Genomic DNA, 57,671 nt, shown 5'->3' on the forward strand with positions numbered 1-57,671 from the left:
TCCCGCGCTGACCGACCTTTATTACGGCAATGACGACTGGACGGTCTTTGCGCTTTCCGGTTTCATGTGCGGCGGGTTTGCGCTTGCCTGTGCGCTTGCGACGCGCGGACCGATTGCCGCCTTCAACAAACGTTTCGGTTTTCTCCTGGTCAATATCCTGTGGCTGGTGTTTTCGATTGTCGGCGCCGTGCCGCTTTATCTGTCCGAGCTTGATCTGACGCTCGGTCAGGCGCTGTTCGAATCCGTCTCCGCCATTACGACGACGGGATCAACCGTCATTTCAGGGCTGGACAACGCGCCGCAGGGCATCCTGCTCTGGCGGTCGCTGCTCTGCTGGCTTGGCGGTATCGGTATCGTCGCGCTTGGCCTGTTTATTCTGCCGCTGCTGCGCGTCGGCGGCATGACCTTCTTCCGCATGGAATCTTCCGATACCGGCAACGACCGACCGTTTGCGCGACTGGCGAGCTTCACCCGGGCTTTCGTAGCGATCTACATTCTCATGACACTGGCCTGCACCATCGCTTATGATTTTGCCGGCATGTCGCATTTCGATGCGCTGAACCATGCCATGTCGACGGTCGCGACCGGCGGTTTTTCCACCCATGACGCCTCTTTCGCCTATTTCGACAATACGGCGCTGTTGTGGATCGCCACCATCTTCCTGATCTTCGGCAGCCTGCCCTTCTCGGTGATGATCCTGCTTGCCGTGCGCCGCCGGCTGGAAACGCTGCGCGATCCGCAGATCGCCGTCTTCCTCGGTTATCTCTGCGCGATTTCGATTGCGGTCGGGGTTTATCACCACATTAGAAACGGCGTGCCGCTGAATGATGCGCTCAGCCATTCCTTCTTCAACATGACGTCGATCCTGTCGACCGGCGGTTTTGCGAGCGACGATTACACGCTCTGGGGGCCATTCGTCGTCGTCGTCGCCTTTTTTGCCACTTTCATGGGCGGCTGTTCGGGCTCGACGGCCGGTGGCATCAAGGCCTATCGCTTCCTCATCATGTTTAACGTCGTGCGGGCCGGGCTGAAAAAGCTGATTTATCCAAACGCCGTCTATTCCGTGCGTTACGGTCAGCAGGTGGTCGATCCCGACACAATCAGAACGATCTTCCTTTTCGTCAGTTGTTTCATTGCGCTGTGGATTGCCGGCAGCCTCGCCATGAGCATGATGGGTTATGATTTCCTGACCGCCACTTCGGGTGTTGCAACGGCGCTTGCCAATGTCGGCCCTGGCATCGGCCCGATCATCGGGCCTGTCGGCAATTTCTCCACGATCAGCGATCCGGCGCTTTATCTGCTGTCGGTGATGATGCTGCTCGGACGTCTGGAAATCCTGACGGTTCTGGTGCTGCTGATGCCGATTTTCTGGAAGAGCTGAGATCGCTGCATTAGCGCAAATAAAGCGCTTGACCTTCCCACGTTGGAATAGTCCAGGCTCTCCCTGTTAGAATTCCAAACCATGGAGAACCGCCTATGTGCAATGGCCATCAGCACCACCACGAAACCACCACTGCTGCCCCTGTCGGCGCAGACCTTTCCTTTCACGTTGAAGACATGACCTGTGGTCACTGCGCCGGTGTGATCAAGGGCGCGATCGAAAAGACCGTTCCCGGTGCTGCCGTGCATGCCGATCCCGCAAGCCGCACCGTTGTGGTCGGCGGCGTCTCCGACGCGGCACAGATTGCCGAAATCATCACGGCTGCTGGCTATACGCCGGAAGCACGCGCCTGAACTGAAGAACACCGGCGGCGCTTTATCCATGCCGCCGCCGGATCGCCTTACCCGCTTCACGTCGAATTTGCGTGACGGCCATCGGACGACTTGAACGTTCGTTCTTCTTATCTCCCCCAGACGGCGGATGCCCTCTCCCTTTTTGATCAGGGATGACGGTGGAGGTTTTCCCGAATTTTGAAATCCGTGTTTTCAGGCACCGCGCGTCAGTCGTACCGCATTTGACGCTAAAAATTGCATATGCGCATGCCGTCAACCCGGAGGAAAACCGGGGCCAGCGCCATCAAGTCCTTGATCGCGAGAGACTCATTTCTCACAGCGCAGACGCGCCGTGGCTGGATGCCGGCTCAAGGCCGGCATGACGGAGAAAATCCTGCGTCCCTACCATCACAAAGACCCGGCTCTTGCGAACCGGGTCTTTATTTTTCGGCAATATCACGCCAGCTCACTTCGTCGCCAGATCCTTGGTCATGACAAAGTAGTTGAGCGGATGGGGCTTGTAATTCTCAAGCTTGGCGGAATAGGCGTCGAACACCGTCTCATGGATGAGGAAGACGGAGACGGCTTCGTCGTAAATCTTCTTCGCTGCTTCGCTGTAAATGGCGTAACGCTTGGCGGGTTCGGCCGTCGCATAAGCGGATTTGATCAGCTTGTCGGTCGCCTCATTGCAATAATGCGAGATATTATAGCTGCCGCCGCAGGTATAATCGGCATTGAGGAATCCGGCGGGTTCGGCAACATCGGTGGCATAACCGCGCGACAACAGTGCCATATCGAACTTGCCGGCCAGAAGATCAGGCTCAATTGCGCTGTAATCGGCAACGCGAACATCAACCTTGATGCCGAGCTCCTGCAACTGCGCCTGAATGATCGCCGCGACATCCTTCAGTTCCGTCTTTGCCGTATAGGCAAGCAGCGTCACCTTCAGGCTGCCGGGTGCAATGCCCGCTTCCTTCAGCAGATCCTTGGCTTTTTCCACGTCATAGGCAGGCTTGGCCTCCTTTGCAGCCCATGGCTCACCCGCTGCGAACGGCATGGCCGCGCCCTTGACCGCACCTTCATAAATGCTGTCTGCAATGCCGCCCGTATCGATGGCGGCCTGGATCGCCTGCCGCACTTTGAGATTGTCGAAAGGCGGCCTGGAGTTGTTCAGCAACAGCTCCGTGATGCGGGGCGACGGGATGGGCGCGACCTTGACGCCGTCGGTTGATTCGATGGTCTTGACGGTCCATGGCGGAACGAGGCGCGAAATCTGTGCTTCCCCGGTTCGTGCCTGGGTGGCGCGGGTATCGGCATCGGGCACGAAATTTACACGGCCGCCCGAAAGCTTCGGCATACCGCCCCAATAATCATGATTGGCCATCAGCATCATATGCTGGCTGGGATCGACCTCCGTGATCTTGAAAGGTCCGGTGCAGGTGCCGACAGGATCGACCTTGCCGTCCTTATAGGCTGATGGTGCGAGAATGGAGGTGGCGGGGCTGGCCATCTGCGCCGGCAGCAGCACCGATGGCTCGAGCGTCGTTATCTTCACGGTATCATCACCGCCTGCTTCGACGGCAGCGATCAGCTTGGGTGAAAAGGCGCGGGCCGGAACCGGGGCCTGCAAAAGATTGGTTAGCGCATTAACCGCGGCCTTGGCATCGAGCGCTTCGCCATTCTGGAATTTGACGCCCTTGCGCAGTTTGAATTCCCATACCTTAGGGCCGGTCTGTGTCCAAGATTCAGCCAGACTTGGCTCCAGTTTCATGTCGTAACCGACACGTACCAGGCTTTCGAAACAACCCGCGCGGGAGCCGAGATAAGCATCGTCGGACGCCATCTGCCAGCCGGTCTTCACCCCGAAATTATCGTCATAGGTAATCGTGCCGGCCTTTGCGGCACCAGCTCCAAACGAGGTCACGATGGCGCATGTCGCCAAAAGTGCGTGCTTCATCATAGAATATTCCCCTTTTATTTTTGATGATAACGCTCACAATTCATTTATTTTCATGAAATTCCCGATTAAATTTCCTCAAGTCAAAAGACAAAAGAATATCCAGTGGATACTCAACGAATATCCATCTGAATATCATTTATTTTATTGCTCTATACTCGGAATTTAATTCCGATATTCAGCCTCAGACACACGATTCATCTGTTTTTACCAAAGCACAAAACCGCAACTGCTTTATGGCTCAACCCCATTCCCGCCAATGGTGGCAACGCGCGAAATGCTCTCCCGCAACACCCTCCAGCACCGGCTCTTTTTCGCTGCATATCGGCGTCGCATATTTACAGCGGGTGTGAAATTTGCAGCCGCTCGGAGGATTGAGCGGGCTCGGCAAATCGCCGTCCAGCAGCATTTCCGGCGCATAAAGGCCGGTTTCATCCAGCATCGACGAAGCGATCAAAGCCTTGGTGTAGGGATGTTTCGGCGCACGAAAAAGCTCTTCCCGGTCGGCGATTTCGACGATCCGCCCGAGATACATCACGGCGATACGATCGCAGAGATAACGCACCACGCGCAGGTCATGGGAAATCATCAGAACCGTCAAACCATGGCGGCGTTTCATGTCCATCAGCAAGTTAAGTATCTGCGTGCGCATGGAAGCATCAAGCGCTGAGGTCGGTTCGTCGCAGACAAGGAAGCTTGGATTGAGCAGAAGCGCGCGCCCGATGACGACGCGCTGCAACTGCCCGCCGGAACACTGGCTCGGATAACGATCGAAAAAGGAGGCATCGAGACCGACTTCCTCCAGCATCCTGAACACACGCGCTGTGCGTTCTTCCCGTGTGCCAACGCCGTGCTGGGCCAGCGGCGCTTCCATGCTTTGCCCGATGCGCATGCGCGGATCGAGAGCGGAATAGGGATCCTGAAACACCAGCTGCACGGTCCGGCGCATGCGCCGCAGCGTTTCGCCCTGCATGTGCAGAATATCGTGTTCGCCGATGCTGACCTCACCTTTCGTCGCGTGGGTCAGCCGGGTAATCAGCCCGGCGACGGTGCTTTTGCCGCATCCGGACTCACCGACGAGGCCGAGCACTTCACCCTCGCCAATGGTCAGGGACACATCGTCGACGGATTTCACCACCCGGTGACCGAGACCGGAGATCGGATAATATTTGCAGAGGTTCCTGGCGACCACATAGGGGTGGCTTTTGCTATCAGGTGATGGCGGGGTCTGTTTTACAGCTGTCAATTGCATTGTCCCCTCCTTCAGCAGATCGCGTGATTTGTATGACTATCGGCATGCTCGTCGCCGACCGCCCAGCACCGCGCCTTGCGCCCTTCCGGCAGGGCATTCAGATCCGGTTCCGACGCCATGCACCGGCTGCCCATGCCGGCCGATTTGGCAAGCGCGCAGCGTGGATGGAACCGGCAGCCGCAGGACATATCATGCGCCTGCGAACTCGATCCGGGGATCGTCAGCAACTGTCCTTCGCTGTCGGTGGTCAGAAGCGAGCAGCTGATCAGCGCCTTGGTATAGGGATGCTGCGGCGCCTTGAGGATTGCCTGTGTCGGCCCCTCCTCGACAATGCGGCCGGCATACATCACCGCAATCCTGTCCGCGAAAGCGGCGACGACCGACAGGTCGTGGGTAATGAGCAGCGTGGCCAGTTGCCGCTTGCGGCGTTCGTCATCCAGCAAGCGCAATATCTGTGCCTGAACGGTGACATCGAGCGCCGTTGTCGGCTCATCGGCGATCAGCAGCTGCGGATTGCCTGACAGTGCCGCAGCAATCATGACACGCTGCGCCATGCCGCCGGAAAGCTCATGCGCGAAACATTGCGCCCGCGCCGATGGGTCCGGAATTCCAACGTCGGATAACATGCCGACAACCCGGTTGAGCGCAGCACTGCGGCTCATCTTGCGATGGACCCACAACGGCTCGGCAACCTGTGTCTTCACCCGGCTGGTCGGATCAAGCATGGCCTGCGGCTGCTGGAACAACATGCCGATTTCGGCGCCGCGCAGCGCATCGAGTTGCGAGGATGAAAGAGCAAGAATATCCCGCCCGGCAAAGGTAATGCGGCCGGAGGTGATTTCCACGCCGTGTGGCAACAGCCGCATCAGCGACAGCGCCGTCATGCTCTTGCCGGACCCGGATTCGCCGACAAGTGCAACGACCTCCCCGGCTTTGACTGATAGCGTCAGGCCAGAGATAATGAATTTCCGGCCATTGTCGGTCGGCACCGAAACGTGCAGATCCTCGATCTCCAGAAGCGGTGTCAGCTCCGGGGATATCGCCGTATCGGCATGCGTGTGTCCTTCGATATTCATAAGAGTTCCCCTTATTTTTATTGAATCGGAGGCATTTGCGTATTTTCATGCGGCTTCAGACGATATTACTCTCCTTCCAGTTCCTTTGCGTCTGCAATGTTTGACGATCGTCAAACCGGTCGCTGTCTGTTGACAGGCGTCAATGACCGTTCTGTTTTTTGGTCTCCAGGTTCAGCCCATGGCCGATCCACGTCACGCTGAGCGCTGCCAGAAAGATCGCCAGGCCGGGTGCGATGACCAGAACGGGCATGCGTTCCGCATAGGCCTGCGCATCGGCCAGCATCAGTGCCCAGTCGGCGGCCGGCGGCTGCACGCCGAGACCCAGAAACGACAAGCCGCCGACCGTGATCAGCTTGTGGCCGAAACGCAGAAACGCCACGGCCGCAATCGGCCAGATCGTGTTCGGAATAATATGCCGGAAGATGATGAAGCGCCTTGTGCAGCCAAGCACTTCCGCCGCGCGGATATATTCGCGGGAATTGATCGACAGCGTCAGTCCGCGCGCCAGCCGCGCAAATGGTGTCCAGCCGACAATCGTCAGCGACGCGATCAGGGTACCGTATCCCGGCCCGAAGATAGCGACGAGGAAGATGGCGATCACCACGTCCGGTATGGCGATGAGCAGGTCGACAACGCGCATCAGGATTTCATCGAGGATACCGCGGCTGCGGCCGCTGATGATGCCGACGAAAGTTCCGATACCGACCGACAGAATGACGGTGATGGCGGCAATCGTGACCGTGAAACGGCCGCCGATCAGCAATCGGCTGAGCACGTCGCGGCCCAGATGGTCGGTTCCCAGCCAGTAGGTGGCGCTTGGCGCATTCAGCCGCAGGCGAAGGTTCTGCTGTGCGGGATTATAGGGCGATATCCATGGCGCGATGACCAGCAGCAGGATGATGACGAGAAAGATCGCCGATCCCGCATAGAAGGTCCAATGCCGCCGGCTGATGAAGTCCGTGAACCGGCTGAATGTCGACGGGCGCTTGGGCGTGTTGGTCAGGGGCAAGGCGGCTACCGGCGCGCTCGGGAAGTGGCTAATGGTCATTGTGACCTCGCATTGCTGGATTGATCAGGACATAAAAGCCGTCGGCCAGGGTATTGATCAGGATGGACAGGGCGACGATGCAGATGAAACCACCCTGCAGCATCGGGATGTCGCGATTGACCACGGCGTCATAGAGAAGCCGACCCATACCTGGGATGGCGAAGATGACTTCCACGACCACCGATCCGCCAAGCAGGCCCGCGAGCCACAATGCAAAGAAGGTGACGACCGGCAGCGAGCCGTTGCGGACACCGTGCCGCAGGACCGTGCTATGCATGCCGAGACCCCGGCTGCGGGCGGCGGTAATATAGGGCGCGCGTAGAACTTCGGCCATCGCCGCACGCGTTACCTGCGTGAAATAAGCGAGCGGGCGCAGCGTCAGGGTCAAGGCGGGAAGCACCAGCGAACGCCAGCTGTCCCATCCTGCCGACGGCAACCAGCCGAGATAGAGCGCAAACACCAGCGCCGACATCGGCGCGAACCAATATTCCGGCGTCGCAACGAAGGTCTGGATCATCAGTGTCGCGAAATTGTCGAGCCGCCCGCCCGGGCGCATCGCCGCCAGTGTGCCGAGCGGCAGGGCAACGGCGACCGCGATTGCGAGCGCCGTCAGCGCCAGCGTTACCGACACGCCGAGGGAGCGCAAAAGCTCGCCGGCCACGGGCTGGCTGCTGGTGAAGGAAAAGCCCAGATCGCCACGCAGCGCGCTCGACAGCCATGCGAAATATTGCACATAAAGCGGCCGGTCGAGCCCGAGGCTTATCCGCAGCGCCTCGACCGCATGCGGATCGAGCGCGGTATCGCGCATGCGGGAAAACAGGATGGTGCGGGCCGGATCGCCACCCGCCATATAGGGCAAAAGAAATGCGATGACGGAAACGATCGTCAGCATCAGGCACAGAATAAGGAAGCGTTGCAATATCTGTATCCACATGGCCCGGTTTCCTTCACTACAATTGGCATTTGCTGCAATCGACGATCAGTTCCCGATGGGAACAGCTGTTTATTTCATGAGACGCGATAATTCCGTCGCCACGCCGGAGGTGCCCTTCAGCATTCCGGAGCGCTTGGGCACAACCGCTACCGGAACAAAATCGGGATCTTCGGATTGCGCCAGATCCTGAATGATCGGGCAATCCGGCTCGCCATTGTCCGGGCAATAGGTTGCGAGATTTCGAAGCGTGTCGGCCATGTCGCGGAGCGAATGCATCTTCGCTTCCAGATCCACGACATGTTCCATGACGATGCGTTTGACATCGCAGGACGCACCACCGGGATCACGCCACAGCATCATCAGCTGCCTGATCTTTTCTATCGAAAAACCGAGGTCGCGTCCGCGCCTGATGAAGCGCAGCGTTTCCAGATCATTGGCCGTATAGACCCGGTATCCGGCATCCGTGCGGTTTGCCGATTTGATCAGGCCGATCATCTCGTAGTGGCGGATCATCTTTGCAGAAACACCTGAGGCGGTGGCGGCTGTGCCGATATTCATGGATCCTGCTCCTATCTGTCCGGGGTGAAAAACACGTCTGCATGAATGTCGGCGGCGCGCATGCCCCGCGCCACCAGTTGCGGCACGGTTGCCTCGATCATCGCCGGCGGTCCTGCAAGATAGGCCTTCCACCCATCAAGATCGTCGAAATCATCCGCCACCGCATTGCCGACATAACCGCACCGCATCTGCGCATGTGGCTCATTGGAGAGAACCGGAACGAAGCTCAGATTGTCGTGCCGCGCGGTAAGCGCCTCGAAATGATCGACCATATAAAGGTCGCGCAGGGCGCGGGCGCCGAAATAGACATGGATAGGACGGTCCCGGCCCGTCATTTGCCCCGTTGTAAGAGCAGCCTCGACAACCGCCTTGACGGGCGCCAGACCCGAGCCGCCGGCAATGCCAAGGATCGGCCCGCAATGTTTTTCCCGCAGGAATGACGACCCGAAAGGCCCCACCAACGTGACAGGATCACCCGCCTTGGCCTGCGCGAATATATGGCCGCTTGTCAGCCCACCCGGCACATGCCGGATGTGGAATTCGATCAACTCCTCGTCGACCCGGCTGGCGATGGAGTAGTCGCGCGGCGAACAGTCCGGGTAAAGCAGGCGCACATATTGACCGGGTTTGAAGGTAAACTGCGCGCGATCGTCGAGCCTGATGCGGATGAGCTTGATATCATGTGTCGCATCCACAGCTTCCGCCACTACGCCCTCAAAGCGGCCAGTCGGAATATCAGCGAATTCGTCCTCACCGTTGAGCCAACCGATCGTCACGTCGCTCAGCGGCACGGCGCGGCAGGCGAGCGTCAGGCCTTCCGCCTTTTCCTCTTCGGTCAATGAAAAGGGCGTGTGCTTGAGGAGATCGATCTCGCCGGAGACGAGATGCGACTTGCAGGCGCCGCAGCGGCCCATGCGACAGCCGTGCGGATAGGTGATGCCTGCCGCCAGCGCGGCCTGAAGCACGGTTTCGCCTTGCGCCGCCATGATGCTGCGTCCGATCTGCGGCAGATAGATTGTGTTGCCAGGCGTCATCATATCCGCCCTCCTATTCGGCCGCTGCGAGCTGCATGCCAGCCGCTTTGTCCACCAGCGGGGCACGGAAGCTTTTCAGGCGCAGCGCATTTGTCAGGACAAATACGCTGGAAAGCGCCATGGCTCCGGCGGCAAGGACAGGCGACAGCAGAACGCCGTTGACAGGATACAATATTCCGGCCGCTACGGGAACGAGTGCTGCATTATAGGCAAAGGCCCAGAACAGATTCTGACCGATATTGCGGATCGTCGCCTTGGAAAGCGCAATCGCATTGGCAACACCGCGCAGATCGCCGGACATCAGCACCACATCGGCGCTTTCGATGGCGACATCCGTGCCCGTGCCGATGGCAAGGCCGACATCGGCTGCCGCGAGCGCCGGCGCATCGTTGATGCCATCACCGACAAAGGCGACGCGCCGGCCGCCGGCCGCCAGTCTCTTCACGGCCTCGACCTTGCCATCTGGCAGCACTTCCGCCACCACCTCATCGATGCCAAGGCGGCGAGCGATGGCTTCCGCCGTGCGGCGGTTATCGCCCGTGATCATCGTGACTTTGAGACCCAGCGCATGCAGCGCCGCAATCGCCTCCGGTGTCGTCGGCTTTACCGGATCGGCAACGGCAATGATCACGGCCAACCTGCCATCGACGGCGGCATAAAGCGGTGACTGCCCTTCCCTGCCCAGCCGCTCGGCATCGCCGGCGAACATGGAAACATCGTAACCGAGCTTCGTCATGAAGCGGTCCGCGCCCGCTTCGACCTTACGGCCATCGACTATCGCCGCCACGCCGAAACCGGGGGTGGCCTCGAAGCCCTCCGCATCGGCAAGCGTCAGGCCGCCATGTTTCGCAGCCTCAACGATTGCCTCGGCGATCGGATGTTCGGAACGGCTCTCAAGCGAGGCAACAAGACGCAACACCTCATCCGGGTCAAAGCCCTCAGTCGTGGTGAAATGCACCAGTGTCGGCTTGCCGAGCGTCAGCGTACCGGTCTTGTCGACGGCGATAACATCGGCATCGCGCAGCGTCTGGAGCGCGTCGCCGCGCCTGAACAGCACACCCATCTCGGCAGCGCGGCCGGTGCCGACCATGATAGAGGTGGGGGTAGCAAGGCCCATGGCGCAGGGACAGGCGATGATGAGGACTGCGACAGCGTTGACAAGCGCGAAGGTCAAAGCCGGGTCCGGCCCGAACACGAACCAGACGACGAAGGTGACGAGCGCCGCCAGCATCACCGCCGGCACGAACCAGTTGGTCACCTTGTCCACCAGCGCCTGAATGGGCAGCTTGTCGGCCTGCGCTTCCTCTACCATGCGGATGATCTGCGCGATCAGCGTATCGGCGCCCACCTTGGTGGCGCGGAAGGTGAAGGAGCCATTGCGGTTGACCGTGCCGCCGACGACCTCGGAACCCGCGGTTTTCGTCACCGGGATCGGTTCACCTGTTATCATCGATTCATCGACATAAGAGGAGCCATCGAGCACCAGGCCATCGACGGGCACCTTTTCGCCCGGACGAACGACAATCACATCACCAGTCTGCACATCCTGCAACGGCACGTCGATGGTTTCGCCATTGCGCAGGACGCGGGCCGATTTGGCCTGCAGGCCAACCAGCCGCTTGATCGCCTCGCTGGTGCGGCCCTTGGCGCGCGCCTCGAGAAAACGGCCAAGCAGAATGAGCGTGACAATAACGGCCGCCGCCTCATAATATACATTGGCGGTGCCGCGCGGCAGGATTTCCGGCAGGAAAGTCGCGACCACCGAAAATCCCCAGGCGGCGACAGTGCCCAGCACCACCAGCGAATTCATGTCGGGTGCGAGCCGTAAAAGTGCGGGTATGCCCTTCTTGAAGAACCGCAGACCGGGTCCGAAAAGAACAAGCGTGGTCAGCGCAAATTGCAGATACCAGCTTTCCTGCATACCGACCGTTTCCATCACGAAATCATGGATGGCTGGCACCAGATGCGAACCCATCTCCAGCACGAAGACCGGCAGTGTCAGGGCAACGGCCACGGCAAGACTGATTTTCAGACCGCGCAATTCGGCTTCGCGCCGGTCCGGCTCATCACCCTTGGCTTTGTCCGCGGCGATCTCACTTGCTTTATATCCTGCCTGCCTGATTGCTTCGGCCAGTCTGGCGGCAGAGACGGCACTGCCGGCAACGCGGACGGTGGCGCGTTCCGTCGCCAGATTGACGCTTGCATCGGAGACACCGGCGACAGCCTTCAGCGCCTTCTCCACGCGTCCGACGCAGGAGGCGCAGGTCATGCCCTCAATATCGAGTTCGATGGTTTTCTCATCGACGCCATATCCGGCATTCCGCACGGCTGCGATGACAGCCATCACATCGGGCGGGCCGGAAAAGGCAATATCGGCGCGCTCGGTAGCGAGATTGACCGAGGCCTTGAGAACCCCCGGCACTTTAGCAATCGCCTTCTCGACGCGACCGACGCAGGAGGCGCATGTCATGCCATCGATCGCAATCTGATGACTCGCCCGGACCTCTATTTGTGACATGCGTATGACCCCTCTTTTCTTTATATCGAAAAAGATAGGGCTTCCCATCGTGGCAAGGTCAATAGGTTCTTTTTGATGATTTTCAAGAAGAGATGACGCGCACGTGAACGGTGGGTTTTACGCCGGCTCAGGACTTGAAACAGGGGATAAATCAAAGAGAAGTTGGTGCGGACGGCGGGACTTGAACCCGCAAGACCAATGGTCGGCAGATTTTAAGTCTGCTGCGTCTACCGATTTCGCCACGTCCGCATTGCCGCGCCGCCTGCCGATCCGGCTCCGGCGCTGCAACTTGCTTCGTCATTATTCGGTGCAGGATTAAACAGTTCCGATCCCGAATGCCGACAGCGCCTCATCTACACAGGCAGAACGGTTGCGGTCAACGGGGCCTCAGCCACACCAGGACTGATTTTTTGCAGATGCCGGATGTGCCAGCCCTTCGCGTACGAGCTGATCGGCAAAGGAGACGCCCGAACGCGAAAGCCGTTTGCGTTCCATGGCTTGCCCGCTGGCACCTGCGGAAGAGGCGACATCGAAGGTACCGGCATTCAGCATGTCGCGAAGCCTGACCTTGGCAATGAAACCGCGCTGACGCTCTTCCATGCAGCGCGCCCGGTCAATCTGCGGAACCTCGATGCCGGCGAGCTGCATTTTCACACCCTTCATCCAGAAGGTGTTGCCGTCGGCCACGCAATTGTTAAGCCCGGAGCGGCCACAAAAGGCAAAAGCACCGCTCTTTTCGCCGATCGAGATTTTTTCGACCGTGGGGCGGGTTTCCGGCAGGATGGCAGCGACCTTGCTCTGCGATGACGTGGATGGCATGGCGATGGAGCGTGGCGGCACCGGCCCGTTGCCGGGCGAAACCGGCGATGCAGGCCGAATGCTCGCCACCTTTTCCGGCGCGGCCGCCTCGCGTTTCGCTGCGGTTGCGAGTTTTGGAGAATTCGTCGTCGTGGATGTTGCCCTCGCAACATGGCGCTGCGGCAGAAGGCTGTCGCGATGTTCGTAAGCCTGAATGCCGCCGCCGACGAGGCCCAGCATCAGGACCCAGGGCCAAATGCTGCCGCCGCCAGATTTCTTCGCCGTGCGGCGTCGCGCTGCCGGTTTTCGATTGCTCACGATCGGACTCCTTCTTTACGGAGCCGCATTATCGGCCAAAGGAGTTTCCGAAAGGTTGGCGTTTTAGAGCGTTTGCGCTTTCTTCGAATCACGAAAACGCTCTAACTCTTTGTTTTGGCGCATTTCCGGGCAGAAAACCGGGTACACTTTTACTGGAATTGCTCGAACAGATCTGTGGATAAACGATCAGCGAACCTGATCGAGAAGCCGCTTGCATTCGAGCAGATCGAACAGGGCCTCCTGCAGCAGCGCCTGATCATCCTTGCCGATGCCCGATTTGCCGACCGATATTTCCGCATCGCTGTTGCCGCCGCCGAAGCCGAAGAAGCGACCGCTCGGCTTGGCCTTCGGACGGCCGACGACCTCGTCCCCATCGGTATCGATGACGCGTGGTTCGGCAACTTCCTTTTCACCACTCGCCGCCATGATGGCTTCCATGGTTGCGAGATCACCCGAGGCAATGGCGGCCACGAAACGGTTGCCATTGGCTTTCAAAAGCTTCTGCACGCCCTTGATGGTGTAGCCATGATCATAGAGAAGATGGCGGATACCCTTCAGGAGATCGATATCATCCGGGCGGTAATAACGGCGGCCCCCGCCCCGTTTCATCGGCTTGATCTGCGGAAAGCGTGTTTCCCAGAAACGCAGCACGTGCTGCGGCAGGTTCAGCTCATCCGCAACTTCACTGATCGTCCGAAACGCGTCGGGGCTTTTGTCCAAACTACCACTCCCATCCGGACCTGGAGCGTCATGCATCCAGCCGGGTGCTGAACAGAACGCTTCTCACCCGCCGCACATAGCGCCGTCGCGAAAACCGTATCCGATCTTCACGCCGATGCCTGCCACGGCAAGATACCAATTATTAAAATTGATTATGATGCGAGTCGACCGGATTTCAACGGCTTGCACGTTGAAATTCAAGCATGTTCACAAGAAGAATGGGGAAAAGGGCTTGCCATATGGCAAAAATGCCTTGCCGCAGCCGGCTTACGCCCCGGCCTTCTGGCCCTTTTGCTTGGCCTTGCGGGCCGTATGCGCCTTGAGAATGCGCTGCTTCAGCACATTCGACGCCTTGAAGGTCATGACGCGTCGCGGCGAAATCGGAACTTCCTCACCCGTTTTCGGGTTGCGGCCGATACGCTCGTTCTTTTCCCTGATCTGGAATGTCGCGAAGGACGACAGCTTGACGACCTCGCCACGGGTGATCGCGTTGCAAATCTCGTCGATGATCGTCTCGACCAACTCGGCGGATTCGGTGCGGGACAGCCCGACTTTACGAAACACAGATTCTGCAAGATCTGCGCGTGTCACTGTCTTCCCGGCCATTTTTCCCCGCAAACCCTGTCTGAATTTTTCTCTAGGAGCCGCCGAGATTATTTCCCTTGTGGCGACCGGTCAAGGGATTGTTCCAGATTCATTTGAGGCTTTCGGCAATCAGTGCAAGGGCTTAGGGCGCCCGGCGCGGTTTTGCCGCAACCACGGGGCGCTCAGGTGCGACGAATGAGGCCCCGGCCACAAAAAATACAACCGATTTCGCGTCCGCGCCTCCCCGCAGAATGAATTTGCCGTTACCAGCGCAGCAGCACCGCACCCCAGGTGAAACCGCCGCCCATGGCCTCCAGCATGACCAGATCACCCTTCTTGATGCGGCCGTCACTGGCCGCAACGGCCAGCGCCAGCGGAATGGATGCGGCCGAGGTATTGCCGTGTTTGTCGACGGTGATGACCACTTTTTCCGGATCGATGTTGAGCTTCTTCGCCGATCCGTCGATGATGCGCTTGTTGGCCTGATGCGGCACGAGCCAGTCGAGATCGTCCGCCGTCGTGCCCGTCGCTTCGAAAGCCTGCTCGATAACGTCGGTGATCATGCCGACGGCGTGTTTGAACACTTCCCGGCCTTCCATGCGCAGATGGCCGACGGTGCCTGTCGTGGAGGGTCCGCCATCGACATAGAGCTTTTCCTTGTGCGAACCGTCGGAGCGCAGTTGCGCGGTCAGGATACCACGATCGTCAGAGGTCCCCTCGCCTTCACCAGCTTCGAGAACGATAGCGCCTGCGCCATCGCCGAACAGAACGCAGGTGGTGCGGTCCTTCCAGTCGAGAATGCGCGAGAATGTTTCAGAGCCGATAACCAGAACGCGCTTGGCCATGCCACCGCGAATATAAAGATCGGCGGTCGCGACGGCATAGACGAAACCGGAACAGACGGCCTGCATGTCGAAGGCGAAACCATGGGTCATGCCGAGGCGATTCTGGATATTCACTGCCGTTGCCGGAAAGGTGTTGTCCGGAGTCGACGTCGCCAGAATGATGAGGTCGATATCATCAGGGGTCAGACCGGCATTGTCGAGCGCAGCACGGGCCGCCGCCTCGCCGAGCGAAGCTGTCGTTTCGCCTTCACCGGCGATATAGCGCTGCCGGATGCCCGTGCGCTGCACGATCCATTCGTCGGTGGTCTCGACGACCCCTTCAATTTCGCTGTTGGTCATGACACGCTTCGGAAGCGCTGCCCCGAAACCACGGACTATAGAGCGGATCATTCCCTTATTCCTCGTCAGCCACAAGAGCTTCGGGCGCCGGGGGCGGAAGTCGTCTTGCGTGGTAAATCTTCAGATCATTTTCTATCTTGGCCGTCAGACCGTTGTGAACCATGTCGTAGCCGACATCCACGGCGGAGGCAAAACCAATGGCATCCGTGCCGCCATGGCTCTTGATGACAATGCCGTTCAGGCCGAGAAACACGCCGCCATTGACCTTGCGCGGGTCCATCTTTTCCCTGAGCACATCAAAGGCGCTTTTCGCCAGAACATAACCGATCTTGGCAAAGAAGCTGCGGGAGATCGCCTCACGCAGCAGTGTGGTGATCTGGCGTGCCGTGCCTTCGGCGGCTTTGAGTGCGATATTGCCGGTGAAACCTTCGGTCACCACGACATCCACCGTACCCTTGCCGATATCGTCGCCTTCAACGAAACCGCGGTAATCGATGGTGCCGAGATCGGCTTCGCGGATCAGACGTCCGGCCTCACGTACCTCTTCCTGACCCTTGACCTCTTCGACGCCGACATTGAGCAGGCCGACGGTCGGGCGGTCGATATCGAAAAGAGCGCGCGCCATCGCGCCGCCCATCAGGGCGAAATCCAGCAATTGCTGGGAATCGGCGCCGATCGTCGCGCCGACATCGAGAACGATGCTTTCGCCTTTCAGCGTCGGCCAGATGCCGGCGATGGCCGGACGTTCCACCCGCGCCATGGTGCGCAAACAGAATTTGGCCATGGCCATCAGCGCGCCGGTATTGCCGGCGGAGACCACGACATCCGCCTCACCAAGCTTCACCGCCTCGATGGCGCGCCACATGCTGGAGACGTAGCGGCCACGGCGAAGCGCCTGACTCGGCTTTTCGTCCATGGCGACCGAGACTTCACAATCGTGAAAGACCGACTTTTCCCGAAGCGCGGGATATTGTGCCAGAATGGGTTCGCATTTGCTCTTCTGCCCGTAGAGCAGAAAAGTTACATCGTTGTGCCGTTCAAGCGCCTTGGCGGCACCGGGTATGGCAACATCTGGGCCGAAATCGCCACCCATGACGTCAATTGCAATTCTGATCACTCGTCCCTTATCCTTTTTGCCGCCACTCAAGCGGATTTTGCGCGAAAATACCTTTTCCGGCTTTTGTTACAATAAAATTATTTCAGCCCAACGGGGCCATTCAGTCTTTTTTCCAATCTTTTAACGCGGCGAAAGGCGACGGGCGCTTTTCTTCTTCCGGCTCATTGTCGGCGGTTTCTGGAAATTCCGCATCCGGCTTGCGCGGATAAGGATCGATCGCAAGGGCGGCGAATTCCGCAACCGCGGCACCGACATCGATGCTGTCGCCGGTGAACTGGTCGGGAATGTCAGGGCCATCGGGGTCGAGTACGATCTCGCCTTCCTCATTGGTGACCATCCGCGCCAGCTTCGATCCTTCCGGCACGAAAATATGCTCCACAGTCTCGTCGATCTTGCTCATGACCGGCTCCAGCGTCACGACGCAGGACTGGGTTACGGCCGCATGCACCTCGCCCTTGATCTTCACGCCATCCTTCTTCCACCGGGTAACCTGCAATTCCGCCTTCAGATATTCGACGGAAACCACATTCCAGAATTTCGCCAGCGCTTTCAGCTCCTCGGCATTGGCTTCGAGACCAATCCTGACGGGATTGGCGGAAATATGGCCTACCTTTACGGGATAGGAAAAAGGCAGGTCGTCATTTGCGGCGTGTCGCGTGTTCATGGTGAACCTCATCGTCCAGGCAAGGGCAGCGTCAGGCTTCCGGTTGCTATTGTTTCTTCGGAACCGGCGGAAAGGGCTGAAGAGGCTTCCATCATCCAGCCCGCCAGCCCGTCCAGCGTCGGCGCCGTCTCGTCTGCCTGCGGGTATATATTGCGCCGGAGCGCTGCGGCAAGGGCAACGGCGTCGGATGCATCCAGCGCCGCTGCATAGGATTCGAGCCGGCCATAGAACATGCCGGCGAATTTCTTCATGCGTTTCGGTACACCCTGATCACCGATACCGAGTTCACGGATGGAGTGATCGATATCCTGAAAAAAGGCGTCGACGATCTCCTGCGCGATCTCCTGACCGCTGACCCCGGAGGATTTGGTGCGGCGGAAATAGAGAATCATGATGACCGACAGCATCTCGAAGCGGCCCATCACGGTATCGGGAACGCCGAGATCGAGATAAAAACCGGGCGTGCGGGCGGCAGCCGTCAGGATATCATATTGCCGGTCGACTATGGCGCGATTGTTGTTTTTCTTCTTGAACAGCCCGAATATCATCGTTTTTTTCCGAACGGGACCGGTGAATTCACTTACCACCCATCGCACTTGTTGCATGATCGTCAAAGCTGGTTTACCGAAGCATCCACGAATTGCAATGCTGTCACGGTCACGTTCGTCTTTTGGCTGAAACAGTCGAAGAGAACCGGAGGAGTTCCAAAAGACCGGGAAAGCATTGAATTTGGGGGGTGATCGGGATTTTCCGTCCCCGGATTGACACAATCATGTGCACAGACACTGTGCACCACGCAATGCCGGAAGGTGCCATTCATGATCGCAGTCGGGGAAACGCAGTTGAGCAAGCAGAAATCCGCAAGTCACGGCAAAATTCTGAGCAAGACGGCCATCGCAATCGTACTCGCATCCGGCCTGCTTTCCGCCTGCACCAGCACCACCGACGTGTTCCACAACGGCTACGTCATGGACGAACAGTCGCTTCAGCTGATCCCGGAAGGTTCCAGCCGCGAGCAGGTTCTTCTGACCATGGGCACGCCCTCCACCACGGCGACATTCGGCAACGAGGTGTTCTATTACATCTCGCAGAAGCGCGTGCGCCGCGCTGCCTTCATGAAGCCGACGCTGGTCGAGCAGAACATTCTCGCCATCTATTTCAACAAGGACGGCGTGATCGAGCGCAAGGCCAATTACGCGCTGCAGGACGGCAAGGTCTTCGACACGATTTCGCGCACCACCCCGACCGGCGGCAAGGATCTCACCTTCCTGCAGCAGCTGCTGTCGGGCGGCACCTCGGGCGCCAACATCGCCAAGAGCATTCTCGGCCAGGGCAACAACACGCCCTGACCGGCAGTCAAAAGCATTCGCAAAATCAAAGGCCCGGGGACTTCTCCCCGGGCCTTTTTGTATGTCAATGCTGCAAGCCCTCAGTGGGCAAGAACCGCGAGCAGCAGCAGCGCCACTATATTGGTGATCTTGATGGCCGGATTGACGGCCGGGCCGGCGGTATCCTTGTAAGGATCACCGACGGTATCGCCCGTCACCGACGCTTTGTGAGCGTCCGAACCCTTGACGTGACGCACACCATCCTTGTCGATGAAGCCGTCCTCGAAGCTCTTCTTGGCATTATCCCAGGCGCCGCCGCCTGATGTCATGGAAATCGCCACGAACAGTCCGTTGATGATGACACCGAGCAGGGACGCTCCGAGCGCTGCAAAGGCTGACGCCTTGGAGCCCGAGATCAGCAGCACGCCGAAATAGACGACGAGCGGGGCCAGAACCGGCAGAAGTGACGGGATGATCATTTCCCGGATTGCCGCTTTCGTCAGCAGGTCCACGGCCTTGCCATAGTCCGGCTTTTCCGTTCCGGCCATGATGCCGGGTTTTTCGCGGAACTGGCGGCGAACTTCCTCAACGATGGCACTTGCAGCCTTGCCCACCGCCGTCATGGCGATGCCGCCGAAGAGATAGGGGATAAGGCCGCCGAACAGCAGACCGGCAACGACGTAAGGATTGGCGAGGCTAAAGGAAATCTCGCCGATATCCTTGAAGTACGGATAGGTATCGCCATTGGCGGCGAAATAGGACAGGTCGTTGGAGTAAGCGGCAAACAGCACCAGCGCGCCGAGACCGGCAGAGCCGATGGCGTAACCCTTGGTGACCGCCTTGGTGGTGTTGCCGACAGCATCCAGCGCGTCGGTCGCCTTGCGGACGTCAGGATCGAGACCGGCCATTTCGGCAATGCCGCCGGCATTGTCCGTGACCGGGCCGAAAGCGTCGAGCGCGACGATCATGCCCGCCAGCCCAAGCATGGCGGTGACGGCGATGCCGGTGCCGAACAGGCCCGCGAGCTGGTAGGTGCCGATAATGCCGCCGACGATGACGATGGCCGGCAGCGCCGTCGATTCCAGCGAGACCGCAAGCCCCTGAATGACGTTGGTGCCGTGGCCGGTAACCGATGCCTGGGCGATGGAGTTGACCGGGCGCTTGTTGGTGCCGGTATAATATTCGGTGATGACGACGATCAGCGCCGTTACCACCAGACCGAGCAGACCGCAGAGGAAGAGGTTGGTGCCGGTGATCTCCATTCCGGCGACCGTGCCCACTGTTCCCCAACCGACCGTCGCATAGGTGGCGACCGCAAGGCCGGCGACCGAGAAGATACCGGTGGCGATCAGCCCCTTGTAAAGCGCGCCCATGATGGAATTGTTGGTGCCGAGCTTGACGAAGAAGGTGCCGGCAATCGAGGTCAGGATGCAGGCGCCGCAAATCGCCAGCGGATAGACCATGGCGCTTTCCAGTATCGGCGTTCCCGCAAAGAAGATCGCGGCGAGAACCATGGTCGCCACAACAGAGACGGCATAGGTCTCGAACAGGTCGGCCGCCATGCCGGCGCAGTCACCAACATTGTCGCCGACATTGTCGGCGATCGTTGCCGGGTTGCGGGGATCATCCTCCGGAATACCTGCTTCGACCTTGCCGACGAGATCGCCGCCGACATCTGCGCCCTTGGTGAAGATGCCGCCGCCGAGACGGGCGAAGATGGAGATCAGCGAGGCGCCGAAACCGAGCGACACCAGCGCGTCGATCACCTCACGCGAGCCGGCCGGGTGGCCCATCACCGAAGTCAGGATGTAATAATAGATGGAGACGCCGAGCAGCGCGAGACCCGCCACCAGCATGCCGGTGATGGCGCCCGACTTGAAGGCGATATCGAGGCCCGCGCCAAGGCTGTGCGAGGCTGCCTGCGCGGTGCGCAGATTGGCGCGCACGGAGACATGCATGCCGACGAAACCGGCTGCCCCTGAAAGAACCGCGCCGATGAGGAAGCCGATGGCCGCCATGGCCGACAGCAGATACCAGGCCAGAATGGCGACGATCAGTCCGACGATGGCGATGGTGAGATATTGACGGGTGAGATAAGCCTGTGCGCCTTCACGGATATAACCTGCTATTTCACGCATACGCTCGTTGCCCTGATCGGCATCGAGAACACTCTTGGTCGCCCATACCGCGTAAACCACGGACAGGATACCGCATAAAATTACTATGGGTATTACGGTCATGCGCACTTACCTCCCAAAAGGCCGGGTCTCACTCCCTCCCCGGCGTGACGAACCATCTGCGTGAACCTGAAGCACGATCGCCCGTGCACAAGGCTCTCTCCGGGCCATTTGTTCCCCTCCCAAGGAAAAACGACCTGCGCGGCAAGATTGCGTTGGCGAAAGGTGCGGCGTCAAGCCCACAAATTTGCCTGAAACATGAAAGGGCTAGAGAACGAACGCGACTTCACGCAGCGTTTTTGCGCTGCCTCAGCAGCAGCGACAAAACGAGCAGCAGGCAAAGGCCCGCAACCGGCCAGATGACAAGGTTCATCACCGACCAGCCCCATGCCGTAAACACCTTGCCGGAAGAGAAGGATGACAGCGCCACCGTGCCGAACAGCACGATATCGTGGAAGCCCTGCACCTTGTCCGCCTCATGTGGCCGGTAGCTTGACGTGATGATGGCAGTTGCGCCGATGAAACCGAAATTCCAGCCAAGCCCGAGGAGAATCAGCGCCGCCCAGAAATTCCACAATTCGATGCCCATATGGGCAACGATGGCGCAGGCCATCAGCACGATAAGGCCGACTGCCACGATTTTTTCCGCACCGAATCGGGAAATCAGCATGCCGGTGAAGAAGCTGGGAGCGAACATGGCCAGAACGTGCCACTGGATACCGAGCGTGGCGAGTTCGGTGGGGAAACCGCAGCCGACCACCATGGCAAGCGGCGCGCCGGTCATCATGAAGGTCATCAAGGCGTAAGAACCGATGCCGCAGATCATGCCGGTGATGAAACGCTGTGTGCGGACGATTTCCGACAGCGGGCGCACGGCCTCCGTATGGATAGATGCGGCCTTCGGGTCGGGCAATTTCAGGAATGCCAGAATGGCGATCGAGACGAGACCGAGCGGCACCAGTGCGATGAACGCGCCGGCAAAAGTGACCGGTGCGAGCAGGTCCTTGCCGAGGATAGCCAGTTGCGGCCCGACGATGGCCGAAATGATGCCGCCTGCCAGAATCCAGGAAATAGCCTTCGGCTTGTAGAAGGATGGCGATGCATCGGCTGCGGCGAAACGTATTTTCTGCGTGAAGCCGCCGGAGATACCGATCAGCAGCAGGCCGACGGCAAACAGCCAGAAATCAGAGCGGAAGAGCGCCACCGCGGCGATGCCGCCGCCGATCGAGCACATCAGCGCGCCGACCATGAACCCGGCCTTGCGGCCGAGGAACCGTGAGGCCGCCGCAACGCAGATGGCGCCGAGCGCCACGCCGATATTGAAGCCTGTGAGCGGCGCGGTTGCCAGTGACTTGTCGGCGCCGAGCAGCTGATAACCGGCAAGCGCGCCGACCGAAAAGCTTAAAGGCGCGGCCGATCCCATGATCGCCTGCGCCATGGTCAGAAGGAAGACGTTGCGCTTCGCCTCGTCCAGTTGAACTTCAAGCCCGGGGACGGAAACGGCGCTCATGTCTTCCTCACCTAATGTATTTTAGCGTTTTGCCTCGCCGCGCACCTGCTTGGCAATGCGGTCAAGCACCGCATTCACCAGCTTCGGCTCGTCGTGTTCGAAGAAAGCACGGGCGATTTCGACATATTCCGTGACAATGACGGCAACCGGCACGTCATTGCGCTCGAGGATTTCGAATGTGCCGGCGCGCAGGATGGCGCGCACGGTGGCGTCGAGACGCGACAGCGGCCAGTCTTCCAGAAGGGCGGAACGCACCAGGGGGTCGATCTTCGTCTGGTCACGGACGACGCCGGAGACGATGGAGCGGAACCACGACGGATCGGCCTTCAGGTAGGTATCGCCATCGACTTCCTGGCCGAGACGGTGCGCCTCATATTCGGCCACCACTTCCATCACGCCTGTGCCACCGACATCCATCTGGTAGAGCGCCTGCACGGCCGCAAGGCGAGCCGCGCCGCGCTGGTTGGCCGGCTTTACCGAAGGCTGGCGCGGTTCGCCGCCATTATCAACATTCGACATGCGCTCAGCCACCCAGTTTTTTCTTCAGTTCGATCATGGTCAGCGCCGCACGGGCAGCAAAACCGCCCTTGTCCTTGTCGGAACGGCGAACGCGGGACCATGCCTGCTCGTCATTTTCGACAGTCAGGATGCCGTTGCCGATCGGCAGCGATTCGCTGACGGCGAGGTCCATCAGGGCGCGGGAGGATTCGTTGGAAACGATATCGAAGTGATAGGTCTCGCCACGAATGACCATGCCGAGCGCGACGAAACCGTCATATTCCGTGCCGTCATTGTCGGCACCGTCCAGCGCCATGGCGATGGCGGCGGGGATTTCGAGCGCGCCGGGAACGGTGATGACGTCATAGGTAGCGCCTGCCTCATCAAGCGCAAACTTCGCGCCTTCGAGAAGGGCGTCCGCCATATCGTCGTAAAAACGTGCTTCCACGATAAGAAGATGAGGTTTGGACATAAGATTTTCCTGAAAAGGTTCGCGCCGGATCATACCGGCTTTTGCGGCGGTCAAACCACGACTGGCTGTTTTTGGCAAGTAATTTCATAAATCGCACGCACAGGACGCCGCGTTTGCGGGGCGTTTTGCCGAAGTTTATACCTTATCCGAAGCGGCTTGCAAAAATCAGGTTTTCTGGAAAGCGAGGTGGATGCCCAGCCCCATCAGCACCGTTCCCGCAGCGCGTCGGGCAATCACCTGCACGGCGCTTGAACGCTTCAGACGCCCAACCATGGCACCGGCCAGAAGCACGCCGACAAGATCGGCGGAGGAAAAAATGAAGTTGACGGCGATGCCGAGGATCAGCAATTGCAGCCAGACCGGAAAGGCCGCCGCCGGATCGACGAATTGCGGCAGGAAGGCCAAAAAGAACAGCGCTGTCTTCGGATTGAGTACATCGACGATGATGCTGTCGATAAAGGCCCGGCGTGCCGATTTCGGTTCGATAGTCAGATTAACCGCTTCGCCTTCCAGCTTGCTGCGCAGCATCGAGAAGCCGAGCCAGATGAGATAAAGCGCGCCGCAGAGCTTTACCGCCAGATAAAGCCACGGCACCGCCTGAAACAGCACGGAAAGCCCTGCCGCAGAAGCAACGATGTGGACATAGCAGCCGACATGGATGCCAAGCACCGCCATCAGCCCGGCAAACCGGCCACGCGCCATGGTTTGCGCCGCCGCGTAAAGCATGGCCGGGCCGGGAATATAGGCAAACAGGGCGGTGGTGATGAAAAAGGCTGTCAGCAGCTCAAAAGACGGCATGATGTGTTCCCCTACCCCGTTTGGCTCGCAATCGATTTCAAACGGCCGAATGACGTCTTTACAATCTTTCCGGTTCGACCGGAAGTGCGGCCGTGACGAACGCCCGATGGGGAGCAAGCCCGTTCCTCCCCTCCCGTCATTCCGGCCCTGAGCCGGATTCCAGCCGCCACGCGTCTGCGCGTCGGGAACAGCCTTTTCAGCCCAAGGACCTGGGCTGGCTGGATACCGACTCAAGGCCGGTATGACGGAGGAGAAAGTGTCAGCCTCGGCGTACTATCGGACTACGCCGAGGGAAATTCCGCAAGCCTTGCGGCGTAACGCGCCATCGTATCGACTTCGAAATTGACGAAGTCGCCCGGCTGGCGCTCGCCCCACGTCGTCACAGTCAGCGTGTGGCGGATCAGCAGCACGTCGAAATCCGTGCCTTCGACCGCGTTGACGGTGAGCGAGGTCCCGTCCAGTGCGATGGAACCCTTGGGTGCAACGAATTTCGCCAGATGGTCCGGCGCGCGCAGGCGGATACGCACGGCCTCGCCCTCCGGCTCCACGGACAGGATTTCCGCCTTGTCATCGACATGGCCGGAGACGATGTGGCCGCCAAGTTCGTCGCCGATCTTCAGCGCCCGCTCCAGATTGACATGGGTGCCCTTTTGCCATCCGGCAATCGTCGTCAGGCGCAGCGCCTCTTCCCAGGCTTCGACCTCATACCAGCGCTCATTGCTGCCGTCTTCCGGCAATCTCGTCACCGTCAGGCACACGCCGCCATGGGAGATCGATGCGCCCATATCGATGGTCTTGGGATCGTAATTGGTCGCCACCCGCAAACGAATTCCCTCGGCCAGAGCTTCCAGCTCGGACACGGTTCCAACGTCGGTGACAATTCCGGTAAACATCAAAGCGGCCTTTCATAATCGAAGCAGCGATCCGGCCCATAGGCCGTTTCGCTGACCAGAACATAATCGCCCGTGATATCGGCACGGCGGAGCGGTGTTTCAATGCCGCCTTCGCCGATCACGACCGAGCTTTCGAACAGCATGATACGGTCCACCAGCCCGGCTTCAAGGAATGATTTTGCTGCAAACGCGCCGCCTTCGACCAGAAGTTCCGACATGCCGCTATCGGCGAGGGTGTGGAGGAGGGATTCGAGCGATGGTGCTTCGAGGATTTGGATGCCGGCTTTGGTGAGGAGTTGGCGTCGGTGGTCGGGGTTACCCCCCTCTGTCCTGCCGGACATCTCCCCCACAAGGGGGGAGATCGATGGAGCGGCGTATTGCCCGACATCAACAGCTGGAGAATGAGACCCCGACTCAAAATTTGAGCGAGCGGACAGCCCCTTGCCGATCTCCCCCCTTGTGGGGGAGATGCCCGGCAGGGCAGAGGGGGGTAAAGCGGCAACCACCACCGGAACTTCACGCGCACTCCGCACCAGCTTCGACGTCAGCGGCAATTCAAACTGGCGGTCCAGCACGATGCGCACCGGCGAGCGCTGCTCCATGCCGGCAATGCGCACCGTCAGCTCCGGATCATCCGCAATAGCGGTGCGAATACCGACGAGAATGGCATCACAACGCGCCCGCAGCTCATGGACGGCATGGCGAGCCTCAGGCCCGGTGATCGCCACCTGCCCCTCGCCCTGCCTGCCGATCATCCCATCGGCGGAAATTGCAAGTTTCAGAATCACATGCGGGCGTTTTTTCATCTGACGTGTGAGGTAACCGGCAAGCGCTCGCTTACCCTCATCACGCAGCAGGCCGGTCTCCACGACAATGCCGGCATCACGTAAAATCGTATAACCACGACCGGAAACGCGCTCGTCCGGATCGTCCACCGCCACCACGACACGGGCGACGCCGTATTCCACAAGAGCGTTGGCACAGGGCGGGGTTTTGCCCCAGTGCGAGCATGGTTCAAGCGTCACATAGGCGGTCGCGCCACGAGCAGCATCGCCGGCGATTTCCAGCGCCTGGCGCTCGGCATGCGGGCGGCCGCCAGTGGCCGTCACCGCTTCGGCAATGATTTTCCCGTCTTTAACGAGAACACAGCCCACGGAGGGATTGGTAAGCGTCTGGCCCTGGTGGCGAAGCGAAACCTCGATTGCCCTTGCCATGAATCTTTCGTCATCGGCACGGCTCGTCACGGCTAGACTCCGGCGTCCGTATCGCGGGCGATCTTGGCGTTGATTTCGGCAATCACGTTTTCAAAATCCTCGGCATGGCTGAAATCGCGATAGACCGAGGCGTAACGCACGAAGGCCACGTCATCGAGACTTTTCAGCGCTTCAAGAACCTGCAGGCCAATTTCTTCCGAGGGAATTTCCGTCTCGCCGGAGCTTTCGAGACGACGAACGATGCCGGAAACGGCCCGCTCGATCCGGTCGCGGTCGACCGGGCGCTTGCGCAGCGCGATCTCGAAGGATCGCACCAGCTTTTCCCGGTCGAAGGGCAGCTTGCGGCCGCTTTTCTTGATGACCATCAACTCGCGCAGTTGCACGCGCTCATAGGTCGTAAAGCGGCCCCCGCAATCGGGGCAGATGCGCCGCCGACGGATGGAGGTGTTGTCCTCCGCCGGACGCGAGTCCTTGACCTGTGTGTCTTCGGAACCGCAGAATGGGCAGCGCATCGTCTTTTTTCCTTACATGTACGGGTACATCGGGAAACGGTCGGTCAGGCCGACGACCTTTTCACGTACCGCAGCTTCGACGGAGGCATTGCCCTCGTCCGAATTGGCAACCTTCAAGCCGTCGAGAACCTCGACGATCAGCTTGCCGATTTCGCGGAATTCCGCTTCCTTGAAACCGCGCGTCGTGCCGGCCGGCGTGCCAAGACGGACGCCGGATGTGACGAAGGGCTTTTCCGGATCGAAAGGAATGCCGTTCTTGTTGCAGGTGACGTAAGCGCGGCCGAGTGCTGCTTCCGCACGCTTGCCGGTGGCGTTCTTCTTGCGAAGGTCGACCAGCATCAGGTGGTTGTCGGTGCCGCCGGAGACGACATCCAGACCGCCTTCGATCAGGGTTTCTGCCAGCGCCTTGGCGTTCTTGACGACCTGTGCGGCATAGTCCTTGAACTCTGGCTGCAAAGCTTCACCGAAGGCCACTGCCTTGGCGGCGATGACGTGCATTAGCGGGCCGCCCTGCAGGCCGGGGAATACGGCGGAGTTGAACTTCTTGGCCAGATCCTCGTCATTGGTGAGGATCATGCCGCCACGCGGGCCGCGCAGCGACTTGTGCGTCGTCGTCGTTGCAACATGGCAATGCGGGAACGGCGACGGGTGCTGGCCACCGGCAACGAGACCGGCGATGTGGGCCATGTCGACCATCAGGTAAGCGCCGACTTCATCGGCGATCTCGCGGAAGCGCTTCCAGTCCCAGATGCGGGAATAAGCGGTGCCGCCGGCGAGGATCAGCTTCGGCCGGGTTTCCTTGGCCTTGCGCTCTACTTCATCCATGTCGAGCAGGTTGTCGCCTTCGCGCACGCCGTAGGAAACGACGTTGAACCATTTGCCGGACATGTTGACCGGCGAACCGTGGGTCAGGTGACCTCCCGAGTTCAGGTCGAGACCCATGAAGGTATCACCCGGCTGCAGGAGCGCGAGGAACACGGCCTGGTTCATCTGCGAACCGGAATTCGGCTGGACGTTGGCGAAGTTGACGCCGAACAGCTTCTTGGCGCGCTCAATGGCAAGCTCTTCAGCAATGTCGACGAACTGGCAGCCGCCATAATAACGCTTGCCCGGATAACCTTCCGCATATTTGTTGGTCATGATCGAACCCTGCGCTTCAAGCACGGCGCGGGAAACGATGTTTTCCGAGGCGATCAGTTCGATCTCGTGGCGCTGGCGACCCAGTTCCTTCTCGATCGAGCCGAAAATATCCGGATCAACTTCGGCAAGCGGACGGGAGAAGAAAGCATCTGTGTTCGACATGGTGAAGGCTCCTGAAACAGTAATGCGATGGCGTCTTAGCGTTCCGCCCGGACAAGAGCAATACGAGGTGCGAGATTTGCCCGTCAAAACGCGACGTTGCGACAAAAAACGGCAGCTGTTTTCAGAAAATCGTCAAGAAAAAAGCCGCACCCGAAGATGCGGCCTGTTTTCATCGATAAAAGCGCAGATCAGTTGCGCGGCAGAAGGTCGTCATCAACAGGGCCGGCCGGCTGCTCGATGCCGGTGGTGGTGTTGAGCGCCAGTTCGGCGTTGCCGTCCTTTTCATAGATATCGTCGCGGAACTGCACCACGCCGTCCTTCGCCGACCATGCGGTGATGTAGACGAAATAAACAGGCACTTCCTGCGCCAGCTTGATCGGCGTGTTGACGCGGGTGGCGATGACGCGCTCCATTTCCTGACGCGACCAGCCGGGCGTGTCGCGCAGCAGCCAGCTTGTGAGGTCGCGCACATTCTGCACGCGCACGCAGCCGGAGGATTCGAAACGCATCAGCTTGTTGAACAGGCCCTGCTGCGGCGTGTCGTGCATATATTCGTTGTTCGGATTGTGGAAGTTGATCTTCGTCGAAGACATGGCGTTGATCTTGCCGGGGTCCTGGCGGAACATCAGGTTCGGGGCCTTCGGCGCGAACCAGTCGACCGCGGTCGGCGGCACTTCCTGTCCCTTGCCATCGATGAGGCGGATATTGTTCCGCTCCAGATAGGTCGGGTCCTTCTGCATCAGCGGCACGATATCCTTCTCGATGATCGAGCGCGGCGCGGTCCAGTAAGGGTTGAGGATGACCTCGTAGATCTTGGAATTGATGACATGCGTCGGGCGGCTGGCGCGGCCGACGACGGCCGTGTTGCGCAGGACGACGCGTTCATTCTCCACCGCTTCGATGGCGGCGGCCGGAATATTGACCATCAGGTGACGCGGGCCGAGATCGCCCGACATGGACTGGATGCGCACGAGGTTGGTCTGCAATTGCGCCAGACGAATCTGGGCCGAAACATTAAGCGCCTTGGTGGTATATTCACCGCTGACACCATCGGCGGGAAGACCATGGCGAGCCTGGAAGCGTTTCAGCGCACCATCGACGTAACTATCGAAGGCGCTGGAAATGCCGGCCTCGCGCGGCAGGTCGCCGGATACCATCAGTCGCTGGCGAAGCGCCTGTACGGAGGGGTCCGAGACGCCAATCTGAAGACGCTGCTGGCTGACGGGCACATCCGGCCAGCCGCCATTCTGCACGATCTGCTGATATTGCATGATCGCCTGCTGCATGTAGACAGGCGCTTCCCGTCCGAGAACCGGATTGTTGGAGACCACGCCGACGGCGGAACGCGACGTATTGGCGTCGAACTGGTCATCCCAGTTGCCGCGGCGTGACGAACCCATGAGGTCGTTCAGCGCATTTTGCGCCAGCGCCGGCGCGGCAAGCGCTGCGACACCAACGGAAACGGCTGAGCGCAGAAGCGCGCGGCGCGATACGGAATCGGAAACGGATTTCTTTGTCATTCTACCTACCAGCCACTCTCTTCGGCATTCTCAACAATGCCTAAATCAATATGATTAACAAACACGTACAACGTGCCTGCCGGCCGGTAATGCTCGAGGCCCAAGGGTCTGGGCGCTACAGTCTGGCGGAACAGTCGGGACTTGCCGCGACAGCAGGAGAAACAGCCGGCTCCCTCACCCTTGCCGGTCCCATATCAATATGGCCAATTCGTGTCACGCGCCTTTTCTCACAAAGCTGTGTTGCCTGAAAATAAAGGCGAAGGCCCGGATAAGGCAACGGGCTTGACATGAAAAACAAGCGTCGGCGTTGCGCGGAATCCGCAAGCCGGAGGCAAAGCGATGCCCCCGGCTTAAACAGTGAAACCGTCGCGGATATTAGAGACGATAAGCGATCGAGTCGTTCCAGAAGCGATCGAGGCGCTGCAGCAGCTTGTTCATTTCGGAGAACTCGCCGGTGCCGATGCCGCCGACCTTTTCGATCGAGCCGACGTGGCGTTCATAAAGGCGGGCAACCGTTTCGGCGATGGCCTGGCCTTCTTCAGTCAGGCTGATGCGGACCGAGCGGCGGTCGACACGCGAGCGCTGGTGGTTGATGAGACCGAGATCGACCAGCTTCTTGACGTTGTAGGAAACGTTCGAGCCGAGGTAATAACCGCGGGAACGAAGTTCACCGGCCGTCAATTCGGAATTGCCGATGTTGAAAAGCAGGAGCGCCTGTACGGCGTTGACGTCATCACGACCCTGACGATCGAACTCGTCCTTGATGACATCGAGGAGGCGGCGGTGGAGACGTTCCACCAGGTGCAGCGACTCCATGTAGAGCGAACGGATGGTATCTTCGTGTGCGTCGGCAACAACGGCCTGCGGCTTAACTTTGCTATTGATCATGACTGCCTCACTGTTTTGTTTGGCGGTGTGTTTGTTTGTCTCCCGCCTTGAGTGAGAACCTAATCAATGCGCATAAAATTCTACTTAAAAGCTACGATTAACAAATGGTTACCTGCATTTTCCCTGGAGGGGCCAACTTGTGGCGAAGCGGGAATGGCCAGAGCTCATCTATTATAAATCAATGACTTAGCGATAAAAAACAGCCGAAAATCAGGCCCAATTGCTTTATTCTTATGGTAAATCAATTCTTGCGCGTTCTTCATTCTGGCGGTGATCCAGCCAGAAAGCGACCAGAAATAGTATATAAATGGTTGCCACGAGGCCGTGCATGACGGGTACCAGCGTGTTGGCGCCAAAGATATGTGGCCATACCTTATACATGGCGATCTGCGCGCCTGCGCCCATGACCCACATGACGGCGCCCCAGGAGGCGCCAAGCCAGAGACCGAGTGCCGCGACCGGGAAAATGACTGCAAGCGCGCTGCCCGCCACCCGCCAGGGCAGGTTCAGCATATCGAACCGCCCCTGCCCGCCCAGCGAGTACCCCGTGAGCATTGCCCAATATTGCAGGCCGAACCAGAAACAGGAGACCGCGACCAGTCTCATGAAGACCAGAAAGAGGATTTCCGTAAGCGGGAGCTTCGGCAGAGGTTGAGAATCAGGTTCCATGGCCGGAAGATACGGTCTCGACGGGCGGGCGACCAGCCCATATTGAATCCGCTGGCTCGTCTTGTCAAAGCAGCATCGCCCGTTCATGGCGGGTGTGGAACCGCAGGACCTTCGAGGGGCCGCGCCTTGTTTCCTCAGAAGGCCAGGGCGATCCGCACCAGCAGGCGATAGGCAAGACTGCGCGGCACCATTTGGTTGACAGTCCCGGCGATGTAGAGATCGCGGTCCGGCACATAAAACAGCATGGCCCCGAAGACGCCGGAATGGCCGATCATGGCGGGGACGGGAAAGAAAGGCGACTGCCAGCGCGGAATGCTGAACCGCATGACACCGATGCCATAGGAAAGAGGCACCAATGGCGAGAAGATCGAGCGCCATTGTGCCGTCATCCCCGCGAGGCTGGTTTTGGAAAACAACTCACCCCCAACAAAAGCGCGCAGAAACCGGATCTGGTCCCGCATGGTCGAGACGATGGCGCCTTCGGCGGCAAACGAGGCTAGAGCCCTGGGAGTATGCAGAGGCGTGTTTCGACACATAACCGCCGTGACATCGCTATAACGATCAAGCGTCGCAGGCGTGAAGAGCCAGGTGTCTTCCAGCGCCAACGGCTGAAAGATACGGTTACGGAGCGCATTTTCATAAGAACAACCGGCCAGAATTTCAACGATGCGCCCGAGCAGCATATAGTTGGTGTCGCTGTAGAATGCCTTTCTGGGCGTGGAGGGCGCAAAGTGAGCCTTCATGGAGCGGGAAATGGACAGAAGTTCCTCGAAACTCCAGCCCCTGTCTGCCTTGAGCAGATCGGCAAGGACCGTGCCTCCGTCCGGCCGCTTGTCCTCGAAATAGTCCGGGATGCCGGAGGTATGGGCCAGAAGTTCACCGATTGTGACCTGCGATCCGAAATCACGTCCATCGTAAATATTAAGGCCAGCCATCGTCTCGCATCCGAGCAGGTCCGAGGCGCGGGCATCCAGCGTGAGCTTATGCTCCTCGCACAGCTGGACGATCAAAGCTGCCGTGAACAACTTGGTGATGCTGGCGATGAAATAAGGTCGATGCGCTTCGCCGTGCCGCCAGGAAAAACCGGTGGACGGCTGCTCGACAGTCAGGGAAAGTCCGGCGGCACCGGGCGGAAAGACATATCCGGCCGCGATCCGCTCAAGCTTCGGCGTTTGCATCTATCACTCCTACTGGCCTGTTCCGTGCAGGCTTGCACAATCGACCGTGTCAACTCCTGGTAACGCCGCACTATTCCCCAACACCATTGCAGGAAAATTGTCGCATTCGCATCGTGCGCCCTCCGTGTTATGGAGCTTTCCAGAATGGGCGGGATACGAAGGATATTCTTACATGCAGGACAAAACGCATCTGGTCGACGAGATTACCGGCCATCGACGCATGCGGCGCAATCGCAAGGCGGACTGGACGCGCCGTCTGGTGCAGGAGAACCGCCTGACCGTCGACGATCTCATCTGGCCAGTGTTCATCGTGCCGGGCAGCAATATCCTCGATCCCATTCCGGCGATGCCCGGCGTCAACCGGATGAGTATCGACCGGCTTGTGGAAGCGGCGAAGGAAGCCGCCGATCTCGGCATCCCGGCAATCGCCACCTTTCCGAATATCGAGATGGAGCTGCGTGACGAGACCGGCTCGAATGCGCTGGAGGCCAATAACCTCATCAATCAGGCGACGATCGCGGTCAAAAAAGCCGTTCCAAATATCGGTATGATCACCGATGTCGCGCTCGACCCTTTCACCAGCCACGGGCATGACGGCATTTTGCGCGGCGACGAGATCGTCAATGACGAGACGGTCGATCAGGTCGTCAGGGCGGCGATCCTGCAGGCGGATGCCGGCTCCGACATTATTTCTCCGTCGGAAATGATGGATGGCCGCATCGGCGCTATCCGTCGCGGTCTCGATGCAGCCGGGCATCAGAATGTCGGCATCATGGCTTATGCGACGAAATTCGCCTCCGGTTATTATGGCCCCTATCGCGAGGCCATTTCCACGGCGGGGCTGCTGAAGGGCGACAAGAACAGCTATTACATCAGCCCTGCCAACGGCATGGAGGCGATCCGCGATGCGGCGCTCGACGTTGAGGAAGGGGCTGACATGCTGATGGTCAAACCCGGCCTGCCCTATCTCGACATCTGCTGGCGGCTGAAGGAGAATTTCGGGCTGCCGACTTTCGCTTATCAGGTGTCAGGCGAATATACCCAGATCAAGGCGGCGGCCATGAATGGCTGGATCGACGGCGAGCGGGTGATGATGGAAACGCTTCTCTGTTTCAAGCGTGCAGGCTGCGACGGCATCTTGAGCTATTTCGCCATCGAGGCTGCACGCAAGCTCGCAAAGGGCTGACGGCCACGTCTTATTGTATTCGGTCGTTTTCTTCCCATATTGTCTGCTGACACGGCATATATGCCGAGCTGTCAGACCTTCTTTAGGAGAAAACGACCGATGAGCCTCGACCAGAACCCCACCTATGCCGCACCGGACGACTGGCGCGCCTATAGCGGCGTCCTGAGCCGGCGCGTCTTCGCGTTCCTGATCGACTACGCGATCGTTCTGCTTCTGTGCATCCCGGCTGCGGTCATCGTTTTTTTTCTCGGCGTGATTACCTTCGGCCTTGGCTGGTTTCTCTTCCCGGCGCTGTTCGTCATCGTCGCGGTGCTTTATTTCGGCATATCACTCGGCGGTCCCTCGCAGGCCACACCCGGCATGCGGGCGATGGGCATCGCGATGGCGCGCATGGACGGGCGGCGAATCGATTTTCTGTTGGCGACCGTGCACATCGTGCTGTTCTGGGTCATCAACTCGGTTTTGACCCCTTTGATTCTTCTGGCAGGCCTGTTTACCGAGCGCTCGCGCCTCGTTCACGACTTCCTGCTCGGCACCGTCATGGTCAGAACACGCTGATATCGAGGAAAGCCACGAAAACGTGGCTTTCAAAGGCGGTAAATACCTCATCCCGCAGTTGACGTTTTCCGTCATTTTGCCATTCTGTGACATTATGCTTGTCGCTTGAAGCGCCGCCGCCAACCCCGTGAAATCGCGGCTCGCTTTCATAACAGACGCAGGAGGCGATCACGGTTCCATGAACACGCAGGCGACGCCCTCTCCTCAATTCTATCTTACGGCACCGGCCACCTGTCCCTATCTGCCGAACCAGATGGAGCGGAAGGTTTTTACGCATCTGGTTGGCCCGCGCGCGTCTGATATGAACGACCTTCTGACTCAGGGCGGCTTCAGGCGTTCGCAAAACATCGCCTATCGCCCGGCCTGCGAAAACTGCCGCGCCTGCGTTTCCGTGCGTATCCTGACCGAACAGTTCCAGCCGACAAAATCGATGCGGCGCGTTCTCGCCATCAACAGGGATGTCGTGGCAACCGTCCACGCCGCCGAGCCTTCTACCGAGCAGTTCTCCCTGTTCCGCCGTTATCTCGACCACCGCCACCAGTCGGGCGGCATGTCCGATATGTCGGCGCTGGACTATGCGATCATGGTCGAAGACACGCATGTGAACACACGCATCATCGAATATCGCCTGCGCGAACCCGGCTCCGGCATCGACGCCAGCAAACGCGGCGAATTGCTGGCCGTGGCGCTCAGCGACGTGATGAGCGACGGGCTGTCGATGGTCTATTCGTTCTTCAACCCCGACCTCGAAAAACGCTCGCTCGGCACCTTCATGATCATCGACCACATCACCCGCACCCGCGCACTCGGCCTGCCGCATGTGTATCTCGGCTACTGGGTCGATGGCTCGGACAAGATGGGCTACAAGACCAGATACCATCCGCAGGAACACCTGACGCCGCGCGGGTGGGAGGTTTATTCTCCTAAAGAAGAATAAGAATTCGCCAAACAGTCAAATTCATCCGATAAACTCCATTTAAACTTGGAGTACTTCATATGAAAGCAACCATTTTCGAGATCGGCGAAGCCGCAGGTATTATTATCCCCAAGGACATGCTTGAACGGCTTGGCTGGAAGATCGGCGACGTTCTCAATCTACGAATCGATGGCAATGTGCTTGACGTGCGATCCGCCAGTGGTGTGGATGAGGCGACAGATGATTTTGATCGTCAGCTTGAACATGCGCGGAGCGCGATGCGCAAGTACCACGTCGCCTTGAAAACGCTCGCAAAATCATAAAATTCGCTTGGTTTGACCACCAAACAAATACGATAGAAAACGTCCCGGCGGTGCCGGGAACGTCAATCACATCACCCGCCAAATTTCCCGCTCCGCGGAAAGCCCTTCGGCACGGTGCGGCCAACGGTGGCGCGGTCGGCCAGCCATTCGCGCAATTCTTCGCCGACCTTGTTGAACAGACGTCCGGCCGTGTCGGACCAGCTCAAGCCTTCGGCCAGCGCGAAGCACTTCACATCCACCACGCCGCCATCCTTGTAACGCTGCAGGCGCACGCCCTTGCCGCGCGACATTTCCGGCACCTGCGACAGCGGGAAAGCCAAAAGCTTGCGGTTTTCGCCGACGACGGCGACATGGTCGCCGGTCACCGGCACGGCAAGCTTGGCTTCGTCAGGCATGGCGACATTCATGATCTGCTTGCCCTTGCGGGTGTTGGCGATCATTTCGCTTTCGGCGACGATGAAGCCGTTGCCGCCGGTGGAGACCAGTAGCAGCTTGCGCGATGGATCGTGAACGAAGGCCGTCAGGATATCCTGATCATTCTCCATATCGACCATAATGCGGATCGGCTCGCCATGGCCACGTCCACCCGGCAGCTTGTCTGCGCCGAGCGTATAGGCCTTGCCGCCGGTGGTCAGAAGCAGCAGCTTGTCGGTCGTCTGCGCCGGGAAGGCGAGCTTCGGACCGTCGCCTTCCTTGAAGGTCAGGGCGGACGTGTCGGACATGTGCCCCTTCAGCGCCCTGATCCAGCCCTTCTGCGAGATGACGATGGTGACCGGTTCCTTCTCGATCATCGACTGATGGATAGCATCGATATCGGCATCCGGTGCATCGGCGAATTGCGTGCGACGACGGCCGATCTCGGTTGCCTTGGCGTATTTCTTTTTGACCTCGCCGATTTCCCAGGCGACGGTCTGCCACTGCTTGTCATCGGAGGCGAGCAGTCCTTCGATTTCAGCCTTCTCGCTGCTGAGGTCGTCGTGTTCCTTGCGGATTTCGAATTCCTCGAGCTTGCGCAGGTTGCGCAGCCGCATATTGAGGATGGCTTCGGCCTGATTGTCGGTGAGCGACCACCTGGCCATCATCACCTGTTTCGGCTCATCCTCCTCGCGGATGATGCGGATCATTTCATCCAGATTGAGATAGGCGACCAGCAGGCCGCCCAGAATCTCGAGCCTGCGGTCGATGGCGGCCAGACGGTGACGGGAGCGGCGGACCAGCACGTCCTTGCGGTGCGCCAGCCATTCGCTCAGCACCTCGTTCAGCGCCATCACCTTCGGCACCTTGCCAAGCGACAACACGTTCATGTTGAGCGGCAGGCGGCTTTCGAGGTCGGACAGGCGGAACAGCGATTCCATCAGCAGCGTCGCATCGACGGTGCGGTTCTTCGGCACCAGCACGATACGCACGTCTTCGGCGGATTCGTCGCGGACATCCTCCAGCAGCGGCAGCTTGCGGGCGAGCAAGAGCTCGGCGATCTTTTCGATCAGCCGCGATTTCTGCACCTGGAAGGGAATTTCGGTGATGACGATCTGGTAACCGCCGCGGCCGAGATCTTCCGTTTCCCATTTGGCGCGCACGCGAAAACCGCCACGCCCCGTCTTATAGGCCTCGAGAATATTCTCGCGGCTTTCGATGATGATGCCACCGGTCGGCAGGTCCGGGCCGGGAATGAACTCCACCAGCTTCTCAACCGTCGCATCGGGGTGCTTGATGAGATGAAGTGCGGCGTCGCAAAGTTCATGGGCATTGTGCGGCGGGATCGATGTCGCCATGCCGACGGCGATGCCGGAGGCCCCGTTTGCCAGAAGGTTCGGGAAAGCGCCCGGCAGGACGACCGGTTCCTCGTCTTCCTCGTTATAGGTGGCGCGGAAATCCACCGCGTCCTCGCCGATGCCTTCCAGCAGCAGCGCCGCCACATCGGTCATGCGCGCTTCGGTATAACGATAGGCGGCGGCGCCGTCGCCATCGATGTTGCCGAAATTGCCCTGCCCGTCGACGATCGGATAGCGCTGGGAGAAATCCTGCGCGAGGCGCACCAGCGCATCATAGACCGACTGGTCGCCATGCGGGTGGAACTTACCGATCACGTCACCGACGATACGGGCGCATTTCTTGAAGGCCGAGTTGGGGCGGATGCCCATCTCGCTCATGGCGTGGATAATGCGGCGATGCACCGGCTTCAGGCCGTCGCGCACATCCGGCAGCGCACGATGCATGATCGTGGACAGGGCGTAAGCGAGGTAGCGCTCTTCAAGCGCCGCCTTCAAATCGACCGGATGAATGTTATCGTCTCCGCCTGACGGAGGTACAAGATTTTTTCCCATGGTGCTTGACTAGCGGAAATGCCGGAACCCGGCAAGAAATTCAGGGGTCTGCGCTGTGGATGAAAGCAACTCTTTCATGCGTTTTTTTGTTAACCGCGTTGTAAATGCCGCAATGCCGCCGTCATGCGAATCGATCTAAATTCTGTAGACCTTTGAATAATCGTGAATATAAGTATCACCATTAGCATTCTGACACGGTGCACATCCGTACGTTGAGGGAAGAAACATCATGAGATTGAAATCCACCCGGCAGGTTCTTTTTGCGAGTGCCGCGCTTCTTGTGCTTTCAGCGCCGGCTTTCGCGCTGGATGGCGGGGATGTGCTGAAGAAGATCAATGCGGCCTATGCCGCCCAGGGCGGCGAGATCGCCGCTGGCTCGGTTGCCGTCAACGGCTCCACCGTGACGCTGAATGACGTCACCTTCAACGCGGCCGCCGATCCGGCCAAGAAGTTTCCGGTCGGCAATGTCACGCTCGAAGGCGTCGAGGAAAACAACGGCGGCTACAAGATCAAGAACGCCCGTTTCGACAATATCGACTACAAACAGGAAAAAGTGGAGATCAAGGCGAGCGACATCTACATGTCCGGCCTCGTCATTCCCGCCGATGCGACCACGGGCACCGTGGATGCGCTGATGTTCTATGACGAAGCGCATAGCGGTCCGGTTTCCGTTTCCGTCGACGGCAAGCAGGCTTTCTCGCTCGAGGAAAGCACCGCTACGATGTCCGTCAGCGACGACAAGGCCTCGATCGGTTTCGAACTCGACGCCTCCGGCTTCAAGGCTGATCTTAGCGAAGTCACCGACCCGGCTACCAAGGACGCGATCGAGAAGCTCGAACTCAAGGCCCTTTCCGGCGACATGACCATGAGCGGCAGCTGGGAAGTGGCTTCCGGCACCGTCGATGTCGAGGAATACGCCATCGACCTCACCGATGTCGGTCGTCTCAACATGTCGTTCGGCTTCTCCGGCTACACGCTCGCTTTCATCAAGTCGATGCAGGAGACGGTGAAGGCTCAGGCAGCCAACCCGAACAAGGAACAGGCCGACCAAGCGGCAAGCCTTGCCATGCTCGGCCTGATGCAGCAGCTTTCCTTCGTCAATGCCGAGATCAGCTTCGAAGACGCCAGCATCACCAAGCGCGCCATCGATTACGCTGCCAGCCAGCAGGGCATGACGGGCGACCAGCTTGCCCAGACCATCAAGGGCATGGCTCCCATCATGATGGCCTCGCTCAACGTTCCGGAATTGCAGAACATGGTGTCGGCAGCGATCAACACCTATATCGACAATCCGAAGAACTTCTCGATCACCGCAGAGCCGGAAAAGCCGGTTCCGTTCCCGATGATCATGGGCGCTGCGATGGGCGCGCCGAACACCCTGCCGAAAATGCTCGGCGTGACGGTGACGGCAAACGAATAGGACGACAAAGCCCCGGTTTAAAACCGGGGCTTTTTTCTACTCAGTGCAACGGGGCCGCCGACGCATCCTGCTTGTCGTGCAGGGCGAAGCGGTCGATCATATGGGCGCTCGCCTCATTGACGCCGATGACCTCGACCCGTTTGCCGGTCTTGCGGAACTTCAGGACCACCTTGTCCAAAGCTCCGACCGCCGAAATATCCCAAAGATGCGCCTCGGTGACATCGATCGTTACCGCCTCCACCTCTTCAGCGAAATCGAAAGCGGCGATGAAGCTCTCCGTCGAGGCGAAGAATATCTGGCCATCGACGCGGTAGATGCGCTCCCGGCCGTCGGCTGAAAGCTCCGGGCGGACATGGAAAAGCTTTGAGACCTTGCCCGCGAAAAACACGCCGGAGAGAAGCACGCCTGCCAGCACGCCTTTGGCCAGGTCATGCGTCGCCAGCACGGTGCCGACCGTTACCAGCATAACGATGCTTGACGATGGCGGATTGCGGCTAAGATCGAGGATCGAGCGCCACGAGAAGGTGCCGATGGACACCATGATCATGACAGCCACCAGAGCCGCCATTGGAATGATGCGCACGAGATCATCAAGCACCAGAATGAGGAACAACAGGAAAGCGCCCGCCACGAAGGTGGACAGGCGGCCCCTGCCCCCGGAGCGGACATTGATGACGGACTGGCCGATCATGGCGCAGCCGCCCATGCCGCCGATCAGCGCCGACGCGATGTTGCTCGTCCCCTGTCCGATGCATTCCTGGCTCTTGTTGCTGCCCGTATCCGTCATGTCATCGACGATCTGGGCCGTCAGCAGCGATTCCAGCAGGCCGACGGCGGCCAGTGCGACGGAATAGGGAAAGATGATCTGCAACGTTTCGAAGGTCAACGGCACCTGCGGCAGGGCGAAGATCGGCAGCGTCGAGGGCAGTTCGCCGAGATCGCCGACGGTGCGGATATCCATGCCGGAAAAAACCGCTACGCAGGTCAAAACGACGATGGCGACCAGCGGTGACGGGATGATTTTCGTGACCAGCGGAAAGAGATAGATGATCGCAAGGCCGGCTGCGATCATGACATAGGTTTCGACCGGTACGCCGATCAGTTCGGGCAATTGCGCCATGAAGATCAGGATCGCCAGCGCATTGACGAAACCGGTCATCACCGAGCGCGAGACGAAGCGCATCACCCGGCCAAGTCTCGCAAATCCCGCCACGATTTGCAGCACGCCCATGAGGATGGTGGCGGCAAAGAGATATTGCAGGCCATGCTCCTTGACGAGCGTGACCATCAAGACGGCCGTTGCGGCGGTGGCCGCGGAAATCATGCCCGGCCGCCCGCCAGTGAAGGCGGAAACACAGGCGATGGCGAAGGAGGCAAACAGCCCCACTTTCGGATCGACACCGGCGATGACGGAAAAGCCGATTGCTTCGGGAATGAGGGCGAGTGCGACGACGATGCCGGAAAGCACATCGCCGCGAATATTGGAAAACCACTCACGTCTGTAAGTCTGAAATCTGTTCATTTGATTTTTTTCGCAAAGAATGACGCACCGGCCGGAGCCATGTCCGGTAGATCGAAAAACGAATGTCGGTGCTTTGCGTTGTCTGGCGGATCGGCGGCCAGAAGAGCCACCCGGGATTTCACCGGGTCCGTGGTGAGTAATCCACCTATAAACGGCAAAAAAGCGGGCGGCAAGTTGCGCGCCCGCTTTTCGATGCCCACGAATAAGGCGTCAGGCCGCTTCGCGCAGACCATACCCCTGCATATCCATATCGCTTAACCGGAACTGCTGGACTAGTTCCTTGAGACGGGTGGTCTCGCCCGCCAGCATGGCGCTGGCGGCATTGTTTTCCTCGACCATGGCGGCGTTCTGCTGCGTGCCCTGATCCAGATGGTTGACAGTGGTGTTGATCTCGGAAAGCCCGAGCGACTGCTCCCTCGTCGCGACGGCGATGGCTTCGATATGGCCGTTGATCGTCTTCACCGAGCCGCCGATGCGCGACAGCGCCGCGCCGGTTTCCCGCACGAAACGCGCACCGTCCTTCACCTCGGTGCTGGAGTTGCGGATCAGCACCTTGATCTCGGCCGCCGCTTTTGCAGAGCGCTGGGCCAGTTCGCGCACTTCCTGGGCGACGACGGCGAAACCGCGTCCCGCCTGACCGGCGCGGGCAGCCTCGACACCAGCGTTCAGCGCGAGAAGGTTGGTCTGAAAGGCGATCTCATCGATGACGCTGATAATGCTGCCGATCTTGCCGGATGACTGCTCGATCTTTTCCATGGCCATGATGGTGTCGACGACGAGATCGGCCGTGCGGCTGGCATCCTCATCGGCAGAATGGGCGACCGTGCGGGCTTCCACCGCACGCTCCGCCGAAATGCGGATATTCGCGGTCAGCTCATCGAGAGCGGCGGCGGTTTCTTCCAGCGAGGCGGCCTGCTGCTCGGTGCGGCGGGCAAGATCGGCAGCGCTCTGGCTGATCTCCTGGCTGCCGCCGTCGATCGCCACGCTCGATTGCACGACGCCGGACATGGCGGCATCCAGCTGGCGGATAGTGCGGTTGAGATCGTGGCGCAGCGTCTCGAAATCCGGAGCAAACGGCTCGTTCAACTCGAAGGAGAGATCACCGGCGGCGAGGCGGTGCAGCGCTGCCGCAAGGCCGCTTGTCGCCTGCATCAACCGCGCCTGTGCCTCGACCTCTGCCTCGCGCTGGAACAGGGCCTTTTCGTCTTCGGCCTGTTGCCGGGCCGCAAAAGTCTGGTTCTCCAGTTCAATCTTGGCGATGGCGGCCTGCCGGAAAATTTCCAGCGCCTGCGCCATGGCGCCAAATTCATCCTTACGACGCAGGCCGGGAACGGCAAATTCGGTTTCACCGTCGGCAAGGCGACGCATCGCGCCGGTGATCAAAGTCGCGGGGCGGGTTATCGAACGGCCGATGAAATAGACCCCGGCAAAAAGGATCACGACGGTCAGGGCGATGAGGGCGACGACGATCGAAACCGTGGTCTCCGCCGCTTTTTTGTTTTCGAGCGCGCTGGCCTGCCGCTCCTGCCGATAGGCCGAGGAAATATCAGCGACAACGGGAAGCAGCGTATTGTAGGCGGAGGCGACCGTTTCGCGCGCCTTTTGCTCCTCCAGCACGGCCTGCGCATAAAATCGGAAGGCGGCGGTGTAGATCTCCAGAGCATCCATGATGCGCTGGCGTTCCGCACCCGGCCGGTATTCCAGCTTCACCAGCGCCTTGAAGGTTTCCACCTCGGCGGCGTGTTTCGTCGCATAGGTTTCATCGCGCCGCAGGATGAAATCCTTTTCATGCCGACGCATCATCAACATGCTGGCGCGGATTTCGGCATTGGCGACGGCATCGATGAGTTTTTCGATGGAATGCACGCCATTGCGCATCGCGCCTTCAAGGCCGTCCGTGGGGGTGAGGCCAAGCTCGTGGTTTTTGGAAACCAGCGCCTTCATGCGGGTGCCATAGGTCACCGCGCCCTGCCCCAGGGCATCAAGCTTCATGCGGGTCTGCGAGGTGGCGCTGCCTTCGAGAGAAGCGACCGACTGCTGGACCTTCTCCATTGTCTGGTCGAACTGCGCGACGGAATTCATATCCCTGGAAAGCAGAAAATCGCGCTGGTGCAGGCGGCTTTCATGCAGCGTGTCCACCAGCGTCGTCAGGACCCCGTCCCTCTCTATCAGCGTGTCTTCGGCAACGCGATGACGCGCCTCCATTTCCCTCTGCCACAACAGCATGCCCGCGATGACGGCGATGCCGCAAAGCGCAGCCAGCGCCAGCATGGACACGCGATGCGCTATCTTGAACGTCGAAACCAGCGAAAACATTCAACCCTCGTTTGTGAAAACTCATGGGGGATAAATGGGGGGGCAAGACTTAAGAACTCCTCTACCGGATTTGTCAGTTTGATTAAGTTTTTGTGACAATCCACAGGCCGCATGGGAGCGCGATATGCGATGCCTGATGCATCCCGGAAACCGCGATGCCGGCACTCCTGCCGCAACGATGGGGCCACAAAGGGCGGCGCGCCAGCGCCGCCTTCGCCGCAGGGCTCGACACCCGCTTTTCGTCCCAGAAGCCAAGCTGGCTAAGGAAAAGCAGAGATTTGCAACGACCCAGATCGGCCTCCGTTGGCCGGGTGCGGAGCCTATATCGTGCTGCTCACGGGCTGCCGTGCGCCGGATGCATTAGCTCCGTACCAGTCCACCCGGCGGGTGGCGAACATGGTGGCGGCAATGGCGATGAAGGAAATCACCGCGCCGGCCACCAGCGCATATTCGTCTTCATTCAGAACCAGATACATGACACCATAGGAAACCGCCAGAACGGTAAACAGCGCCACACCATTCTTACGACTATTGGTTGTGCTTCCGAGATAAAAGGCAATCAGTGCCGCCGTCGATAGCGAGGCCGCGGCATAGGCGATGGTGAAGCCGGTATGCTCCGCGAGCGCCAGCAGCAGCACGTAAAAAACGATCAGCGCGAGCCCGGTCAACACGTACTGTATCCAGTGCACGCTGCTGCCGCCCCTGAGTTCGACGATAAAGACGGCAAGAAAGACCAGCGAGATGAAGCCTATCGAATATTTCAGCGTGCGTGCGATGATCTGGTAGAACTTCACGGGCTCGACGAGGTTGATCGTCATCAGGCTGTTCGTCAGCGGCAGGCGCGAACCCTCCGCTACCCGGTCTATGCCCCTTGCGAGATAGGGGATTGTCCAATTGGCCGTGAAATCCGAGGCGGTGACGGTCTTTTCCTCCGGCAGGAACAGGCCTTCAAAACCGGGATGCGGCCAGTTGGCCTTTGCCGACAAACGCGTGGTCTGGCCAGCGGGCGCAACGGCAAAGCTGCCGGAACCGTTCAGCGAGAAGGCTATATCGAAGTCGAAGCCTTTTGCGACAAGGTCTCTTTCAATCGATCTGTGCACGCCTGCATCGGATCTGATAGACGGATCCTGACCGGTACGGGGCGCTATTACCGAGATATCACGCATGCCGGGATCGAACGGCAACACCGGACCGCCATCAATCCTGACACCGGCGCTCGACCTTATACCGGTAATGTCCTGTATGCTGAGGACCAAAATGGCGCTGTCCAGACGCGGCGTGCCGGAGAAACGGGCGAGATCCTGAAGGATGCCGGCACCGAAACGGCCATTCAGGACAAGGTTGCCACTATAGACGGGCAGGCTGTAGATCGACAGCCGCTTCTCCTCGGTCTTCAGATCGGCCACGACATCAAGCGTTTCCGGCATGACCAGCACCCATTCCGTCGTGCGGTCGACGATGCTCTGGCCATTCACCTCGCGGCGGCGGTCAACATCGAAAGGCACGGCAAGATAGGGGCCGTTCACCACCTGATCGCCACCCCAGCCGCTGGCGATACGGCCTGAAACGTCCTCCGCCCGCGAGGCCCGCTCTTCTGTCAGCGCCCAGACAAGAAGGAGCGGCACGAGCAGAACCATCGATATGAAACCGATCATCAGGAACTTTGCGCCCGGCGACCGCAGGCTGACGGCGAGGCCATTGCGCGGCGGGGCTGGAGGTATCTGCCCACCCACCGGGGCAAGGTCTTTTTCCGTTTCATGTGCCATTCTGAAATCCTTCTAAATATGATCGCGCCGAAACCGAAAGCGAAGTTCGGCCGGCGCTGTCCCAAGTTTAAAACCCCTGATAGTCTTGCGTTCCCAAAATGGGCGCGAATCTATACTGGGATCGGATTTCGGCTGATTACGCTCGGAATTCCGTTAAACTCGCGGTAAAATTGTGACTTTGCCGAGGTCGTTGCAAAAACAGAAAGGGCCGGCGTTGCAGCCAGCCCCTTTGTTCAAAACCCTTATGGGGCAGATCAGTCTTTCTTGGACGGAACCACGCGCAGAGCCAGTTCGCGAAGCTGCGTCGGCGTTGCCGGCGACGGGGCATTCATCAGGAGGTCCTGCGCCTGCTGGTTCATCGGGAACAGCGTGATTTCGCGCAGGTTCTTGGCGCCGACCAGCAACATGACCACACGGTCGATGCCGAATGCGCAACCGCCATGCGGAGGTGCGCCGTACTGGAAGGCACGATAGAGACCGCCGAAGCGCTCTTCCACGTCGGTCTGCGAGAGACCGACCTTTTCGAAGGCCTTGACCATCAACTCGGGCGACTGGTTGCGGATCGAGCCGGAGGCGATTTCGAAGCCGTTGCAGACGGCGTCATACTGGAACGCCTTGATGGACAGCGGATCCTGGCCCTCCAGCGCTTCCATGCCGCCCTGCGGCATGGAGAAGGGGTTGTGGGCGAAGTCGACCTTCTTTTCTTCGTCGTTATATTCGAAGAAGGGGAAATCGACGATCCAGCACATTTCGAACCGGTCGCGGTCGATCAGGTTCAGCTCGTCGGCGGCGCGGGTGCGCGCCTCGCCGGCGAACTTGTAGAACTTGGCGGGATCGCCGGCGACAAAGAAGCAGGCATCACCTGCCTCAAGACCGAGCTGTTGGCGCAGCGCCTCGGTGCGTTCCTCGCCGATGTTCTTGGCGAGCGGACCGGAGCCACCGATCTTGCCGTCCTCTTCCTTCCAGAAGATGTAGCCGAGGCCCGGCTGGCCCTGAGACTGCGCCCATGCGTTCATGCGATCGCAGAAAGCGCGCGAACCGCCGGTCTTGGCCGGGATCGCCCAAACCTGAACCTTGGGGTTGGAAGCGATCATATTCGCGAAGACCTTGAAGCCCGAACCATCGAAATGTTCGGTCACGGCTTCCATGACGATCGGGTTGCGCAGATCAGGCTTGTCGGAACCATATTTGCGGATCGATTCGTCATAGGGAATGCGCGGCCATTGTTTCGTCACCGGCTTGCCTTCGGCAAACTGTTCGAACACGGCCGTCATCATCGGCTCCATCGTGGTCCAAACATCTTCCTGGGTCACGAAGCTCATTTCAACGTCGAGCTGGTAGAATTCACCCGGCAGACGGTCGGCACGCGGGTCTTCATCGCGGAAGCAGGGCGCGATCTGGAAGTAGCGGTCGAAACCGGCCACCATCAGAAGCTGCTTGTACTGCTGCGGCGCCTGCGGCAGCGCGAAGAACTGGCCTTCGTGGATGCGCGAGGGAACGAGGAAGTCGCGTGCGCCTTCCGGCGAGGATGCGGTGAGGATCGGCGTCGTATATTCGGCAAAGCCCAGATCGCCCATGCCCTTGCGCATGGAAGAGATGATCTGCGTGCGGCGAACGATGTTCTTGTGCAGCGTCTCGCGGCGCAGGTCGAGGAAGCGATATTTCAGGCGAACGTCTTCAGGATATTCCGGCTCACCGAACACCGGCAGCGGCAATTCCTTGGCAACACCGAGAACTTCGATCTCCTGCGCGTAAAGCTCGATTTCGCCGGTCGCCATGCCCTTGTTGATGGTGTCTTCCGAACGGGCCTTGACGAGGCCGTCGATGCGGATCACCCATTCGCCGCGCACCGTCTCGGCAACCTTGAAGGCCGGGCTATCAGGATCGGCCACCACCTGGGTGATGCCGTAATGGTCGCGAAGGTCGATGAACAGAACGCCGCCATGATCTCGCACGCGATGAACCCAACCGGAAAGGCGAACGGTTTCGCCGACGTCGGACTTGCGGAGAGCGGCACAGGTGTGGCTGCGGTAACGATGCATTTTTATATCCTGGAACGTGTCGTGGGCCAGATCAGCCACACTGTCGAATTTGGCCGGAAAAACGCATGACCAGCCTGATTTGTCAAGGCAAAGCGCAAGATTGTCGCCTCCTGACTGTCCTTTCCCCCGGCTTGGCTTTAGATAGTGCTTATTCAGCCCGCCAAACCGAGTCGGCCCGCAATGAGCCAGATCAGACCCCTTATCCCGCTTCTCGTCACCGCCGGCATTCTGATCGGCGGCAACGGCCTGCAGGGAACCTATATCGCGCTGCGCGGCCTTTCCGAAGGGTTCTCGGCCAGCACCATCGGCCTCATCAGCGCCGCCTACAGCATCGGCTTTGCGCTCGGCTGTATTTCGGTGACCCGCCTGCTGCGCAAGATCGGCCATATCCGTACCTTCGCCACCATGGCGGCCGTGGCGTCGGCCGCGTCGATCGCCATGCCGCTCATCATCCATCCCGTGTTCTGGATGTTGATGCGTTTTGTCATCGGCATTGCGGTCGCCTGTCTTTTCGCCGCAATCGAAAGCTGGATCAATGCGCAGGTGACGAATTCCAACCGGGCGCGCACGCTGTCGATCTATCGTTTCGTCGATCTCGGCTCTGTCACGCTTGCCCAATATATCATCCCGGTCGTGGGGATAGCGGGGCCGGTGGTGTTTTCGCTGATCGCCATGGCGCTCTCGCTGTCCCTGGTGCCGATCTCGCTTGCCGACAAATCCAACCCCGCGCCGCCGAAACAGATACCGTTCAATCTTTTCGCCGTCTGGCGCATCTCGCCGCTTGCCGTTGTCGGCTGCGTCGCCGTCGGCCTCAGCATGGCGGCGTTCCGTAATATCGGCCCAATCTATGCCGAGCAGATCGGCCTTTCGGTGACGGCCATCGCCACCTTCATGAGCGCCGGCATCATCGGCGGTGTGGTGCTACAATATCCGCTCGGCGTTTATTCCGACCGTTACGATCGGCGCATCATCATTCTCGCCACCACTGCCGGCTCTGTCATCGTCGGCCTGTTTCTCGCCTTCTTCGCCGGCACCGACGAGTGGAGCAACATCATCGGCGTCTTCGTTTTCGGCGCATTCGCCCTGCCGCTCTATTCACTGAGTTCAGCGCACGGCAACGACCATGCCAAGGAAGGCGAACATGCGATGGTGTCTGCCGGATTGCTGTTCTTCTGGTCGGTGGGCGCGACCGTCGGGCCGCTGCTCGCTTCCGTTCTGATCGACCAGTTCGGGCCGAAGGCGCTGTTCAGCTATACGGCGGCGATCCAGATCGTTTTCATCGCCTATACCATATACAGGCTGCGGGTGCGCGAGGGTGTGCCCGTGGAGGACAGAAACTGGCGGTTCCGTTCGCTTTTGCGCACATCCGCATATTTTCAGAAGCTCGCCGCCCCGCCACCGCCCAAAAACGACGGGCCGGGGCCTGATCAACCCGAGAAAAACGATCCTTGAGCCTTCAAAGGCGGGCTTTGTATTGACATGCGCCCGGCAAAGGGAAAGTAAGACGGATAATTTTCACGAGTGGCCATTTGCAATGATTGAAACGACTGCCGCCCTCGCCGAAGCCTGCACGGAACTGGCGAAATCGGAATTCATCACCATCGACACCGAGTTCCTGCGGGAAACGACCTTCTGGCCGGAACTCTGCCTCGTGCAGATGGCAAGCCCGACACTTGAAGTGCTGGTGGACCCGCTCGCCAAGGGCATCGACCTTCAGCCGCTTTTCGAGCTGATGGCCAATCCAAATGTCGTGAAGGTTTTCCACGCCGCGCGGCAGGATATCGAAATCATCTACCATCTCGGCGGGCTCATTCCCCACCCGATCTTCGACACGCAGGTTGCCGCCATGGTCTGTGGTTTCGGCGATTCGATCTCCTACGACCAGCTGGTGCAGAGGATCAAGAACGTCCAGATCGACAAGTCCTCGCGTTTCACCGACTGGAGCCGCCGCCCGCTGACCGAAAAGCAGCTGGATTACGCGCTGGCCGACGTGACGCATCTGCGCGACGCCTATCTGGCGCTGAAGTCGCAGCTGGAGCGCGAAGGCCGCTCGCTATGGCTCACCGAAGAAATGGACATTCTGGAATCGCGCGACACCTACGACATGCATCCCGACGACGCGTGGCTGCGGCTGAAATCGCGCCTGCGCAAGCCGACGGAACTTGCCATCCTTAAATTCGTCGCCGCCTGGCGCGAGCGGGAGGCGCGGTCGCGCAACGTGCCGCGTTCGCGCGTGCTGAAGGACGACGCGATTTTCGAAATCGCCCAGCAGCAGCCGAAGGACACAGAGGCGCTGTCGCGGCTTCGCACCATCCCCAAGGGCTGGGAACGCTCCTCTTCCGGCACGGCCATCATCGAAACCGTGAATGCGGCTCTGGCGCTTCCGAAAGAGGAAATGCCGAAGGCGCCGCGTCACAGCCATGCGCCGGAAGGCTCCGGTGCTGCCGTGGAACTGCTGAAGGTTCTTCTGAAGCTGACGGCGGACAAGCATGGCGTCGCGGCCAAGGTCATCGCCAACAGCGAAGATCTGGACAAGATCGCCTCCGAGGGCGAGGAAGCCACCGTTGCGGCGCTGACCGGCTGGCGGCGCGACCTTTTCGGCGATGTGGCGCTGAAACTCATCAATGGTGAAGTTGCCCTGCGTTTCGCCGGCAAGAAGGTCGAAGCGGTTGAGGTTAAGGTTGAGGTGAGCGGGGAGTAATCCCCCGCTTTTCACCCCAATTTTGCCCGCATCGCGTTCCATCTCTGTGCACATCGTTGCGCTTTGAGGGTCTTGTCATGAAACCTGCCCGCACCCTGCTGCTGGCCGCCCTTCTGGCGGTCTCAGGTCTTCTCCCCGTCCCTGCCCCTTTTCCCGTGCGCGCCGATGACGGCAAGGTCGATCTTCAGGGCGAATGGACGACCGACTGCCTGAAGATCGGCAAGAACGACCGGCACGGTATCGTGACCCGCATCACCATTCGCGGCGGCAGCATGCACGCCGTCTCTCAGATCTATGCCCGCAATGGCTGCCAGCAGCCCACGGTGCAGGTGCGTTACGAAGGCACGCTCGATGGCGGGCTGAAAGACCGTAACAGCCTGCTCTTTGCCCACACCGTCACCGCGATCACCATGACCCCGAACGATACCGAGGTCGTTGCGCACTATAATGGCGACCCGAAGGGAACCGGCTGCGGTTTGAGCGGCTGGAAGGAGAATATCCCCTTCGATGTCGATGGACGGACCTGCGCGGCCATCACCTTTGCCCGCAAGGGCGAAACGCTGTTCGACCGCGCCTGGATCGACGGCAACCGGCTGCGATTCGCCGCCTTTCCGGTGAAATGGTCGAACCGCTCGTCGGATGACCGGCCGCAATCCCCGCTTGAAACGGTCTATTACAGAACATCATATTAGACGTAACGCCGCCCGAGCACCCGTTTTGCGGCAACAGGGCAACAACCTTTCCAATCCTTCATGTGACCTTGCCGAAAGGTCACTTTTTGCAGCGCATTTTCCACATTAATGTCGCATATGACCGCAACAGAAGCTTCGCCGGCGGGAGCGGCCAGTTCTTCCTTCCCAAGGCCAAGCCTTCCCTTCCCGAGACCCAAGAACCGACATGAGAAAATTGCTGCCCATTCTGGATTACGTGGTGCTCTTCGTTGCCGTGGCCGGCGCCGGGGTGGCCTACGCCTTTCTGGAATATGGCGGCGGGGCATTGATCGGCGCGACCTATGCGCTGTTTGCCTGCGCGCCCATTCTCGCTTTTGAGCGCGGTTACATCATGCCCGGCCTCTCCCGGCAGGTCAGCGCATTGCCGACACCCGTCTATATAGCCGTCGGTCTGATCATCTATGCCGTTCTCGTTTTCTGCGGCTTCGGGCTTGGTGGCACCATCCTGTGGCTGAGCGGGATATTTCCCGGCACCTGGAAACGGGCCGTGCATGCCGAGGTGCAGACGCTCGTCTTCACCCTCATCGTCTGCGGCATCATCGTTTTCATCATGCGCGTGCGCGAACTGCTCGGCCGCGACATCTTCATCGACCTCATTCTCGGGCGCTATCGCCGGCCGGTCAGCGAAGACCGCGTCTTCATCTTCATCGATCTCGTCGGCTCCACTTCCTTTGCGGAAACCAATGGCGACCTGAAGGCCCAGGAATTTCTCGGCGAAATCTTCGCAAGCTATGCCGCACCGGTCAGAAAACACGGCGGCGTCATCGATGACTATATCGGCGACGCCGCCATCATCACCTGGCCTTATCACATGGCGATCAGGCGGGCGGCCTGCGTGCGCTGCGTCTTCGATATTCTGGCGACCATCGAGGAAAAACGCGACATGTGGATTTCCCGATTCGGCGAAGTGCCGCGCCTGCGCTTCGCCATCCATGGCGGGCCGGTCATAACAGCGGAAATCGGCGTCGATCACCACAAGATCACCTATTTCGGCGATACGGTGAACACGACCTCGCGGCTCGAATCACTCAGCAAGATGCTCGGCCACCCGGTGCTGATTTCCGCCGACCTTGCCCATCAGCTGGTGCTTCCCAAGGGTGTGCGCAGCGAATATCTCGGTGAGCATGCGGTCAAGGGCCGTGGCCAAACGCTGGGTGTATGCACGCTCAGCCAATATCAGGCCCCTGCCGCCTAAGGGCAATTGGTTGGAAGAAGCCGTGCCATTCTGTTTAGATGCAGCAGCCGTAATCAAAATTCATCAAAGCTTCAAACGACGATCACCTCTCTGTCATGCGACGACCCTATCGCCTCAATCCTGTCTTCAACAGGTATCGAGGGGTCTTATCCATGAAGCACATTCTTTTCGCATCCTGCGCGGTTCTCGCGCTCGCCACTGCATCTCACGCCGCTGAGAAGGAGTTTCCGGCAAAGCTGGTCTCTCACGCCATTCTGCCGGCCAACACCATCATCGCAGCGCCTGCCGATGCGCCGGAGTATCTCAAGACCTCCGCCAAGTTCACGACGGCCGACCGCAAGCGCGCCGAGGGTCTCGGCACCGTGCCCGGCAAGGACGGCGTTCGCCCGACCGGTCTTTCGATGCCGTTCAACGGCCAGCCGATGCAGGGCTTTTCCGGCATCAAGGCCATGGCCGACGGCAGCTTCTGGAGCCTTTCCGACAACGGTTTCGGTTCCAAGCTGAATTCCAGCGACGCCATGCTGATGCTTCACCATCTGAAGTTCGACTGGGACGCCGGCAAGGTCAACGCGCTTGAAACCGTGTTCCTCTCCGACCCGGACATGAAGGCGCCGTTCCCGATCGTTCTGGAAGGCACCGCGAAGCGTTACCTGACGGGCGCCGATTTCGACGTCGAATCCATTCAGCCGGTTGCCGACGGTTTCTGGGTGGGCGAGGAATTCGGTCCTTACATCCTGAAATTCACCCGTGAAGGCAAGCTGACCGACGTCATCGCCACCAAGGCCGGCGACATCGAGGTGAAGTCTCCCGATCACCCGACTCTCGCCCTGCCCGGCAACCCGACGCAGAAAATGCCTGCCTTCAATCTGAAGCGCTCCGGCGGTTATGAGGGCATGGCGCTCTCCAAGGACGGTTCGAAGCTCTACGGTCTGCTGGAAGGCCCGCTCTACACTGCCGATGGCCAGGTCGAGAAAACCGAAGACGGTTCGACCGGCTTGCGGATCATCGAACTCGACACCGCCAAGAAAGAGTGGACCGGCCGCACCTGGCTTTATCCGCTGGCGGAAGGCGGCGAGGCGATCGGCGACTTCAACATGCTGGACGACGCGACCGCCCTCGTCATCGAGCGCGACAATGGTGCCGGCACCGCCGACAAGGCCTGCGCCGACCCGAAGGCTCCAGCTGCGGATTGTTTTGCCCGGGCTTCCAAGGTCAAGCGTATCTACAAGATCGAATTCAACGACGCCAATGTCGGCAAGGCCGCCCGCAAGATCGGCTATATCGATCTTCTGAAGATCTCCGATCCTGACAACAAGAAGCGTCAGGGCGGCGGCAACGGTTTCTACGACATGCCGTTCGTGACCATTGAAAATGTCGATCGCGTCGACGCCACGCATATCATCGTCGGCAACGACAACAACCTGCCCTTCTCGGCCGGCCGTGCGCTGGACAAGGCGGACGATAACGAATTCGTCCTGCTGGAAGTCAAGGACCTGCTCGACGCCAAGTAAGAAAAACGGTGCCGGAATTCGTTTCCGGCACCGCCCGCGCTCCGGCGCATATTCAACAGGGCGGAGCGTCCTTGCAGCCTCCAGAAAAGGCGCGGCGCTCCGCTTTTTTCTATTCATGCCTGACCCGGAACCCGGCTCCGAAACGGGAAAGACCCCCTTCATGCAGGATCATGCCGAACGACTTTATTACGCGCTGAGGAAAAGCTGGTCGGGCGAGACCAGCAGCCTGTGGTCGCGGGAAAACCCCGCCCGGGGACAGGGCAGCGTCACCGCGCTGGTAGTTCAGGATATTTTCGGCGGCGAGATCGCCAAAACGGCCGTCAGCGGCGCCGACCATTTCTACAATATCGTCGATGACATTCGCTGGGATTTCACCTTCGCCCAGTTTGATATCCCCGTCGGTTATCAGGACAGGCCCGCCACCCGCACCGAAGCGATGACAAAGATCACGCCACTACAATATGCCTATCTCAGCGCCTGCATCAGGAAGGCGCTGGGGCACGGTTAATCCACTTAAAAATGTATTGATCCCGGCTTTTCCCGCAATGCGGACACAATCCATGAGATATGATCGGGCAGCGAAACGAGGCGCGCCAAGAGGAGAAATGCCCGTGAATGACAGCTGCCCCATCCTGACACCTGCCGAACAGCAAGCTCAGGATATATTTGAACAAACAGAAGAAGCGATGATGGCTGCAATTTACGCGGCGCTTGAGCGCGCCAGCACGAAGGCCGCCGAAGAACTCCAGGCCATTGGCTCCGATATTGAGCCGCCCCCCTATGAATATTTTGTCGCTACCGCGCATCAGCAGCTCTTCCTGCGGATATGCGGAGCCGACGGAGAAACATTCGAAGGCGGGGACCCTGAAGTCGCATCCCACATCATCCGGAATGCGCAGAACATATCCGATCATTACTGGAGCAAGAGTCAGGCGAAGACGGATGAAACTCTCGACTGACGGCACATGCCTTCTGCCTGACTTCTGTCTGAAGACAGGGTTTTGCACGACACGAGTGACGCACAGAATTGATCTTTAACAGGAGCAGCCGACGCAACCGGGCTCCTCTGGAAATCTACCGTCACAAGCCCTTCATCATCTCCGGATAGGCAGGCGCAAATCCGGAGACTGAAATGGATTCGACCGCACAATTCAATCGCCCAAAGATCGCAGAAACCGTTGTCCATTCGACAGCGAGCATCAGGGATTCAGGCATCGGCAAATGCTGTGAAATTCTGGCGGATACCTCGCTGCACAATGTTGAACTCGGGGATTACTCTTATCTGGGACCCCGCTGCATGGTCGGTGATGCGACAATCGGAAAGTTCTGCGCCATTGCGGCGGAGGTCAGGATTGGTGCCCCGAACCACCCTATGGACCGGCCATCCATGCATCGCTTCAGCTATTGCCCGGAATATTACTCGACAGATGCTGTTCGCGACGACGCCTTTTTCGCTCAGCGGAAGGAAGATCGCGCCGTCATCGGTCACGATGTCTGGATTGGACACGGGGTTATTGTCTTGCCGGGTGTAAAGGTTGGAGACGGCGCCGTGCTGGCAGCCGGCGCGGTCGTCACCAAGGACGTGCCGCCCTACACCATCGTTGGCGGTGTTCCCGCGAAAGTCATTCGCGAGCGATTTTCCCGATCCATCGCGGAGCAGCTTGCCGCCATCGCGTGGTGGGACTGGCCGTTCGAGACGACCATGGCGCGGCTTGCCGATTTTCAGTCAAGCGATATCGAAGCCTTTTGCGAGCGCTGGTCCTAGCCTGCGCCGCACGCCACATCTGGCGATAGCGTTGAATTCGAAGATTCAGTTTGGCGAGATATTAAGTGATCAGATTCAAAAGCAGGGAAGGCGACGTTAGGAAGCCGCCAACAATGAGGCCGACAACTCCAAGAGCTAGCGCTCCAAGAAATCCATGATTCTCCCAACCAATCAAAGCACCCGCGGCGGTCGCTGCGACGATAATCGACACCGACCAAACGATCTTGATGCGCCGTGCGACTGTCTGCTTTTCTTCCATCATGGCAAACTTTGAATAAAAGCCTTGGTTGATCAAATAGAATACTAGAAGACCCACATCCGTTGCGCTACTCGAACACGAACGCCAGCCGCTTGCCCGTCAACTTCGCCAGCTGCTGCAAACGCCCGTCCAGACGCTCGCCGGCAAAATCGCAATAATCGTGCGGCACCACGAATTCCAGATCGAGATCGGGATTGGTGGATTTGCGGAATTTCAGGTGGTCGACAACGCCCGGCATCGAGGCCGAGAACAGATAGACGACACGCAGCAAGCCGCCGAGCAACTTGCCGAGCTCCAGCAGCCGGTCGCCCGCCATGGCGGCAAGCGGCTGGGTGGTGCCGTTGTCGTTCAATCCCTCGAAACGGTAATAATTGGCGAGCGCAATATAAGCCCGGCCCGGATGGGTGATCGCGACGAAGGAAGAGTGGGCGATGATGTTGAGCGCCTGCAGGCCGCGATAATCCGGATGGGCGCGCCAGCTAATATCGGCCAGAAGGCAGGCCGCCTGCCGATAACGGCTTTCCTCTTCCGTCTCGTCGATGCCGAAGACAGGAAAGGTACGGCCGCTCCAGTCCGCCAGTTCACGCGCATGTTCCGGTGAGCGGGCGCGCAGAATGGCAAGTTCGTCAGCCGTGACCAGCAGCGGATCGGAATCCCGCTCCGTTTCCGTCAGCAGCGAATAGAGATAACCCTCGCGCACGCCCTGCGCCGAGAAGGCGATCTTTGCCGGCTTCATCACCTTCAGAACCTCGCGCATGGCGATGGCGCCGAAGGGCAGAAGCGAACGGCGGTTCTTGGAAACTGCCTGCCAGGCCGGATCCTTGCTGTCTCTGGAGAGAATAACCTCCTCCAGAAAATTCAGCATTTCCTCCAGCGGCAATTCATAGCCCTGCATCATATGCAGCGGATAACCGGTGATCTCCATGTGCAGCTTGGCGATGTTTCGCCAGGTGCCGCCCACGGCATAAAAGGTGCGCCCCTCGCCTGCCGCCAGCAGCTTGGCGAAGGATTTGACGTGTTTTCTGGCAATGGTCACGGCTTTTTCCAGCGAGCCATCCGATTGCTCGGAAAGCCTCAGACCACCAAGCGGCAGGGTGATGCCCTCGCCGCAGCTCTTGCCTTTGATGTCGATAAGTTCGAGCGAACCACCGCCAAGATCGCCGGCGATGCCATCGGGATCGTGGAAACCGCTGATCACGCCATAGGCGGAATAGAGCGCTTCCTTTTCGCCTGACAGTACCTCGATCTCGCAACCGAGAATGGCTTCGGCCTCGCGGATGAAATCCGGGCCGTTTTCCGCTTCACGTGCCGCCGCTGTCGCCAGCACGTAAAGTTCCTGCGCCTGCGCCTGTTCGGAAAGCGCATGGAAGCGCCTTAACGCCATCAGCGCCCGGCTGATGCCTTCCTCATGCATGCGGCCCGTCAGCGCCAGTCCTTTGCCAAGGCCGCAGAGGACCTTTTCGTTGAACAGCACCGCGGGCGCGCGGGAGAGACCTTCATATACGACAAGACGAACGGAGTTCGAACCAATATCTATGACGGAAACGGGGGCAAGGCCGGTCAGCCGCCCCTGTGCTTCTGATCGAGTCATTCAGCCTGTTTCTTGCGGGAAGAAATCAACCCGGCAATCAATTTGGGCGCACTGGATTTCAAGGCTTCACCACGTCCGGAAAGGCTGGGATTGGTCATGAAATAGTGCTGCGCGTTGAACGGTTCTTCGCCTTTACGCACCTCGATGCGCCTCGACGTTCCGTCCGCAAGTATCTCGTAGCTCTGCTGGTTGTCAATGAGATTGCCCAGCATAATCTGTGAAAGAACCTGCTCGTGCACGGTGGGGTTGGTGAGCGGCACCATCGTTTCGACACGGCGATCAAGGTTGCGCGGCATCATGTCAGCCGAGCCGATATAGACCAGCGCCTTGTCGGATGGCAGGCCGAAACCGTTGCCAAAGCAGAAGATTCGGCTGTGTTCGAGGAAGCGTCCAACGATCGATTTGACGCGGATATTCTCCGACAGTCCCGTTACCTGCGGGCGCAGGCAGCAGATGCCGCGTATCACCAGATCGATTTCCACACCCGCCGCACTGGCGCGGTAAAGCGAATCGATGATTTCGGGATCAACCAGCGAATTCATCTTCATCCAGATCGCCGCCGGCGCACCGCGCTTGGCATGCTCGATCTCTTCATTGATGTGCTTCACGATGCGCGAGCGCAGCGTATAGGGCGAAATCGCCACCTTCATGCCCTCTTCCGGCTCACCGTAACCGGTGATGAAGTTGAAGATATTCGCCATGTCGTGGGCGATCTTCGGGTTGCAGGTGAAGAAGGAAAGGTCAGTGTAAATCTTGGCCGTGATCGGGTGATAGTTACCGGTGCCCAGGTGGCAATAGGTTCTGAGCTTGCCGTCTTCGCGGCGCACCACCATCGACATCTTCGCATGGGTTTTCAGTTCGATGAAACCGAACACCACCTGCACGCCGGCCCGCTCCAGATCGCGCGCCCAGCGGATATTGGCCTCTTCGTCGAAGCGCGCCTTCAATTCCACCAGGGCGGTGACGGATTTGCCGGCTTCCGCCGCATCGATCAGCGCACGGACGATCGGGCTGTCATTGGAGGTACGGTAAAGCGTCTGCTTGATGGCGAGAACGTCAGGGTCACGCGCCGCCTGCAGCAGGAACTGCACGACCACGTCGAAGCTTTCA

Annotated in this window: 53 protein-coding genes, 1 tRNA gene and 1 other annotated feature (2 of these 55 running past the window's edge); of the genes, 16 read left to right on the forward strand and 38 right to left on the reverse strand. The window is 59.3% G+C overall.

Annotated elements, in window-relative coordinates; genetic code table 11:
• Positions 1–1,381 carry the 3' portion of a TrkH family potassium uptake protein gene (locus FCH38_RS02490; protein WP_174372736.1) on the forward strand. Its footprint begins 77 nt before the window's first position, so 1,381 of the gene's 1,458 nt are visible here — the last part of the coding sequence; its start codon lies off the left edge, out of view; its stop codon occupies positions 1,379–1,381.
• 95 nt (positions 1,382–1,476) lie between these two features.
• On the forward strand, positions 1,477–1,734 hold the full coding sequence (locus FCH38_RS02495; RefSeq protein ID WP_153513554.1) for a heavy-metal-associated domain-containing protein: 258 nt from the start codon (positions 1,477–1,479) through the stop codon (positions 1,732–1,734).
• 445 nt (positions 1,735–2,179) lie between these two features.
• Here FCH38_RS02495 and FCH38_RS02500 read toward each other — a convergent pair whose 3' ends face one another.
• The 16 genes from FCH38_RS02500 to FCH38_RS02575 form a co-directional block, all read right to left on the reverse strand.
• On the reverse strand, positions 2,180–3,673 hold the full coding sequence (locus tag FCH38_RS02500) for an ABC transporter substrate-binding protein (protein WP_174372737.1): 1,494 nt from the start codon (positions 3,671–3,673) through the stop codon (positions 2,180–2,182).
• A gap of 238 nt (positions 3,674–3,911) precedes the next feature.
• Positions 3,912–4,922 carry an ABC transporter ATP-binding protein gene (locus FCH38_RS02505; protein WP_174372738.1) on the reverse strand — a complete coding sequence of 337 codons (1,011 nt, stop codon included), beginning with the start codon at positions 4,920–4,922 and terminating at the stop codon, positions 3,912–3,914.
• An 11-nt stretch (positions 4,923–4,933) separates the two neighbouring features.
• On the reverse strand, positions 4,934–5,998 hold the full coding sequence (locus FCH38_RS02510; RefSeq protein ID WP_149897860.1) for an ABC transporter ATP-binding protein: 1,065 nt from the start codon (positions 5,996–5,998) through the stop codon (positions 4,934–4,936).
• Positions 5,999–6,137: 139 nt separating this feature from the next.
• The gene (locus tag FCH38_RS02515; protein WP_174372739.1) at positions 6,138–7,046 is read right to left on the reverse strand and encodes an ABC transporter permease; all 909 of its coding nucleotides are present in this window, start codon (positions 7,044–7,046) and stop codon (positions 6,138–6,140) included.
• Positions 7,036–7,980, reverse strand: coding sequence for an ABC transporter permease (locus FCH38_RS02520; protein ID WP_174372740.1), 945 nt, complete (start codon positions 7,978–7,980; stop codon positions 7,036–7,038). The genes FCH38_RS02515 and FCH38_RS02520 overlap by 11 nt, the downstream gene beginning before the upstream one ends.
• 69 nt (positions 7,981–8,049) lie before the next feature.
• A complete protein-coding gene (gene cueR, locus FCH38_RS02525; protein ID WP_149897863.1) occupies positions 8,050–8,538 on the reverse strand; it encodes a Cu(I)-responsive transcriptional regulator in 489 nt (162 codons plus the stop codon).
• 11 nt (positions 8,539–8,549) lie between these two features.
• The gene (locus FCH38_RS02530; RefSeq protein ID WP_174373119.1) at positions 8,550–9,572 is read right to left on the reverse strand and encodes a 2Fe-2S iron-sulfur cluster-binding protein; all 1,023 of its coding nucleotides are present in this window, start codon (positions 9,570–9,572) and stop codon (positions 8,550–8,552) included.
• A gap of 13 nt (positions 9,573–9,585) precedes the next feature.
• Positions 9,586–12,090 carry a heavy metal translocating P-type ATPase gene (locus FCH38_RS02535; protein WP_174372741.1) on the reverse strand — a complete coding sequence of 835 codons (2,505 nt, stop codon included), beginning with the start codon at positions 12,088–12,090 and terminating at the stop codon, positions 9,586–9,588.
• Between the two features lie 163 nt (positions 12,091–12,253).
• A tRNA-Leu gene (locus FCH38_RS02540) sits at positions 12,254–12,339 on the reverse strand.
• A gap of 138 nt (positions 12,340–12,477) precedes the next feature.
• Positions 12,478–13,206: a nuclease gene (locus FCH38_RS02545; protein ID WP_149897864.1), complete on the reverse strand. Its 729-nt coding sequence runs from the start codon at positions 13,204–13,206 to the stop codon at positions 12,478–12,480.
• Between the two features lie 186 nt (positions 13,207–13,392).
• Complete coding sequence (locus FCH38_RS02550; RefSeq protein ID WP_046798879.1) at positions 13,393–13,926, reverse strand: MerR family transcriptional regulator; 534 nt, start codon at positions 13,924–13,926, stop codon at positions 13,393–13,395.
• 267 nt (positions 13,927–14,193) lie between these two features.
• A complete protein-coding gene (locus FCH38_RS02555) occupies positions 14,194–14,532 on the reverse strand; it encodes an integration host factor subunit alpha (protein ID WP_003502236.1) in 339 nt (112 codons plus the stop codon).
• 242 nt (positions 14,533–14,774) lie between these two features.
• Positions 14,775–15,746: a beta-ketoacyl-ACP synthase III gene (locus tag FCH38_RS02560; protein ID WP_174372742.1), complete on the reverse strand. Its 972-nt coding sequence runs from the start codon at positions 15,744–15,746 to the stop codon at positions 14,775–14,777.
• A 4-nt stretch (positions 15,747–15,750) separates the two neighbouring features.
• A complete protein-coding gene (plsX, locus tag FCH38_RS02565; protein ID WP_149897867.1) occupies positions 15,751–16,812 on the reverse strand; it encodes a phosphate acyltransferase PlsX in 1,062 nt (353 codons plus the stop codon).
• 100 nt (positions 16,813–16,912) lie between these two features.
• Positions 16,913–17,476 (reverse strand): YceD family protein, encoded by a 564-nt coding sequence (locus FCH38_RS02570; RefSeq protein ID WP_174372743.1) that lies wholly within the window; start codon positions 17,474–17,476, stop codon positions 16,913–16,915.
• An 8-nt stretch (positions 17,477–17,484) separates the two neighbouring features.
• Positions 17,485–18,024 (reverse strand): ubiquinol-cytochrome C chaperone family protein, encoded by a 540-nt coding sequence (locus tag FCH38_RS02575; RefSeq protein ID WP_174372744.1) that lies wholly within the window; start codon positions 18,022–18,024, stop codon positions 17,485–17,487.
• A 270-nt stretch (positions 18,025–18,294) separates the two neighbouring features.
• On the opposite strand from FCH38_RS02575, the gene FCH38_RS02580 reads away from it, so the two are divergent.
• On the forward strand, positions 18,295–18,825 hold the full coding sequence (locus tag FCH38_RS02580) for an outer membrane protein assembly factor BamE (RefSeq protein WP_149897870.1): 531 nt from the start codon (positions 18,295–18,297) through the stop codon (positions 18,823–18,825).
• An 80-nt stretch (positions 18,826–18,905) separates the two neighbouring features.
• Here FCH38_RS02580 and FCH38_RS02585 read toward each other — a convergent pair whose 3' ends face one another.
• The 13 genes from FCH38_RS02585 to FCH38_RS02645 all read right to left on the reverse strand — a co-directional run bounded on the left by FCH38_RS02585 (position 18,906) and on the right by FCH38_RS02645 (position 32,435).
• A complete protein-coding gene (locus FCH38_RS02585; RefSeq protein ID WP_149897871.1) occupies positions 18,906–21,044 on the reverse strand; it encodes a sodium-translocating pyrophosphatase in 2,139 nt (712 codons plus the stop codon).
• 223 nt (positions 21,045–21,267) lie between these two features.
• On the reverse strand, positions 21,268–22,491 hold the full coding sequence (locus FCH38_RS02590; protein WP_174372745.1) for an MFS transporter: 1,224 nt from the start codon (positions 22,489–22,491) through the stop codon (positions 21,268–21,270).
• Positions 22,492–22,512: 21 nt separating this feature from the next.
• Positions 22,513–23,010, reverse strand: a complete 498-nt coding sequence (nusB, locus tag FCH38_RS02595) for a transcription antitermination factor NusB (RefSeq protein ID WP_046798873.1) — start codon at positions 23,008–23,010, stop codon at positions 22,513–22,515.
• A gap of 4 nt (positions 23,011–23,014) precedes the next feature.
• Positions 23,015–23,461, reverse strand: a complete 447-nt coding sequence (locus FCH38_RS02600; protein ID WP_236776538.1) for a 6,7-dimethyl-8-ribityllumazine synthase — start codon at positions 23,459–23,461, stop codon at positions 23,015–23,017.
• A 165-nt stretch (positions 23,462–23,626) separates the two neighbouring features.
• Complete coding sequence (locus FCH38_RS02605) at positions 23,627–24,259, reverse strand: LysE family translocator (protein ID WP_149897874.1); 633 nt, start codon at positions 24,257–24,259, stop codon at positions 23,627–23,629.
• A 281-nt stretch (positions 24,260–24,540) separates the two neighbouring features.
• Entirely contained in the window at positions 24,541–25,152 is a 612-nt protein-coding gene (locus tag FCH38_RS02610) for a riboflavin synthase (protein WP_174372746.1), read from the reverse strand.
• A complete protein-coding gene (ribD, locus tag FCH38_RS02615) occupies positions 25,152–26,396 on the reverse strand; it encodes a bifunctional diaminohydroxyphosphoribosylaminopyrimidine deaminase/5-amino-6-(5-phosphoribosylamino)uracil reductase RibD (RefSeq protein WP_174372747.1) in 1,245 nt (414 codons plus the stop codon). The genes FCH38_RS02610 and ribD overlap by 1 nt, the downstream gene beginning before the upstream one ends.
• A gap of 2 nt (positions 26,397–26,398) precedes the next feature.
• Positions 26,399–26,878 carry a transcriptional regulator NrdR gene (gene nrdR, locus FCH38_RS02620; RefSeq protein ID WP_003496675.1) on the reverse strand — a complete coding sequence of 160 codons (480 nt, stop codon included), beginning with the start codon at positions 26,876–26,878 and terminating at the stop codon, positions 26,399–26,401.
• A 12-nt stretch (positions 26,879–26,890) separates the two neighbouring features.
• Entirely contained in the window at positions 26,891–28,180 is a 1,290-nt protein-coding gene (glyA, locus tag FCH38_RS02625) for a serine hydroxymethyltransferase (protein ID WP_149897877.1), read from the reverse strand.
• 188 nt (positions 28,181–28,368) lie between these two features.
• Positions 28,369–29,700, reverse strand: a complete 1,332-nt coding sequence (locus FCH38_RS02630; RefSeq protein ID WP_149897879.1) for a L,D-transpeptidase family protein — start codon at positions 29,698–29,700, stop codon at positions 28,369–28,371.
• Positions 29,701–30,075: 375 nt separating this feature from the next.
• Positions 30,076–30,585 carry a transcriptional regulator LdtR gene (gene ldtR, locus FCH38_RS02635; protein ID WP_169539083.1) on the reverse strand — a complete coding sequence of 170 codons (510 nt, stop codon included), beginning with the start codon at positions 30,583–30,585 and terminating at the stop codon, positions 30,076–30,078.
• Between the two features lie 234 nt (positions 30,586–30,819).
• Positions 30,820–31,257 (reverse strand): DUF6163 family protein, encoded by a 438-nt coding sequence (locus tag FCH38_RS02640; RefSeq protein ID WP_174372748.1) that lies wholly within the window; start codon positions 31,255–31,257, stop codon positions 30,820–30,822.
• Between the two features lie 134 nt (positions 31,258–31,391).
• Positions 31,392–32,435, reverse strand: a complete 1,044-nt coding sequence (locus FCH38_RS02645; RefSeq protein WP_174372749.1) for a serine hydrolase domain-containing protein — start codon at positions 32,433–32,435, stop codon at positions 31,392–31,394.
• A gap of 172 nt (positions 32,436–32,607) precedes the next feature.
• On the opposite strand from FCH38_RS02645, the gene hemB reads away from it, so the two are divergent.
• The 4 genes from hemB to FCH38_RS02665 all read left to right on the forward strand — a co-directional run bounded on the left by hemB (position 32,608) and on the right by FCH38_RS02665 (position 35,418).
• Positions 32,608–33,621, forward strand: a complete 1,014-nt coding sequence (gene hemB / locus FCH38_RS02650; RefSeq protein ID WP_174372750.1) for a porphobilinogen synthase — start codon at positions 32,608–32,610, stop codon at positions 33,619–33,621.
• A 99-nt stretch (positions 33,622–33,720) separates the two neighbouring features.
• A complete protein-coding gene (locus FCH38_RS02655) occupies positions 33,721–34,179 on the forward strand; it encodes an RDD family protein (RefSeq protein WP_052818583.1) in 459 nt (152 codons plus the stop codon).
• A gap of 178 nt (positions 34,180–34,357) precedes the next feature.
• Positions 34,358–35,116, forward strand: a complete 759-nt coding sequence (locus FCH38_RS02660; protein WP_153513536.1) for an arginyltransferase — start codon at positions 34,358–34,360, stop codon at positions 35,114–35,116.
• Between the two features lie 59 nt (positions 35,117–35,175).
• Positions 35,176–35,418: an AbrB/MazE/SpoVT family DNA-binding domain-containing protein gene (locus FCH38_RS02665; protein ID WP_149897885.1), complete on the forward strand. Its 243-nt coding sequence runs from the start codon at positions 35,176–35,178 to the stop codon at positions 35,416–35,418.
• A gap of 71 nt (positions 35,419–35,489) precedes the next feature.
• Here the strand turns inward: FCH38_RS02665 and parC are convergent, their stop codons facing one another.
• Positions 35,490–37,742, reverse strand: a complete 2,253-nt coding sequence (parC, locus tag FCH38_RS02670) for a DNA topoisomerase IV subunit A (protein WP_174372751.1) — start codon at positions 37,740–37,742, stop codon at positions 35,490–35,492.
• 229 nt (positions 37,743–37,971) lie between these two features.
• Here parC and FCH38_RS02675 point away from each other — a divergent pair, with 229 nt between their 5' ends.
• A complete protein-coding gene (locus FCH38_RS02675) occupies positions 37,972–39,162 on the forward strand; it encodes a hypothetical protein (protein WP_153513534.1) in 1,191 nt (396 codons plus the stop codon).
• Between the two features lie 40 nt (positions 39,163–39,202).
• Here FCH38_RS02675 and FCH38_RS02680 read toward each other — a convergent pair whose 3' ends face one another.
• The 5 genes from FCH38_RS02680 to aspS all read right to left on the reverse strand — a co-directional run bounded on the left by FCH38_RS02680 (position 39,203) and on the right by aspS (position 46,808).
• On the reverse strand, positions 39,203–40,684 hold the full coding sequence (locus FCH38_RS02680) for a SulP family inorganic anion transporter (protein ID WP_174372752.1): 1,482 nt from the start codon (positions 40,682–40,684) through the stop codon (positions 39,203–39,205).
• Positions 40,681–40,884: a hypothetical protein gene (locus FCH38_RS02685; RefSeq protein ID WP_174372753.1), complete on the reverse strand. Its 204-nt coding sequence runs from the start codon at positions 40,882–40,884 to the stop codon at positions 40,681–40,683. Before FCH38_RS02685 ends, FCH38_RS02680 begins: the two co-directional genes overlap by 4 nt.
• Positions 40,761–40,816, reverse strand: a sequence feature (sul1 is cis-regulatory element that is thought to sense ions involved in sulfur or methionine metabolism; They are found in Alphaproteobacteria). It overlaps the preceding gene by 56 nt.
• A 10-nt stretch (positions 40,885–40,894) precedes the next feature.
• Positions 40,895–43,000, reverse strand: a complete 2,106-nt coding sequence (locus tag FCH38_RS02690; RefSeq protein ID WP_174372754.1) for a methyl-accepting chemotaxis protein — start codon at positions 42,998–43,000, stop codon at positions 40,895–40,897.
• A 320-nt stretch (positions 43,001–43,320) separates the two neighbouring features.
• A complete protein-coding gene (gene creD, locus FCH38_RS02695; RefSeq protein WP_174372755.1) occupies positions 43,321–44,766 on the reverse strand; it encodes a cell envelope integrity protein CreD in 1,446 nt (481 codons plus the stop codon).
• A 254-nt stretch (positions 44,767–45,020) separates the two neighbouring features.
• Entirely contained in the window at positions 45,021–46,808 is a 1,788-nt protein-coding gene (gene aspS, locus FCH38_RS02700; RefSeq protein ID WP_174372756.1) for an aspartate--tRNA ligase, read from the reverse strand.
• Positions 46,809–46,988: 180 nt separating this feature from the next.
• Between aspS and FCH38_RS02705 the strand changes: the two genes are divergently transcribed.
• The 8 genes from FCH38_RS02705 (at position 46,989) to FCH38_RS02740 (ending at position 54,711) form a co-directional block, all read left to right on the forward strand.
• Complete coding sequence (locus FCH38_RS02705; RefSeq protein WP_149897892.1) at positions 46,989–48,260, forward strand: MFS transporter; 1,272 nt, start codon at positions 46,989–46,991, stop codon at positions 48,258–48,260.
• Between the two features lie 82 nt (positions 48,261–48,342).
• Complete coding sequence (gene rnd, locus FCH38_RS02710; protein ID WP_174372757.1) at positions 48,343–49,509, forward strand: ribonuclease D; 1,167 nt, start codon at positions 48,343–48,345, stop codon at positions 49,507–49,509.
• 77 nt (positions 49,510–49,586) lie between these two features.
• On the forward strand, positions 49,587–50,201 hold the full coding sequence (locus FCH38_RS02715; RefSeq protein ID WP_174372758.1) for a hypothetical protein: 615 nt from the start codon (positions 49,587–49,589) through the stop codon (positions 50,199–50,201).
• A gap of 205 nt (positions 50,202–50,406) precedes the next feature.
• A complete protein-coding gene (locus FCH38_RS02720; RefSeq protein WP_149897894.1) occupies positions 50,407–51,435 on the forward strand; it encodes an adenylate/guanylate cyclase domain-containing protein in 1,029 nt (342 codons plus the stop codon).
• Positions 51,436–51,587: 152 nt separating this feature from the next.
• Positions 51,588–52,946 carry an esterase-like activity of phytase family protein gene (locus FCH38_RS02725; RefSeq protein ID WP_153513529.1) on the forward strand — a complete coding sequence of 453 codons (1,359 nt, stop codon included), beginning with the start codon at positions 51,588–51,590 and terminating at the stop codon, positions 52,944–52,946.
• Between the two features lie 160 nt (positions 52,947–53,106).
• Complete coding sequence (locus tag FCH38_RS02730; protein ID WP_149897896.1) at positions 53,107–53,454, forward strand: YunG family protein; 348 nt, start codon at positions 53,107–53,109, stop codon at positions 53,452–53,454.
• Between the two features lie 103 nt (positions 53,455–53,557).
• Positions 53,558–53,905 (forward strand): hypothetical protein, encoded by a 348-nt coding sequence (locus FCH38_RS02735; RefSeq protein WP_149897897.1) that lies wholly within the window; start codon positions 53,558–53,560, stop codon positions 53,903–53,905.
• Between the two features lie 173 nt (positions 53,906–54,078).
• Positions 54,079–54,711 carry a DapH/DapD/GlmU-related protein gene (locus FCH38_RS02740; protein WP_174372759.1) on the forward strand — a complete coding sequence of 211 codons (633 nt, stop codon included), beginning with the start codon at positions 54,079–54,081 and terminating at the stop codon, positions 54,709–54,711.
• 61 nt (positions 54,712–54,772) lie between these two features.
• Here FCH38_RS02740 and FCH38_RS02745 read toward each other — a convergent pair whose 3' ends face one another.
• From FCH38_RS02745 to FCH38_RS02755, 3 genes are all read right to left on the reverse strand, one after another.
• Positions 54,773–54,973: a hypothetical protein gene (locus FCH38_RS02745; protein ID WP_174372760.1), complete on the reverse strand. Its 201-nt coding sequence runs from the start codon at positions 54,971–54,973 to the stop codon at positions 54,773–54,775.
• Between the two features lie 64 nt (positions 54,974–55,037).
• Positions 55,038–56,561 carry an exopolyphosphatase gene (ppx, locus tag FCH38_RS02750; RefSeq protein WP_149897900.1) on the reverse strand — a complete coding sequence of 508 codons (1,524 nt, stop codon included), beginning with the start codon at positions 56,559–56,561 and terminating at the stop codon, positions 55,038–55,040.
• On the reverse strand, positions 56,558–57,671 hold the 3' end of the coding sequence (locus FCH38_RS02755; protein WP_246670521.1) for an RNA degradosome polyphosphate kinase. It continues 1,133 nt past the right edge of the window; the window shows 1,114 of its 2,247 coding nt (coding positions 1,134–2,247); the start codon falls outside the window, past its right edge; it ends in the stop codon at positions 56,558–56,560. The genes ppx and FCH38_RS02755 overlap by 4 nt, the downstream gene beginning before the upstream one ends.

This window comes from Agrobacterium tumefaciens (genome assembly GCF_013337285.1).
Classification (GTDB): domain Bacteria; phylum Pseudomonadota; class Alphaproteobacteria; order Rhizobiales; family Rhizobiaceae; genus Agrobacterium; species Agrobacterium burrii.

Excerpts from the sequence above, each read along its gene's own strand:
- FCH38_RS02495 (WP_153513554.1), top strand. The coding sequence starts at position 1,477 with ATGTGCAATGGCCATCAGCACCACCACGAAACCACCACTGCTGCCCCT.
- FCH38_RS02500 (WP_174372737.1), bottom strand. The coding sequence starts at position 3,673 with ATGATGAAGCACGCACTTTTGGCGACATGCGCCATCGTGACCTCGTTT.
- FCH38_RS02505 (WP_174372738.1), bottom strand. The coding sequence starts at position 4,922 with ATGCAATTGACAGCTGTAAAACAGACCCCGCCATCACCTGATAGCAAA.
- FCH38_RS02510 (WP_149897860.1), bottom strand. The coding sequence starts at position 5,998 with ATGAATATCGAAGGACACACGCATGCCGATACGGCGATATCCCCGGAG.
- FCH38_RS02515 (WP_174372739.1), bottom strand. The coding sequence starts at position 7,046 with ATGACCATTAGCCACTTCCCGAGCGCGCCGGTAGCCGCCTTGCCCCTG.
- FCH38_RS02520 (WP_174372740.1), bottom strand. The coding sequence starts at position 7,980 with ATGTGGATACAGATATTGCAACGCTTCCTTATTCTGTGCCTGATGCTG.
- cueR (WP_149897863.1), bottom strand. The coding sequence starts at position 8,538 with ATGAATATCGGCACAGCCGCCACCGCCTCAGGTGTTTCTGCAAAGATG.
- FCH38_RS02530 (WP_174373119.1), bottom strand. The coding sequence starts at position 9,572 with ATGACGCCTGGCAACACAATCTATCTGCCGCAGATCGGACGCAGCATC.
- FCH38_RS02535 (WP_174372741.1), bottom strand. The coding sequence starts at position 12,090 with ATGTCACAAATAGAGGTCCGGGCGAGTCATCAGATTGCGATCGATGGC.
- FCH38_RS02555 (WP_003502236.1), bottom strand. The coding sequence starts at position 14,532 with ATGGCCGGGAAGACAGTGACACGCGCAGATCTTGCAGAATCTGTGTTT.
- FCH38_RS02560 (WP_174372742.1), bottom strand. The coding sequence starts at position 15,746 with ATGATCCGCTCTATAGTCCGTGGTTTCGGGGCAGCGCTTCCGAAGCGT.
- FCH38_RS02570 (WP_174372743.1), bottom strand. The coding sequence starts at position 17,476 with ATGAACACGCGACACGCCGCAAATGACGACCTGCCTTTTTCCTATCCC.
- FCH38_RS02575 (WP_174372744.1), bottom strand. The coding sequence starts at position 18,024 with ATGATATTCGGGCTGTTCAAGAAGAAAAACAACAATCGCGCCATAGTC.
- FCH38_RS02580 (WP_149897870.1), top strand. The coding sequence starts at position 18,295 with ATGATCGCAGTCGGGGAAACGCAGTTGAGCAAGCAGAAATCCGCAAGT.
- FCH38_RS02585 (WP_149897871.1), bottom strand. The coding sequence starts at position 21,044 with ATGACCGTAATACCCATAGTAATTTTATGCGGTATCCTGTCCGTGGTT.
- FCH38_RS02590 (WP_174372745.1), bottom strand. The coding sequence starts at position 22,491 with ATGAGCGCCGTTTCCGTCCCCGGGCTTGAAGTTCAACTGGACGAGGCG.
- nusB (WP_046798873.1), bottom strand. The coding sequence starts at position 23,010 with ATGTCGAATGTTGATAATGGCGGCGAACCGCGCCAGCCTTCGGTAAAG.
- FCH38_RS02600 (WP_236776538.1), bottom strand. The coding sequence starts at position 23,461 with ATGTCCAAACCTCATCTTCTTATCGTGGAAGCACGTTTTTACGACGAT.
- FCH38_RS02605 (WP_149897874.1), bottom strand. The coding sequence starts at position 24,259 with ATGCCGTCTTTTGAGCTGCTGACAGCCTTTTTCATCACCACCGCCCTG.
- FCH38_RS02610 (WP_174372746.1), bottom strand. The coding sequence starts at position 25,152 with ATGTTTACCGGAATTGTCACCGACGTTGGAACCGTGTCCGAGCTGGAA.
- nrdR (WP_003496675.1), bottom strand. The coding sequence starts at position 26,878 with ATGCGCTGCCCATTCTGCGGTTCCGAAGACACACAGGTCAAGGACTCG.
- glyA (WP_149897877.1), bottom strand. The coding sequence starts at position 28,180 with ATGTCGAACACAGATGCTTTCTTCTCCCGTCCGCTTGCCGAAGTTGAT.
- FCH38_RS02630 (WP_149897879.1), bottom strand. The coding sequence starts at position 29,700 with ATGACAAAGAAATCCGTTTCCGATTCCGTATCGCGCCGCGCGCTTCTG.
- FCH38_RS02640 (WP_174372748.1), bottom strand. The coding sequence starts at position 31,257 with ATGGAACCTGATTCTCAACCTCTGCCGAAGCTCCCGCTTACGGAAATC.
- FCH38_RS02645 (WP_174372749.1), bottom strand. The coding sequence starts at position 32,435 with ATGCAAACGCCGAAGCTTGAGCGGATCGCGGCCGGATATGTCTTTCCG.
- hemB (WP_174372750.1), top strand. The coding sequence starts at position 32,608 with ATGCAGGACAAAACGCATCTGGTCGACGAGATTACCGGCCATCGACGC.
- FCH38_RS02655 (WP_052818583.1), top strand. The coding sequence starts at position 33,721 with ATGAGCCTCGACCAGAACCCCACCTATGCCGCACCGGACGACTGGCGC.
- FCH38_RS02660 (WP_153513536.1), top strand. The coding sequence starts at position 34,358 with ATGAACACGCAGGCGACGCCCTCTCCTCAATTCTATCTTACGGCACCG.
- FCH38_RS02665 (WP_149897885.1), top strand. The coding sequence starts at position 35,176 with ATGAAAGCAACCATTTTCGAGATCGGCGAAGCCGCAGGTATTATTATC.
- parC (WP_174372751.1), bottom strand. The coding sequence starts at position 37,742 with ATGGGAAAAAATCTTGTACCTCCGTCAGGCGGAGACGATAACATTCAT.
- FCH38_RS02675 (WP_153513534.1), top strand. The coding sequence starts at position 37,972 with ATGAGATTGAAATCCACCCGGCAGGTTCTTTTTGCGAGTGCCGCGCTT.
- FCH38_RS02680 (WP_174372752.1), bottom strand. The coding sequence starts at position 40,684 with ATGAACAGATTTCAGACTTACAGACGTGAGTGGTTTTCCAATATTCGC.
- FCH38_RS02690 (WP_174372754.1), bottom strand. The coding sequence starts at position 43,000 with ATGTTTTCGCTGGTTTCGACGTTCAAGATAGCGCATCGCGTGTCCATG.
- creD (WP_174372755.1), bottom strand. The coding sequence starts at position 44,766 with ATGGCACATGAAACGGAAAAAGACCTTGCCCCGGTGGGTGGGCAGATA.
- aspS (WP_174372756.1), bottom strand. The coding sequence starts at position 46,808 with ATGCATCGTTACCGCAGCCACACCTGTGCCGCTCTCCGCAAGTCCGAC.
- FCH38_RS02705 (WP_149897892.1), top strand. The coding sequence starts at position 46,989 with ATGAGCCAGATCAGACCCCTTATCCCGCTTCTCGTCACCGCCGGCATT.
- rnd (WP_174372757.1), top strand. The coding sequence starts at position 48,343 with ATGATTGAAACGACTGCCGCCCTCGCCGAAGCCTGCACGGAACTGGCG.
- FCH38_RS02715 (WP_174372758.1), top strand. The coding sequence starts at position 49,587 with ATGAAACCTGCCCGCACCCTGCTGCTGGCCGCCCTTCTGGCGGTCTCA.
- FCH38_RS02720 (WP_149897894.1), top strand. The coding sequence starts at position 50,407 with ATGAGAAAATTGCTGCCCATTCTGGATTACGTGGTGCTCTTCGTTGCC.
- FCH38_RS02725 (WP_153513529.1), top strand. The coding sequence starts at position 51,588 with ATGAAGCACATTCTTTTCGCATCCTGCGCGGTTCTCGCGCTCGCCACT.
- FCH38_RS02730 (WP_149897896.1), top strand. The coding sequence starts at position 53,107 with ATGCAGGATCATGCCGAACGACTTTATTACGCGCTGAGGAAAAGCTGG.
- FCH38_RS02740 (WP_174372759.1), top strand. The coding sequence starts at position 54,079 with ATGGATTCGACCGCACAATTCAATCGCCCAAAGATCGCAGAAACCGTT.
- FCH38_RS02745 (WP_174372760.1), bottom strand. The coding sequence starts at position 54,973 with ATGATGGAAGAAAAGCAGACAGTCGCACGGCGCATCAAGATCGTTTGG.
- ppx (WP_149897900.1), bottom strand. The coding sequence starts at position 56,561 with ATGACTCGATCAGAAGCACAGGGGCGGCTGACCGGCCTTGCCCCCGTT.